At 57.8% G+C, this 56549-nt stretch carries 53 protein-coding genes (2 of these 53 cut by a window edge); 33 read left to right on the plus strand and 20 right to left on the minus strand.

Going from position 1 to position 56549, the window contains the following annotated elements; genetic code table 11:
• The 9 genes from ACR0CZ_RS16265 to ACR0CZ_RS16305 form a co-directional block, all read left to right on the plus strand.
• On the plus strand, positions 1-383 hold the 3' portion of the coding sequence (locus ACR0CZ_RS16265; protein WP_170397520.1) for a hypothetical protein. Its footprint begins 154 nt before the window's first position; only the last 383 of its 537 coding nucleotides appear in the window; its start codon lies off the left edge, out of view; its stop codon occupies positions 381-383.
• Positions 384-583: 200 nt separating this feature from the next.
• Positions 584-2269, plus strand: coding sequence for a tryptophan halogenase family protein (locus ACR0CZ_RS16270; protein WP_170397517.1), 1686 nt, complete (start codon positions 584-586; stop codon positions 2267-2269).
• Between the two features lie 336 nt (positions 2270-2605).
• A complete protein-coding gene (gene rpsA / locus ACR0CZ_RS16275; RefSeq protein ID WP_039532111.1) occupies positions 2606-4282 on the plus strand; it encodes a 30S ribosomal protein S1 in 1677 nt (558 codons plus the stop codon).
• Between the two features lie 270 nt (positions 4283-4552).
• A complete protein-coding gene (ihfB, locus tag ACR0CZ_RS16280; protein ID WP_050603110.1) occupies positions 4553-4837 on the plus strand; it encodes an integration host factor subunit beta in 285 nt (94 codons plus the stop codon).
• Positions 4838-4844: 7 nt separating this feature from the next.
• The gene (locus ACR0CZ_RS16285; RefSeq protein ID WP_170397774.1) at positions 4845-5195 is read left to right on the plus strand and encodes a LapA family protein; all 351 of its coding nucleotides are present in this window, start codon (positions 4845-4847) and stop codon (positions 5193-5195) included.
• 9 nt (positions 5196-5204) lie between these two features.
• Entirely contained in the window at positions 5205-5849 is a 645-nt protein-coding gene (locus ACR0CZ_RS16290; protein ID WP_170424387.1) for a phosphoribosylanthranilate isomerase, read from the plus strand.
• 45 nt (positions 5850-5894) lie between these two features.
• Positions 5895-6230: a hypothetical protein gene (locus ACR0CZ_RS16295; protein WP_170397511.1), complete on the plus strand. Its 336-nt coding sequence runs from the start codon at positions 5895-5897 to the stop codon at positions 6228-6230.
• 67 nt (positions 6231-6297) lie between these two features.
• The gene (gene trpB, locus ACR0CZ_RS16300; protein ID WP_170397508.1) at positions 6298-7545 is read left to right on the plus strand and encodes a tryptophan synthase subunit beta; all 1248 of its coding nucleotides are present in this window, start codon (positions 6298-6300) and stop codon (positions 7543-7545) included.
• 51 nt (positions 7546-7596) lie between these two features.
• The gene (locus ACR0CZ_RS16305) at positions 7597-8229 is read left to right on the plus strand and encodes a class I SAM-dependent methyltransferase (protein WP_170397506.1); all 633 of its coding nucleotides are present in this window, start codon (positions 7597-7599) and stop codon (positions 8227-8229) included.
• On the opposite strand, the gene ACR0CZ_RS16310 is transcribed toward ACR0CZ_RS16305, so the two are convergent.
• The 7 genes from ACR0CZ_RS16310 to ACR0CZ_RS16340 form a co-directional block, all read right to left on the minus strand.
• Positions 8226-8606: a DUF2237 family protein gene (locus ACR0CZ_RS16310; RefSeq protein WP_170397502.1), complete on the minus strand. Its 381-nt coding sequence runs from the start codon at positions 8604-8606 to the stop codon at positions 8226-8228. The genes ACR0CZ_RS16305 and ACR0CZ_RS16310 overlap by 4 nt on opposite strands.
• Positions 8607-8615: 9 nt before the next feature.
• Complete coding sequence (locus tag ACR0CZ_RS16315) at positions 8616-9779, minus strand: serine hydrolase domain-containing protein (RefSeq protein WP_170397499.1); 1164 nt, start codon at positions 9777-9779, stop codon at positions 8616-8618.
• A 72-nt stretch (positions 9780-9851) separates the two neighbouring features.
• Entirely contained in the window at positions 9852-10535 is a 684-nt protein-coding gene (gene pth, locus ACR0CZ_RS16320) for an aminoacyl-tRNA hydrolase (protein ID WP_170397497.1), read from the minus strand.
• Positions 10536-10665: 130 nt separating this feature from the next.
• Positions 10666-11319, minus strand: coding sequence for a 50S ribosomal protein L25/general stress protein Ctc (locus tag ACR0CZ_RS16325; RefSeq protein ID WP_170397494.1), 654 nt, complete (start codon positions 11317-11319; stop codon positions 10666-10668).
• Positions 11320-11573: 254 nt separating this feature from the next.
• Entirely contained in the window at positions 11574-12740 is a 1167-nt protein-coding gene (locus ACR0CZ_RS16330; protein ID WP_170397492.1) for an alpha-hydroxy acid oxidase, read from the minus strand.
• Between the two features lie 164 nt (positions 12741-12904).
• A complete protein-coding gene (gene trpA / locus ACR0CZ_RS16335; protein ID WP_170397490.1) occupies positions 12905-13696 on the minus strand; it encodes a tryptophan synthase subunit alpha in 792 nt (263 codons plus the stop codon).
• 79 nt (positions 13697-13775) lie between these two features.
• Positions 13776-14261 (minus strand): acyloxyacyl hydrolase, encoded by a 486-nt coding sequence (locus ACR0CZ_RS16340; protein ID WP_170397488.1) that lies wholly within the window; start codon positions 14259-14261, stop codon positions 13776-13778.
• A 202-nt stretch (positions 14262-14463) separates the two neighbouring features.
• On the opposite strand from ACR0CZ_RS16340, the gene ychF reads away from it, so the two are divergent.
• On the plus strand, positions 14464-15561 hold the full coding sequence (ychF, locus tag ACR0CZ_RS16345; RefSeq protein ID WP_170397486.1) for a redox-regulated ATPase YchF: 1098 nt from the start codon (positions 14464-14466) through the stop codon (positions 15559-15561).
• A gap of 28 nt (positions 15562-15589) precedes the next feature.
• On the opposite strand, the gene ACR0CZ_RS16350 is transcribed toward ychF, so the two are convergent.
• Entirely contained in the window at positions 15590-16018 is a 429-nt protein-coding gene (locus ACR0CZ_RS16350) for a DUF4275 family protein (RefSeq protein WP_170397484.1), read from the minus strand.
• A 269-nt stretch (positions 16019-16287) separates the two neighbouring features.
• Here ACR0CZ_RS16350 and ACR0CZ_RS16355 point away from each other — a divergent pair, with 269 nt between their 5' ends.
• The 3 genes from ACR0CZ_RS16355 (at position 16288) to fdhF (ending at position 21756) form a co-directional block, all read left to right on the plus strand.
• Complete coding sequence (locus ACR0CZ_RS16355; protein ID WP_170397481.1) at positions 16288-17169, plus strand: LysR family transcriptional regulator; 882 nt, start codon at positions 16288-16290, stop codon at positions 17167-17169.
• Positions 17170-17254: 85 nt separating this feature from the next.
• Positions 17255-18958, plus strand: a complete 1704-nt coding sequence (locus ACR0CZ_RS16360; RefSeq protein ID WP_170397479.1) for an NAD(P)H-dependent oxidoreductase subunit E — start codon at positions 17255-17257, stop codon at positions 18956-18958.
• Between the two features lie 11 nt (positions 18959-18969).
• Complete coding sequence (gene fdhF, locus ACR0CZ_RS16365) at positions 18970-21756, plus strand: formate dehydrogenase subunit alpha (RefSeq protein ID WP_170397477.1); 2787 nt, start codon at positions 18970-18972, stop codon at positions 21754-21756.
• Positions 21757-21804: 48 nt separating this feature from the next.
• On the opposite strand, the gene ACR0CZ_RS16370 is transcribed toward fdhF, so the two are convergent.
• The 3 genes from ACR0CZ_RS16370 to ACR0CZ_RS16380 all read right to left on the minus strand — a co-directional run bounded on the left by ACR0CZ_RS16370 (position 21805) and on the right by ACR0CZ_RS16380 (position 29069).
• Positions 21805-25887 (minus strand): translocation/assembly module TamB domain-containing protein, encoded by a 4083-nt coding sequence (locus ACR0CZ_RS16370; protein WP_170397475.1) that lies wholly within the window; start codon positions 25885-25887, stop codon positions 21805-21807.
• Positions 25887-27692, minus strand: a complete 1806-nt coding sequence (locus ACR0CZ_RS16375) for a BamA/TamA family outer membrane protein (protein ID WP_170397473.1) — start codon at positions 27690-27692, stop codon at positions 25887-25889. Before ACR0CZ_RS16375 ends, ACR0CZ_RS16370 begins: the two co-directional genes overlap by 1 nt.
• Before the next feature lie 153 nt (positions 27693-27845).
• Positions 27846-29069 (minus strand): urate hydroxylase PuuD, encoded by a 1224-nt coding sequence (locus tag ACR0CZ_RS16380; RefSeq protein WP_170397471.1) that lies wholly within the window; start codon positions 29067-29069, stop codon positions 27846-27848.
• Positions 29070-29164: 95 nt separating this feature from the next.
• On the opposite strand from ACR0CZ_RS16380, the gene ACR0CZ_RS16385 reads away from it, so the two are divergent.
• Positions 29165-30079, plus strand: coding sequence for a LysR family transcriptional regulator (locus ACR0CZ_RS16385; protein ID WP_170397469.1), 915 nt, complete (start codon positions 29165-29167; stop codon positions 30077-30079).
• 2 nt (positions 30080-30081) lie between these two features.
• Here the strand turns inward: ACR0CZ_RS16385 and uraH are convergent, their stop codons facing one another.
• Positions 30082-30438, minus strand: coding sequence for a hydroxyisourate hydrolase (gene uraH / locus ACR0CZ_RS16390; protein WP_170397467.1), 357 nt, complete (start codon positions 30436-30438; stop codon positions 30082-30084).
• Positions 30439-30601: 163 nt separating this feature from the next.
• On the opposite strand from uraH, the gene puuE reads away from it, so the two are divergent.
• The 3 genes from puuE to ACR0CZ_RS16405 all read left to right on the plus strand — a co-directional run bounded on the left by puuE (position 30602) and on the right by ACR0CZ_RS16405 (position 33997).
• Positions 30602-32020, plus strand: a complete 1419-nt coding sequence (gene puuE, locus ACR0CZ_RS16395) for an allantoinase PuuE (protein WP_170397465.1) — start codon at positions 30602-30604, stop codon at positions 32018-32020.
• Positions 32017-32502 (plus strand): ureidoglycolate lyase, encoded by a 486-nt coding sequence (locus tag ACR0CZ_RS16400; RefSeq protein WP_170397463.1) that lies wholly within the window; start codon positions 32017-32019, stop codon positions 32500-32502. The genes puuE and ACR0CZ_RS16400 overlap by 4 nt, the downstream gene beginning before the upstream one ends.
• 67 nt (positions 32503-32569) lie before the next feature.
• Positions 32570-33997, plus strand: coding sequence for a nucleobase:cation symporter-2 family protein (locus ACR0CZ_RS16405; RefSeq protein WP_170397461.1), 1428 nt, complete (start codon positions 32570-32572; stop codon positions 33995-33997).
• Between the two features lie 39 nt (positions 33998-34036).
• Here ACR0CZ_RS16405 and ACR0CZ_RS16410 read toward each other — a convergent pair whose 3' ends face one another.
• The 3 genes from ACR0CZ_RS16410 to ACR0CZ_RS16420 all read right to left on the minus strand — a co-directional run bounded on the left by ACR0CZ_RS16410 (position 34037) and on the right by ACR0CZ_RS16420 (position 36340).
• Positions 34037-35026: a glyceraldehyde 3-phosphate dehydrogenase NAD-binding domain-containing protein gene (locus ACR0CZ_RS16410; RefSeq protein ID WP_170397459.1), complete on the minus strand. Its 990-nt coding sequence runs from the start codon at positions 35024-35026 to the stop codon at positions 34037-34039.
• A 54-nt stretch (positions 35027-35080) separates the two neighbouring features.
• Positions 35081-35404 carry a hypothetical protein gene (locus ACR0CZ_RS16415; protein WP_170397457.1) on the minus strand — a complete coding sequence of 108 codons (324 nt, stop codon included), beginning with the start codon at positions 35402-35404 and terminating at the stop codon, positions 35081-35083.
• Between the two features lie 102 nt (positions 35405-35506).
• On the minus strand, positions 35507-36340 hold the full coding sequence (locus tag ACR0CZ_RS16420) for a bifunctional allantoicase/(S)-ureidoglycine aminohydrolase (RefSeq protein ID WP_170397455.1): 834 nt from the start codon (positions 36338-36340) through the stop codon (positions 35507-35509).
• Between the two features lie 176 nt (positions 36341-36516).
• Between ACR0CZ_RS16420 and ACR0CZ_RS16425 the strand changes: the two genes are divergently transcribed.
• From ACR0CZ_RS16425 to ACR0CZ_RS16445, 5 genes are all read left to right on the plus strand, one after another.
• Positions 36517-36873 carry a hypothetical protein gene (locus ACR0CZ_RS16425; RefSeq protein ID WP_170397453.1) on the plus strand — a complete coding sequence of 119 codons (357 nt, stop codon included), beginning with the start codon at positions 36517-36519 and terminating at the stop codon, positions 36871-36873.
• Positions 36874-37095: 222 nt separating this feature from the next.
• Positions 37096-38331 carry an acyl-CoA dehydrogenase family protein gene (locus ACR0CZ_RS16430; RefSeq protein WP_170397451.1) on the plus strand — a complete coding sequence of 412 codons (1236 nt, stop codon included), beginning with the start codon at positions 37096-37098 and terminating at the stop codon, positions 38329-38331.
• A 15-nt stretch (positions 38332-38346) separates the two neighbouring features.
• Positions 38347-39147, plus strand: a complete 801-nt coding sequence (locus ACR0CZ_RS16435) for a thioesterase family protein (RefSeq protein WP_170397449.1) — start codon at positions 38347-38349, stop codon at positions 39145-39147.
• Positions 39148-39216: 69 nt separating this feature from the next.
• The gene (locus ACR0CZ_RS16440) at positions 39217-39864 is read left to right on the plus strand and encodes a DUF1007 family protein (protein ID WP_170397447.1); all 648 of its coding nucleotides are present in this window, start codon (positions 39217-39219) and stop codon (positions 39862-39864) included.
• Positions 39849-40787: a HoxN/HupN/NixA family nickel/cobalt transporter gene (locus tag ACR0CZ_RS16445; RefSeq protein WP_170397445.1), complete on the plus strand. Its 939-nt coding sequence runs from the start codon at positions 39849-39851 to the stop codon at positions 40785-40787. Before ACR0CZ_RS16440 ends, ACR0CZ_RS16445 begins: the two co-directional genes overlap by 16 nt.
• A gap of 2 nt (positions 40788-40789) precedes the next feature.
• Here the strand turns inward: ACR0CZ_RS16445 and truA are convergent, their stop codons facing one another.
• Entirely contained in the window at positions 40790-41557 is a 768-nt protein-coding gene (gene truA / locus ACR0CZ_RS16450) for a tRNA pseudouridine(38-40) synthase TruA (RefSeq protein WP_170397443.1), read from the minus strand.
• A gap of 107 nt (positions 41558-41664) precedes the next feature.
• On the opposite strand from truA, the gene ACR0CZ_RS16455 reads away from it, so the two are divergent.
• From ACR0CZ_RS16455 to ACR0CZ_RS16505, 11 genes are all read left to right on the plus strand, one after another.
• The gene (locus ACR0CZ_RS16455; RefSeq protein ID WP_170397441.1) at positions 41665-43080 is read left to right on the plus strand and encodes a YcjX family GTP-binding protein; all 1416 of its coding nucleotides are present in this window, start codon (positions 41665-41667) and stop codon (positions 43078-43080) included.
• The gene (locus tag ACR0CZ_RS16460; protein ID WP_170647487.1) at positions 43077-43532 is read left to right on the plus strand and encodes a GNAT family N-acetyltransferase; all 456 of its coding nucleotides are present in this window, start codon (positions 43077-43079) and stop codon (positions 43530-43532) included. Before ACR0CZ_RS16455 ends, ACR0CZ_RS16460 begins: the two co-directional genes overlap by 4 nt.
• Entirely contained in the window at positions 43525-44514 is a 990-nt protein-coding gene (locus tag ACR0CZ_RS16465; protein WP_480537213.1) for a YcjF family protein, read from the plus strand. The genes ACR0CZ_RS16460 and ACR0CZ_RS16465 overlap by 8 nt, the downstream gene beginning before the upstream one ends.
• A 54-nt stretch (positions 44515-44568) precedes the next feature.
• Positions 44569-45279 carry a VIT1/CCC1 transporter family protein gene (locus ACR0CZ_RS16470; RefSeq protein ID WP_170397435.1) on the plus strand — a complete coding sequence of 237 codons (711 nt, stop codon included), beginning with the start codon at positions 44569-44571 and terminating at the stop codon, positions 45277-45279.
• A gap of 86 nt (positions 45280-45365) precedes the next feature.
• Positions 45366-45566 (plus strand): NAD-dependent epimerase/dehydratase family protein, encoded by a 201-nt coding sequence (locus ACR0CZ_RS16475; RefSeq protein ID WP_170397433.1) that lies wholly within the window; start codon positions 45366-45368, stop codon positions 45564-45566.
• On the plus strand, positions 45563-45859 hold the full coding sequence (locus ACR0CZ_RS16480; protein WP_480503830.1) for a DoxX-like family protein: 297 nt from the start codon (positions 45563-45565) through the stop codon (positions 45857-45859). Before ACR0CZ_RS16475 ends, ACR0CZ_RS16480 begins: the two co-directional genes overlap by 4 nt.
• On the plus strand, positions 45859-46338 hold the full coding sequence (locus ACR0CZ_RS16485) for a DUF2269 domain-containing protein (protein WP_170397431.1): 480 nt from the start codon (positions 45859-45861) through the stop codon (positions 46336-46338). Before ACR0CZ_RS16480 ends, ACR0CZ_RS16485 begins: the two co-directional genes overlap by 1 nt.
• A 101-nt stretch (positions 46339-46439) precedes the next feature.
• The gene (locus tag ACR0CZ_RS16490; protein ID WP_170397429.1) at positions 46440-49148 is read left to right on the plus strand and encodes a DUF2339 domain-containing protein; all 2709 of its coding nucleotides are present in this window, start codon (positions 46440-46442) and stop codon (positions 49146-49148) included.
• 164 nt (positions 49149-49312) lie between these two features.
• Entirely contained in the window at positions 49313-52222 is a 2910-nt protein-coding gene (gene ileS / locus ACR0CZ_RS16495) for an isoleucine--tRNA ligase (protein ID WP_170397426.1), read from the plus strand.
• Positions 52223-52359: 137 nt separating this feature from the next.
• A complete protein-coding gene (locus ACR0CZ_RS16500; protein ID WP_170397424.1) occupies positions 52360-52818 on the plus strand; it encodes a methylated-DNA--[protein]-cysteine S-methyltransferase in 459 nt (152 codons plus the stop codon).
• A 76-nt stretch (positions 52819-52894) separates the two neighbouring features.
• Positions 52895-53362 (plus strand): hypothetical protein, encoded by a 468-nt coding sequence (locus tag ACR0CZ_RS16505; RefSeq protein ID WP_170397423.1) that lies wholly within the window; start codon positions 52895-52897, stop codon positions 53360-53362.
• On the opposite strand, the gene ACR0CZ_RS16510 is transcribed toward ACR0CZ_RS16505, so the two are convergent.
• The 4 genes from ACR0CZ_RS16510 to fsa all read right to left on the minus strand — a co-directional run.
• Positions 53347-54060, minus strand: a complete 714-nt coding sequence (locus ACR0CZ_RS16510) for a CDP-alcohol phosphatidyltransferase family protein (RefSeq protein ID WP_170397421.1) — start codon at positions 54058-54060, stop codon at positions 53347-53349. The genes ACR0CZ_RS16505 and ACR0CZ_RS16510 overlap by 16 nt on opposite strands.
• A 54-nt stretch (positions 54061-54114) precedes the next feature.
• The gene (locus ACR0CZ_RS16515) at positions 54115-55035 is read right to left on the minus strand and encodes a tyrosine recombinase XerC (protein ID WP_170397419.1); all 921 of its coding nucleotides are present in this window, start codon (positions 55033-55035) and stop codon (positions 54115-54117) included.
• Entirely contained in the window at positions 55032-55739 is a 708-nt protein-coding gene (locus tag ACR0CZ_RS16520; protein ID WP_170397417.1) for a DUF484 family protein, read from the minus strand. Before ACR0CZ_RS16520 ends, ACR0CZ_RS16515 begins: the two co-directional genes overlap by 4 nt.
• Positions 55740-55936: 197 nt before the next feature.
• A protein-coding gene (gene fsa / locus ACR0CZ_RS16525; RefSeq protein WP_170397415.1) for a fructose-6-phosphate aldolase crosses the window boundary here: on the minus strand, positions 55937-56549 show its 3' portion. 41 nt of this gene lie beyond the right edge of the window; only the last 613 of its 654 coding nucleotides appear in the window; its start codon lies beyond the right edge, outside the window — the gene reads right to left on this strand; the stop codon is at positions 55937-55939.

Consider the following 56549-nt stretch of genomic DNA (forward strand, 5'->3'; position numbering starts at 1 on the left):
CGGGGTTTGAGTTGACGATATCTGATGTGACGGTGCTGGTTGTCACCGATACCAATGCTGACCGCATGCGGGCGATGGTCGCGATCGGCAGTGCTGCGGATTTGTCGCCAGCCGATTTGCAACGGATGATGCAGGCAAATTTCGACAGCACGCTGGATGCGCGTTATGCGATCGCAAATGGCACCTTATGGGCTGCGTTCATTCACCCGCTTTCGCTGTTGCAAAGGGATCAGTTGATCTCGGGGCTGGCCCAGACTGTGAATATCGCCAACACCTATGGCACATTGTACACCGGTGGCGCGGCGGAATTCGGAGGGGGCGACAGCCATGATCTGCAGCGTGAGTTGATCGAAGAACTACTTAAAAAGGGTGAGGAAATCTAACACTCCGCTAAAACAGGTGCGCAGCCAGAAATCTGACGATGAATGTGCCTGCGGTCCTTGGCGTCATAGGCTCTAGCTGGATGCTGGAAAGCTGTTATAGTCCTTCCACAGCTAAATAAGGGAAAGCTGCTACGAAATCCCCAACACTCAAAAAAGGGGGAAGCAGCTAATAATTCCCAAGCCAACAGGGACAAAAAAATATGAATAATCGTTTGCGTAAGATCACCATCGTGGGTGGTGGTACGGCAGGTTGGATGACTGCGCTCATCCTGGACATGGTGTTCTCCCGCACGTCAGCACCCAAGGATCGCCCACGCATTTGCTTGATCGAAAGCCCCAACATCTCGACTGTGGGTGTCGGTGAAGCGACGGTGCCGCGTATGCCAGTCACGCTCCGTCAGGCGGGCATATCAGAGCGGGATTTCTTCCGCGAAACCAACGCATCGTTCAAGTTGGGAGTTAAGTTCTGCAATTGGAACAACGACGCCAAGGGCAATCGGATCGACTACGTAAACCCGTTTGCCCATGGTCAATTGCTGGAGGGATTGGAGGCTGCCGAGTATTTTCTGCGTTTTGGTAACGGGGATCGGGATTTCACGCAGTCAATCTCACCGCATGATGATCTGGCCCGGTTGTGCAAGGGTGCGCGCCCGTTGGGTGCACCTGAGTTCGAACAGCGGTTTGGCTATGCCTATCATCTGGATGCCGTGAAATTTGCGGGCATGCTGACAAAGGTCTGCGCCAAGCGCGGCGTCGAGCATATTCAGGATGAGGTGCAATCGGTCGAACTGGACAAGCAGGGCAATGTCAGCCACCTGATGTTAGAGCGCAAGGGACGCCATGACATTGAGATGGTCATAGATTGCACCGGTTTCCGGGGGTTGATCATCAATCAAGCGTTGGGCGAGCCGTTCATGGATTACTCGGACTACTTGCCCAACGACCGTGCCATGGCCTTGCAGATCGAGCACCCTAACCCCGAAAAGATCGAAAGCGTTACACGCTCGACCGCGCTTGGTGCGGGTTGGACGTGGCGTGTGCCGCTCTACAATCGTGTAGGTACGGGATATGTGTATTCATCCGCGCATCGGACCGATGATCAGGCGGCGGACGAATATCTTGAGTGGTTGGGCGACAGCGGCAAGGGGCTGACACCGCGCGTGATCCCCATGCGTGTTGGTCGTGTCCGCAATGCCTGGGTTAAGAACTGCTTGGCGATCGGTTTGTCTGGTGGATTTATCGAACCGCTTGAAAGTACCGCGATCCACATGATCGATCACGCGATCCGCTGGTTTGCCGAGCATCTGCCGACCCGCGATATCGAGCCCGCGCTGCGCAACCGATATAACCGGCAGATGAACAAGCTTTATGACGAGGTACTGGATTTTATCTGCCTGCACTACCGATTGGGTAACCGCACCGATGATCAATATTGGATCGACGCCCGCACCGAGATGAAGATTCCGGATCGGTTGGCCGAGAACCTTGAGCTGTGGCAGCATCGTCTGCCGATGGAACACGATATCGAGTTTGCGACGCTGTTCAATTTCCGCGTCTATCAGACGGTTCTTCTGGGCAAACAGGTGTATGATACGGGGTATGGCGAAGGTATCCGTGATCGTCTGCGACCGCTGAAGAAACCGATTTGGTTCCAGTGGTGGAAGGGGGCAAAAATGGACCTTGCGCAGATCCTCAAGACCATGCCGGATCACAAAACCCTGCTGCGAGATATCCGGGGCGAGTTGGAGAAGCCTGCCTTTGGCAAGGCCGCAATGGGGCAGCCGACTGTCGCAATGCCGGGCGCGAAACCGGCACCCGTGGTAATCGAGAACATGCCAAACCTCGCTGAGATTCAAAGCGGCAAGAAGGATCTGCAACTGTTCTAGCGCCGCATGGTATCATTCGGCAGAACTGACAAAGAAGGCCGGGGATCGGATCGCGTTTGCTTCGATGCCCGGACCTGATGTTCGGATTTTGTGGGATTGGCCAGTGTTTAAGGGCTTTGCTCTTGCACATGACACGGAATCCGCCTATACGCGCGCTGTCTGAACAAGGGCGGTTAACGTCCGGATGACGTATCTGAGCAGGGCCGGGAAACCTCGGCCCTTTGTGTTTGTTAGTTCGGGCGCGTTCTGGATCACGCATTCAGGCATCATGAAACAAGACCGGCGGAGACAACCGCTCGGCCAGCAAAAACGTTATGTAAAGGAAAACAACGCCACATGGCTAACGCATCCATGGAGGAATTCGAAGCCCTCCTGAATGAAAGCTTCGAAATGGACACGCCCGAAGAGGGTTCTGTTGTCAAAGGCAAGGTTCTGGCGATCGAAGCCGGCCAAGCCATCATCGACGTAGGCTACAAAATGGAAGGCCGCGTTGATCTGAAAGAATTCGCAAATCCCGGCGAAGCCCCTGAAATCGCTGTAGGCGACGAGGTCGAAGTGTACCTGCGCGCCGCAGAAAACGCCCGTGGCGAAGCCGTCATCTCGCGCGAGATGGCCCGCCGTGAAGAGGCATGGGACCGTCTGGAAAAAGCATATGCCGACGACCAGCGCGTCGAAGGTGCAATCTTTGGTCGCGTCAAAGGTGGCTTCACCGTCGATCTGGGTGGCGCAGTTGCCTTCCTGCCCGGCTCGCAGGTTGACGTTCGCCCCGTGCGCGACGCTGGCCCGCTGATGGGTCTGAAGCAGCCGTTCCAGATTCTGAAAATGGACCGCCGCCGTGGCAACATCGTTGTTTCGCGTCGCGCCATCCTGGAAGAATCGCGTGCCGAACAGCGTGCCGAAGTCATCGGCAACCTGTCCGAAGGTCAGACCGTCGAGGGTGTCGTCAAAAACATCACCGAATACGGTGCATTCGTTGATCTGGGCGGCGTTGACGGCCTGCTGCACGTCACCGACATGGCATGGCGCCGTGTGAACCACCCGTCCGAGATCCTGACGATCGGCGAAACCATCAAGGTTCAGGTCATCAAGATCAACAAAGAGACCCACCGCATCAGCCTGGGCATGAAGCAGCTGCAGGAAGATCCGTGGGATCTGGTTGCTGCGAAATACCCGCTGGGCTCGGTCCATCAGGGTCGCGTCACCAACATCACCGACTACGGCGCGTTCGTCGAGCTGGAAGCCGGTGTCGAAGGTCTGGTGCACGTGTCCGAGATGTCCTGGACCAAGAAAAACGTCCACCCCGGCAAGATCGTTTCGACCAGCCAGGAAGTCGACGTCATGGTTCTGGAAATCGACGGCGCCAAGCGTCGCGTGTCTCTGGGCCTGAAGCAGACTCAGCGCAACCCATGGGAAGTGTTTGCAGAAACACACCCCGAGGGCACCGAGGTCGAAGGCGAAGTCAAGAACATCACCGAATTTGGTCTGTTCATTGGCCTCGAAGGCGACATCGACGGCATGGTTCACCTGTCCGATCTGTCCTGGGACGAGCGTGGCGAAGATGCGATCCAGAACTACCGCAAAGGCGACATGGTTTCGGCCGTCGTCTCGGAAGTTGACGTTGAGAAAGAGCGTATCTCGCTGTCGATCAAAGCCCTGGGCGGTGACAAGTTCGCCGAGGCCGTGGGCGGCGTGAAGCGTGGTTCGGTCATCACCGTCGAAGTGACCGCGATCGAAGATGGCGGCATCGAGGTCGAGTACGAAGGCATGAAGTCGTTCATCCGTCGTTCGGACCTGTCGCGTGACCGTGCTGAGCAGCGCCCCGAGCGTTTCTCGGTCGGCGACAAGGTCGACGTCCGCGTCACCAACGTCGACAGCAAGACCCGCCGTCTGGGCCTGTCGATCAAGGCACGCGAGATCGCCGAAGAGAAAGAGGCCGTGGAACAGTACGGTTCTTCCGACTCGGGCGCGTCGCTGGGCGATATCCTGGGTGCAGCACTGAAGTCGGGCGACTAAGTCCGGGGCGTATCCCAAACATGAAATTCGGCCTCGCACCATGGTGCGGGGCCGTTTTTGTTGCGAATCAATATCTTCCAAATAGTCGGCTTAATTTGCCTATCGTTCGCGCATGAAGTGTGGAAATCAGGCCAACGGGCAAAAATTCGCGTGAGATTGTCGCAAAATGCCGCCTTTGCTGGCAGAGTATCCGTTCCCCCGATCCGGGTTTTTTCCTATACTGTCAGAACTATAGGCTTGTCACATCGTCCGCCTGGGAGGGTATTGCGTATGATCCGTTCAGAATTGATTCAGAAAATTGCCGACGAAAACCCGCATCTCTATCAACGCGACGTCGAGCGGATCGTGAATACCGTTTTTGAAGAAGTGACCGACGCCATGGCACGCGGCGACCGCGTAGAGCTGCGCGGTTTCGGCGCGTTTTCGGTGAAAAAGCGTGACGCACGTGTAGGCCGCAATCCCCGCACCGGTGAAACTGTGCAGGTTGAAGAAAAATGTGTTCCATTTTTCAAAACTGGCAAGTTGCTAAGGGACCGTTTGAACGGTAAAGCCTAGCCTCATGATGCGCTACATTCGTTATGCTTTTCTGGCTGCATTGGGGATCGTTCTGGTCTCGGTTTCGCTGGCCAATCGCCAAATTGTTGAACTTAAGCTTATGCCGGATGCTTTGTCCGAGTTGCTGGGGTTCAACCTGTCAACCTCCTTGCCGCTGTTTCTGGTCGTGCTGGGTGGGGTTGTTGCCGGCCTGGTCATCGGCTTCCTGTGGGAATGGCTGCGCGAGCATAAACACCGCAAGGATGTGACCGTGAAGCAAGGCGAAGTGCGCAAGCTTGAGCGTGAAGTTAAGAAGCTCAAGAAAAAGCAGAATGAAGGTCAGGATGATGTGCTGGCCATTCTGGATGAGGCAAGCTGAGGCCCTACGATGCCCGCTGATATCCGAGTTAAAATCTGCGGCCTGACCGCCCCTGACCACGTGCGCGCTGCTGTGGATGCGGGTGCGGGATATGTTGGCTTTGTGTTTTTCCCCAAATCCCCGCGGCATGTTGAGCCCCAGACAGCTGCGACATTGGCACAGGAGGTGCCTGCGGGCGTCGCCAAGGTGGCGCTGACAGTGAATGCGACGGACGAGGATTTGGATCACATTCTTTCGATCGTGCCTCTGGATATGTTGCAACTGCATGGCAAAGAAAGTCCTGAGCGTGTGCAGCAAGTGCGAGACCACTTCGGCCTGCCAGTAATGAAGGCCATTGGTGTGGCCGAGGCCGAAGACCTCGCGGCCATCGATCTCTATTCAGATGTGGCGGATCAGCTGTTGATCGACGCAAAGCCACCGCGAAACGCGGAGCTGCCTGGTGGTAACGGTTTGTCTTTTGATTGGCGCCTGCTGGCAGGTCGTAAATACTGGCGTAGGCCATGGATGCTGGCCGGAGGTCTGACCCCTGACAATGTCGCAGAAGCGGTGCGAATGACCGGCGCACAGCAGGTGGATGTCTCATCCGGCGTCGAAAGCTCTCCGGGTGTCAAGGATGCCGGGCTGATCCGCGCCTTTATCGACGCGGCAAGTTGATCTGATACGCACGAACCTGCGTATCTCCTCAAAATGGGGGAGAGCATGCTGGCAGTGATCGGCGGAGTTTCACTTAAACGATGGTATCACGGGCCCGAGTTCTTCTGGCGCGCTCATCAGTCCTTGCGGCAGGCACGCGGTGACGCGCTGTGCCTGCATGCCGAGGTATTTGTGCGTCAAGGCTGTTATTTTTCATACACAGTCTGGCATGATGTCGAAGCTATGCTGACATTCGCACATTCCGGCCCTCATCGCCGTGTAGTACGCGCGTCGACCCGTCTGGCCGATATCAATGTGTTCTGTCAATTTCCCTGCATTGCTGTTCCAAGTCGAGTTCAGGCACTTCAGGTGTGGGAACAGCGCGCTCAGGCGGCGGAATGATACGTTTTGCGATGGCAAATCACTCCATCACCTCCTATGAACATCGGGTACGACGAGGGAGACTTCCATGGCCAACGATCTTTTTAATTCCTTCATGTCCGGCCCCGATGAACAAGGCCGCTTTGGCATCTTCGGCGGGCGCTTTGTCAGCGAAACGCTGATGCCGCTGATCCTGTCACTGGAAGAGGAATATGACAAAGCCAAGGATGACCCCACATTTTGGGCCGAGATGGACGATCTGTGGGCAAACTACGTGGGTCGCCCTTCGCCGCTCTACTACGCGGAACGCCTGACCGAACATCTGGGCGGCGCAAAGATTTACTTGAAGCGTGACGAACTGAACCACACCGGCGCGCATAAGATCAACAATGTGCTGGGCCAGATCATTCTGGCGCGGCGCATGGGAAAGACCCGGATCATCGCCGAGACCGGGGCAGGGCAGCACGGCGTGGCCACAGCCACCGTCTGCGCCAAATTCGGCCTGAAGTGCATTGTCTACATGGGTGCCCATGATGTTCAGCGCCAGGCCCCGAACGTGTTCCGCATGCGCCTGCTGGGAGCCGAAGTGATCCCGGTGACATCCGGCAGGGGTACGCTGAAAGATGCGATGAACGACGCTCTGCGCGACTGGGTGACCAATGTGCGCGATACCTTTTACTGCATCGGCACCGTTGCTGGCCCGCATCCTTACCCGGCGATGGTACGCGACTTCCAGTCGATCATCGGCAAGGAAGCCAAGGAACAGATGCAAAAGGCCGAGGGCCGTTTGCCCGACACCATCATCGCCGCCATCGGAGGTGGTTCGAATGCGATGGGCCTATTCTACCCGTTCCTCGACGACAAGGATGTGAATATCATCGGTGTTGAAGCGGGCGGCAAGGGCGTGAACGAGAAGATGGAGCATTGCGCCTCATTGACCGGAGGTCGTCCGGGCGTGCTGCACGGCAACCGCACTTATCTGCTGCAGGATGATGATGGGCAGATTCTCGAAGGCTATTCGATCTCGGCCGGTCTGGACTATCCGGGCATTGGCCCCGAGCATTCCTGGCTGCACGACATCGGTCGCGCCAACTATGTCTCGATCACGGATAAAGAAGCGCTTGAAGCGTTCCAGTTGTGCTGCGCTACCGAAGGTATCATCCCTGCGCTGGAGCCCTGCCATGCGCTGGCGCATGTTATGAAAATCGCGCCGGAATTGCCCAAGGACCACCTGATCTGCATGAATATGTGTGGCCGGGGGGATAAGGATGTGCAGACCGTCGCACGGTACCTGAACTTTGATATGTCGGATACCGAAGGTCGCGCAGCGGACTGATTAGGCCTAACAGGCTTTGCGCCTTTGAGGAACTGTGCCAGTTTGCATTGCATGTGCAGTGTTTCCTCAAAGGCCGGGCCCGACCGGCTTGACCAGAAATACGATCATGCCGCTCCGGGCTGGGCAGACAAGATGCGTCTGCTGGGGTATTTCGATGCCTATCTGGGTTTTCTGTCCTCGGACCCGCAGGTCGAATTGGGCCGTAACGCACTGGATATCGGGTGCGGTACGGGAGCCTTTGCCGAAGCACGCGCCGTGATCCGGCGCGAAGGGCATGTGACGCTTTTGGAACCTTCGGCCCGAATGCTACAACTGGCAGGGTCAGCGTTGCAACGGCGCGGAGGAAACGCCGAGACTGTCCAATCGCGCTTGGAAGAGTTCCATCCGGCATCCCGTTTTGACTGCCTGTTGGCTGCGCATGTTCTGGAGCATTGCGTTGATCCGATAGATGCTTTGCGCCGCATGCGCGATCTGGCTGAACCGGGTGCAACGCTTTGGTTGGTTGTCAGCAAGCCACATTGGTGTAATGCGATCATCTGGTTCCAATGGCGGCACCGAACCTATCGACCGGATATTGTGGCGGAGATGCTCGCGCGTTCGGGCTGGGATCTGCAGGCCGAGCATGGCTTTCCAACCGGGCCGCCGTCGCGCACGTCTCGCGGATATCGGGCGATCGCCATCTAGTGCTCGTCTTCAGCGCGCTGCATTTTTAGAATATGGAGAGGTACGATATCCAGCGCCCTCTGGTGCGTGGCTTCAAGGTGCACCTTGGGCGCGCATCCCTCGTCATGGGCTTGCAAAAAGCGCCCCGCACACAAGCACCAGCGATCACCAGGCTTGAGCCCAGGAAAATCGAATTCAGGCCGGGGTGTGCTCAGGTCATTTCCGACATATTTCGAATATGCCAGAAACTCTGCCGTCATCACGGCGCAGACCGTATGGCTTCCCTGATCCTCGGGGCAGGTGTTGCAGGCACCGTCGCGAAAGAAACCGGTTAATGGTTTGCGCGAACAGGGCGCGAGCACGCCGCCCAGAACATTGATGCTGTCTTGCTTCTGCATGATGGTATCTTACAGGCTTCGCGCAATTTTGCGGAATATTTCTATGTTCTGCTCACCGACACCGGGTTCGCGGAACTTTCGGTCTGCGCCCGTCGTGACAATCAGAACACCACGTGGCTGGTCGAAGTAAATGTACTGCCCATACACGCCCCGCGCCATGAATTCACCTTCATGGGCACCGATCGGAATCCACCATTGATAGCCATACCCTATCTTGCCCGGTTCGGTCGGTGCGCTTGGCCAAGTAGCGGCGTCGATCCAATCCGCGGGTACAATCTGCCGTCCATCGCGTTCGCCATCCTGCAAAATCAACTGCCCGAACCGGGCAAAATCGCGCGTTGTGAAGTTGAGACCACCCAGAACAAATGCAACGCCTGCTCCATCGGTGATATAGTAACCTTCTCGCTCCAATCCCAGCGGTGCGATCACCTTCTCGGTCAGTAACTCTGCAACGCTGCGTCCTGTTGCCCCCCGTATGACCATTCCGATCACATGAGTATCGATCGACACATATTGCCATGTTTCACCCGGCGCGACGAAACTGTCCTTCAACGAAGCCGCGAAGTCGTCCAGTTCACCTCCCAGCGCCACGACGCGGCCCATGCGATTGATGTCGGAATTATAGTCCAGATAATCCTCGTCAAAGGTCACGCCGCTGGCCATGTTCAACACGTTGCGGATCGTGGCGGTCTCATAGGCGCTGCCCTTGAGGTCAGGTGCGTATTGCACAACCGGATCGTCGAGCGAGTTGATCGCGCCTTCATCCAGCAAAATACCGAACAAGGCAGACAGGTAGCTTTTAGCAATTGACCAGGAGATCCTGCGATCATCCGGCCCGGTGTCCAGATAGTATTCTTCGAAGCGAATTTCTCCGTCCTGCATCACCAACAGGGATGTTACCGAGCGATCTTCTATCCACTGGTCTGTTCCAACGGGAAGATCGAAGCCAGGCCCATACGGCAGCTCCCAGGTCGGGCCATTGCCACGCGGCAGAGTGACCGTCAGAAAGGCTTCGTCCATATGCGAAAAGTTGTGGACGATCTTTTCTTCTGAAAACAGCGAATTCACCGCCATCAGGCGCTGGATTTCCTCGCGTTTCCAAAATCCGACAACCGCCGCTGCCAATGCTAAGGTCAACAGGATACGCAGCAGCCATCTGAGCGCTGTTTTCATTCGACAACTCCCTTTTCCTCTGACATTGGACTTTGGCCTGAGGCTTTGCGCAAGCGCAACGTTGCGGAATTATTATCTGAATTTATCCAGCAGCTTTTGCATGGCCGAACGCTCATCGGGCGCTGAAACGGCTTCGGCGGCAGCTTTGGGGGGCGTATCAGGTTTAGTGGGCTGCTTCGATGATCTAGGCGGAGCAGTGCGCAGGGCAACGGCATTCATGAATTTCCCGCTTTCGTCATCGGCAAGATAGGTGGCACCGTCCGAGACGCCGCGCAGCACGTCATCCAGCCAGTCCGCATCCGCCTTTGCAAAGTCGCTTAGAACATAAGGCGAGACCATTTCTTTGCGGCCCGGATGACCGATACCCAGCCGCACGCGATCATAGGCCGGGCTGATATGGTCGTGGATCGACCGCAACCCGTTATGGCCTGCGTGGCCACCGCCTGCCTTAACGCGCACTTTACCGGGTGCCAAGTCCAGCTCATCATGAAAGACGGTCACGTCCGTCGAGTCGAGCTTGTAGAAGCGCATTGCCTCTCCTACTGACTGGCCAGAGCGGTTCATGAAGGTTTGCGGCTTGACCAGCAGCACTTTTTGGCCGCCTAGACGTCCTTCGGCAATTTCAGCCTGGAACTTGGACTTCCACGGACCAAAGTTGTGATCTTCGGCAATTCGCTCCAACGCCATGAAGCCGATATTGTGCCGGTTGCGAGCGTATTTTGATCCCGGATTTCCCAAACCGACAAACAGTTTCATCGCTTTGTCCCTTACAGTCTCGCGTCGTTATCTCATTGCATGGATCAGGGGATGTTTTCCAGCCCCGTACACGCAAAAGAAAACGGGGCCCCAGATGGCGCCCCGTTTCAAATCTGGATTTGATCCGGATTTATTCTTCTTCCTGGCCGATGACTTCAACTTCATCTGCAGCCACTTCTTCCTCATCACCCTCTTCGTCGTCGCTGGTCGACAGACCGGTGGGTGCCGAGACGTTGGCGATCACGAAGTCACGATCGATGGTGGGCTTGGTGCCTTCAGGCAGCACAACCGAAGAGATGGTGACAACGTCGTTGATTTCCATGCCAGTAAGATCAACGGTGATCTTCTCAGGAATGTCACCGGCTGTGCAGAGCAGTTCAACCTCGGGGCGGACAACGGTCAGAACGCCACCTTTTTTGATACCGGGGGCTTCTTCTTCGTTGATGAATTCAACGGGGATGAACAGCGCGATCTTGGTGGTCCGACGCAGGCGCATCAGGTCCAGGTGGGTCGGCAGGTCTTTGACAACGTCACGCTGGACATCGCGGCAGATGACGCGCACGTCTTCGTGACCTTCGACTTTCAGGTTCCACAGGGTCGACTTGAACCGGCCTGCTTTCAGGCGCTTGAACAGTACGTTGAACGGGATCTGGATCGGCAGCGGCTCTTTATCGCCTCCAAAAACAATGCCCGGAACCATGCCATCGCGGCGTGCTTGACGAGCGGCGCCCTTGCCTGTCCCCGTCCGTTCCAGAGCTACGAGATCAGGAATCTCTCCAGCCATGATAATTCTCCAATGTTAGGGCGGGCATCCTCCAAGGCTGTATGCCCGCGTGAAGCCGCGTCCTTAGCTTGATTCAGTTGGTTTGGAAAGGGCTTTTTGTAGTCCGAGGAATTTTGCGAGGCTCTGCCTCGCGCTCCGAGGTATTTACGGCCAGATGAAGGACGGATCCTCTGCTTCATCTGGCTGCAAGTACCTTGAACGAGACACTCAATGGGCGACCATGCGGCGTCTCCATCTACGTGGGAGGCGTAGGATCAAGCCTGCCAGCGACCGCCAAAGTCTTCGGGGACTAGAAGATTGTGGCGTCCAAGATCGGCTACGTTACGTTCACCGCAAAGTGCCATCGTTGTATCGAGCTCTTTCTGGATCACTTCCAATGCCGTTGTCACGCCTTTCTGACCCATTGCACCTAGCCCATAGACAAAGGCGCGACCAATAAAGGTGCCTTTGGCCCCAAGCGCCAGAGCTTTCAGCACGTCTTGCCCTGAACGGATGCCGCTATCCAGATGCACTTCGACATCACTGCCGACGGCATCCATGATCTCGGGCAGAACCCGGATCGAGCTGAGCGCACCATCCAGCTGCCGTCCACCATGGTTTGAGACAACAATTGCATCTGCGCCCAGCTTGGCAGCCATTTTGGCATCCTCGGCATCGAGTATGCCCTTAAGGATCACCTTGCCGCCCCATTGTTCCATCAGCTTCTCGACTTTGCCCCAGTCGAGGCTGGGATCGAATTGCTCGGCGGTCCATGTGCCGAGCGAGCGTGTATCTGTGATGCTATCGACATGACCGACGATATTCCCGAATTCTCGGCGCTTGGCACCTAGCATCTCGATGCCCCAGGCCCATTTCGTCATCAGGTTGGCGATGGTCTTTGGGGTCAGCTTTGGCGGCGCAGATAGGCCATTCTTCAGGTCCTTGTGTCGTTGGCCAAGGATTTGCAGATCAAGCGTAATGACAAGGGCCGAGCATTTCGCATCCTTCGCGCGCTGGATAAGTCGCCCGACATAGTCCTGATCTTTCATGGTGTAGAGCTGAAACCAGAAAGGGGCCGAAGTGTTTTCAGCGACATCTTCGATCGAATTGATCGACATGGTCGACAGTGTGAAGGGTACACCAAAGGCTTCGGCGGCTTTGGCCGCTTTGATCTCGCCATCCGCGTGTTGCATTCCTGTCAGACCTACCGGAGCCAATGCAACGGGCATGGATACATCCTGCCCGATCATCTGCGATGCGGTCGAGCGCCCTGTCATGTCTACGGCGACCCGTTGGCGCAGGCGGATATCTTCGAAATCCGACGTGTTCTCGCGGAAGGTTTGTTCGGTCCAGCTGCCGCTTTCTGCATAGTCAAAAAACATGCGCGGAACGCGACGCTCATAGATCCGTTTGAGGTCTTCGATATTGGTAATGACTGGCATTGATCAGGTTCTCGCAGGATTGGTTAAGTTTCTTTACCAATTATTTTGAAACACTGCAATGCCCGCTTGCTGCGGTTGGTTGCCGCGTGGTCAAAACAAAAAAACACCGCAGTAGGCGGCGCGCTTGCTGCGGTGAAGAACCATCTGAAAATGGAAAGAAATTGTTAGGCGGAGTGCGCGCCATCTGACAGTGTTTTGACAAAATCCAGAACCTCGGTCACCGGTTTTCCGGAACCGATCTGGCTGACAATGGCAGATCCAACTACCGCGCCATCGGATACACTCGCGATGTTGCGAGACTTTTCTGGTGTATTGATCCCGAAACCGACGATCACGGGCAAATCAGTTGCAGCTTTGATCCGAGCGACCTCGGGCCCAACATCGGTTGCCTGCGCTTCGGCAGCACCGGTTATGCCGGTAATCGATACATAATACACAAAGCCGGATGTGTTTTGCAGTACGCGAGGCAAGCGTTGGTCATCGGTCGTCGGCGTCGCCAAGCGGATGAAGTTCAGCCCGGCAGCTTGCGCGGGCAGACAAAGCTCTTCGTCCTCTTCGGGGGGCAGGTCGACGACGATCAGCCCGTCGATCCCCGCTGATTTTGCATCTGCCAGGAATTTCTCGACACCTCGGCTGTAGATCGGATTGTAATATCCCATCAGCACGATCGGTGTGGTGTCATCGGATTCACGAAAGGCGCGGGCCAGATCCAGAGTGCGTTGCAATGTCATTCCACCATCCAACGCCCGTTGGCCAGCAGCCTGAATGGTCGGGCCATCGGCCATCGGATCGGTAAAGGGCAGGCCCAACTCGATGACGTCGACACCTGCGCCGGGCAAACCCTTCACGACCTCCAGCGATGTGTCGTAGTCGGGATCCCCGGCCATGACATAAGCTACAAATGCCTTTTTGTCCTGTTCCTTCAGGGCGGCGAATTTGGCGTCGATACGGGTCATCGGAAGTCCTTGCACTCGGGTTTGGACCTGATGTGCAGAAACTTTCGCTGAAAATCAATCCCGCTTGGTGGGCTTCCGATCAGAAGGCGTAATGGTATCTCAGCAAAAGTGCATTTACGCCTGGGTTGTCTTCCTGCGTGCTGGCGTTGGATATATGAGTGATAGCGGCAGACAGTTTGTTGCCGCTTTCCAGCGTATAGCCAAGGCCCAGTAAGCTGCGTATCTGAAAGCTGCCGCCCAGATCATTCCGTTCATTGGATTCACTATAGTATCCCGGCATGACACTGCCCTCGATGAACCAACGGTCCGCAAAAGTGTAAAGCCCGATCAGGCCCGCGCCGACATGCGTGTCACCGTCGGTATCAACAGACAGGGACGCACCCCAGGTGGCGCTGAAACGGGTCGCTTCGTAGAAAGAGCGATGCTGGTATTCCAGCGAAACAATCGCCTGATCTTCGCTCTCAGCGCTGGAATAATCTGCGTAGCCTGCTCCGAAAATGATGGATTGGGCCTGTGCTGCAGTAGCGGCTGTCAGCGCAAAAGCCAGAATAACAAGGGATTTCATTTTTACCTACTATGTCCGTCGTTCGTTGGTATTGGTTTTATTGAGGAATGTAGGTGCATGTTTTCAATGGACGCAAGAACACAAATCGATGTCGATTTTGTGATGTGGCAGAATAGACTCGCGGCAGTGTTCAGGCACTTTGCCTTGCGAATTGCACCGGACCTGCCTAGAAGCGGCGCTCGAATGGTATCAGGAGGCCGTCATGGGCTTTAAAATGGGAATCGTGGGTTTGCCGAATGTTGGCAAGTCGACTCTCTTCAACGCACTGACCAAAACTGCGGCAGCTCAGGCGGCGAATTTCCCGTTCTGCACCATCGAACCCAATGTGGGGGATGTCGCCGTTCCTGATGACCGGCTGGATAAACTGGCGGCGATTGCGTCCTCGAAACAGATTATTCCAACCCGCATGACCTTTGTGGATATCGCGGGGTTGGTGAAAGGGGCCTCGAAAGGCGAGGGGCTGGGCAACCAGTTCCTGGCAAACATCCGCGAGACCGACGCGATTGCCCATGTGCTGCGTTGTTTCGAAGATGGTGACGTGACCCATGTGGATGGCCGCGTTGATCCGGTGGCCGATGCCGATACGATCGAAACCGAGCTGATGCTGGCCGATCTGGAAAGCATCGAAAAGCGTCGCGCCAATCTGGTGCGCAAGCTGAAGGGCAATGACAAAGAGGCACAGCAGCAGGACCGCCTGCTGGCCGAGGCGCAGGAGATGTTGGAAAACGGCAAGCCAGCGCGTCTGGTTGAAGTGTCTGATGAAGACGCCAAAGCATGGAAAATGCTGCAACTTCTGACCACCAAGCCGGTGCTTTATGTCTGCAACGTGTCCGAAGAAGAGGCCGCCGAAGGCAACGAGTACTCTGCCAAAGTCGCTGAGATGGCTGCAGCGCAAGGTAATGCTCATGTCATTATCAGTGCCAAGATCGAGGAAGAGATCAGCCTTCTGGAAGACGACGAGGCACAGATGTTCCTAGAGGAAATGGGCCTGGAAGAGCCCGGCCTCGACCGTCTGATCCGTGCCGGTTACGACCTGCTCAAGCTGGAAACCTATTTCACCGTCGGCCCGAAAGAGGCCCGGGCCTGGACCATCCGCACCGGCACCGCCGCACCACAGGCCGCAGGTGTCATTCACGGAGACTTTGAAAAGGGTTTCATCCGTGCCGAGACTATCGCCTATGACGACTACATCGCCGCCAATGGCGAACAGGGTGCCAAAGAGGCGGGTAAGATGCGGGCCGAAGGGAAAGGCTACATCGTCAAGGATGGCGATGTGATGCACTTTTTGTTCAACACCTGAGAAGCCACCAAAGCAGTCACTGCTCAGCTTATAACCTCGGATTTTCTGCGAAGAACGGGCCGATATCGGGTTGCTCGTGTGTGAATGCCATTGTCCACTTCATGTTGTGGTGGGCTACGTAGATATCCGCGCCAAAAGATGTGAAATCTGGATATGTTTCTGAGACGCAGCGATACGACCATTTGATATCTTCATCAAAGATAACATACGCGGCAGGCCACTGGTTCTTATAGGCATTTAAAGCGTCATGGCCCGCCCGCGCGATTTGAAACCCGTAACTGAAACCATGCCAGCGGAAGCGATTGTGAATCCAGGAACCGGTTGATTTCTTTACGTTCCCGGCGAATGTCTGATGCCAGCATTGAACAACCTCACCACCTTCTTTGGAATCGAGAGGATCAAAATCGACGCATTCACGCACCAAGAAGTCCTCAATTTGGTTTCTCGTAAGGTTCATGGAATAATTCGGTTCTATGTTGTTGTTGAACCGGCATATCGCGCGTTAAGGCGAAGTGTCAAAACCGCTCAGGTGGCAAGATGCGATCCTGTTAGTTTCATTTGGGCTGGAACAGCAGTTCGGCAGGCTCAACCACCCGAGTATTGCATGTATCTGAAGCGCCGATCCTGTGGCAGCCAACAAATTGACGATGCTCGCATCTCGCACATTTCTCTTGTGCAGAAATGTGGTTAGTTTGGATTTTGACCTGATACTTGAGACAGCTCTAGATGATCGAAATCCGCGACCTGCAATTGCTCAGCGCATTGGCGCGGCATCGTCATTTCGCCAAGGCAGCTGAGGAATGCGGGATTTCACAGCCTGCGTTCTCGATGCGAATCCGAAACCTGGAGGATCGGCTGGGTGTCTCCATCGTTCGCCGCGCAAACCGATTTCAGGGGCTAACCGAAGAGGGCGAGATGATTGTCCAGCGCGCGCGGCGCATTCTCGACGACACCAAGGCTTTGGAACAACAGGTGCTCGCTGCAAAGGGTGAGATCACCGGCACGCTTATTTTGGGTGTGATCCCTACAGCGATTGCCTTCACCGGGCGTCTGACGAAGCGGTTGCGCGATGCGCATCCACGTATCGTGACCCGGATTGAAACAATGTCTGCAACGGCCATTCAGCACCGGTTGGACGAAGGAAGTCTGGATGCTGGCATCACTTATGGCGACAGTATCGGTACCGATCTACGGCAAGTGCAGCGCTTGTACGAAGAAACTTATGTCCTATTGGTCCCCTCGCATATGACCGATGAGACAGGCCCGATCCCATGGGCCCGCGTGGCCGAGTTTCCCCTGAGCCTGCTGGAACCACAGATGCAGAACCGGCGGATTTTGGATCGGATATTCGCCGAACAGGGCTTGCACCCGGATATTGTAGCCGAGACAAGCGGATTCACAGCCTCGATGGTCATGGCACGCGAGGGGCTAGCGGCCACCGTGATTCCACGCGTGCTGGTGCGGGCGCTGGGCGACCTGAAGGACACAAGGGTGCTGTCCCTGATCGAACCCGTGGTGAGCAAGCCGATTTGTCTGGCCACACTCACTCGTGACCCGGAATTGCCTACGGTCGCGGCCTTGCGCACAGTGACGGCGTCTTTGCGGTGATAAACTGTCGTTATCGTGCGATTGAAATATGCGATTTGACGATATGCTAGTCTGATGAGACACGGGGCCTCAATCGGAGGGCATCATGGCACCATTAGACACCAAGCCATCAGGCGCGCCAAAGGGCGTCTGGAAGTCAGGTAAAGGCAAGGGGCGGCACACACCCAAAGGCCGTCAATTCTCGGACGAGGCACAAGCGGAAATTGCACGACTGTTGGGTGACCGCCCGCGACGTCGCGACCTGCTGATTGAATTTCTGCATTTGATTCAGGACGCACACGGCCATATCAGCGCCGACCACATCGCCGCTCTGGCGGTTGAGATGCGGATCGGGCAGGCTGAGATTTACGAAACCGCAACATTCTATGCTCATTTCGATGTGGTGAAAGAAGGCGAGACGCCACCTCCGGCGTTGACGATCCGTGTGTGCGATTCGCTGTCCTGCGAAATGGCCGGTGCCCAGCAGCTGCAAAAAGCGCTGGAAGACGGTTTGGATGCCTCGCAGGTCCGCGTTGTCCGTGCGCCCTGCATGGGACGCTGCGACACCGCTCCAGTGCTGGAGATCGGTCACAACCACATCGACCACGCGACCCCCGAAAAGGTGCAGGCCGCGATTGCGGCGAATGACACCCACGCCCATCTGCCCGATTACGAAGCCTTTGCGGTTTATGAAGCCAATGGCGGCTACGCCAAACTGAAAGAGCTGCGCGAGGGCGGCGATTGGGAGAAGGTGCAGGAAGACGTACTGTCCTCGGGCCTGCGTGGTCTGGGCGGCGCTGGCTTCCCGTCGGGCAAGAAATGGGGCTTTGTTCGCATGAATGAAGGCCCGCGTTATCTGGCTGTCAACGGCGATGAGGGCGAGCCTGGGACATTCAAGGACCGCTACTATCTTGAGCGCACGCCGCATGTCTTCCTCGAAGGGATGCTGATCGCCGCTTGGGCCGTCGAGGCAGAGACCTGCTTTATCTATATGCGCGACGAATACCCGGCAGTTCTGGAAATCCTGCGTCGTGAGATTACCGCGCTCGAACAAGCCGGGATCGTCGAAGAAGGCTATATCGACCTGCGCCGTGGTGCTGGCGCTTACATCTGCGGTGAAGAATCCGCGATGATCGAGTCGATCGAAGGCAAAAAAGGACTGCCGCGTCATCGTCCTCCGTTCGTGGCGCAGGTTGGGGTCTTTAACCGTCCGACCTTGGTGCACAATGTCGAGACGCTCTATTGGGTGACCAAAGTTTGCCGTGAAGGGCCTGAATGCCTTAACAGCACCGAAAAGAACGGTCGCAAGGGTTTGCGTAGCTATTCGGTCTCGGGTCGTGTCGCAAAGCCGGGCGTTTACCTTCTGCCCGCTGGCTCGACCATTCTGGACGTGATCGAGGCAGCCGGAGGCATGGCCGGGGGCCAGACCTTCAAGGCTTATCAGCCGGGTGGTCCATCCTCGGGTCTGTTGCCTGCATCGATGGATGACATCCCGCTGGATTTCGACACGTTGCAACCGCATGGCACCTTCATCGGGTCCGCTGCGGTTGTGGTTCTGTCCGATCAGGACACTGCCCGCGATGCGGCACTGAACATGCTGCGCTTCTTCGAAGACGAAAGCTGCGGCCAGTGTACGCCCTGCCGGGCGGGTTGCGAAAAGGCGGTCAAGCTGATGCAAGCCGGCAAATGGGATCAGGACCTGCTGGAAGACCTGTGTCAGGTCATGGGCGATGCCTCGATCTGCGGTCTGGGGCAGGCGGCCCCGAACCCGATCCGCCTTGTCATGAAACATTTCGCTGACGAAATCTGAGGGAGACAGCCATGCTTGATGCAAGCCCAAACAAGACCGTCACCTTCAACCTGAATGGCGAAGATGTCACCGTGCCCGAGGGCTGGACCATCTGGGAAGCCGCAAAGGGGCAGGGGTTCACTATCCCTCACCTGTGTCACAAGCCGCAACCCGGTTACAAACCCGACGGCAATTGCCGTGCCTGCATGGTCGAGGTAGAAGGCGAGCGCACGCTGGTCGCCTCGTGCATCCGTCCGGCAGCCGACGGCATGGTGGTTAAGACCGACAGCGACCGGGCCGAGAAATCGCGCGCGATGGTCATGGAGCTGTTGGTCGCGGATCAGCCTGAGGAAGCGCACGACACCTCCAGCCACTTCTGGGATATGGCCAAGCTGAACCATGTCAGCGACAGCCGTTTCCCGGCGAAAGAGGCCGAGAAAATCCCGCTGTTGGATGACAGCCACGTTGCGATGCGCGTCAATCTGGACGCTTGCATCAACTGCAACCTCTGCGTCCGGGCCTGCCGCGACGTGCAGGTCAACGACGTGATTGGTATGGCCGGTCGTGGCCACACAGCGCAGGTGGTGTTCGACCAGAACGACCCGATGGGTGCTTCGACCTGTGTGGCTTGTGGTGAATGCGTGCAGGCCTGCCCGACCGGTGCTTTGATGCCAGCAACCGTACTGGATGACCAGCAGCGAGGCGACAGCAAGGACTACGACTCGGAAACGGAAAGCGTCTGCCCGTTCTGCGGCGTGGGCTGTAAGGTTTCGCTCAAGGTCAAAGACGGCAAGGTGAAGTATGTCGAGGGCATCAACGGCCCTGCAAACGAAGGTCGTCTGTGCGTCAAAGGCCGCTTTGGCTTTGACTACATTCACCATCCGCATCGCCTGACCAAGCCGCTGATCCGTCGCGAGGATGCTCCAGCCAAGGGATTGAACGTCGATCCCGGCAACCTGGATACCCATTTCCGTGAAGCAACGTGGGAAGAGGCGATGGATTTGGCCGCGACCAAGCTGATGGACTTGCGCGACAAAGACCCGCGCAGCGTTGCAGGCTTCGGCTCGGCCAAGTGCACCAACGAAGAAGCCTATCTGTTCCAGAAGTTCATCCGTCAGGGCTTCCGCCACAACAACGTCGACCACTGCACCCGTCTGTGCCACGCGTCATCTGTTGCGGCCCTGATTGAGAATGTGGGCTCGGGTGCTGTGACCGCGACCTTCAACGAGATCGAAAACGCGGATGTGGCGATCATCATCGGGGCCAACCCGATTGAAAACCACCCTGTCGCTGCGACCTACTTCAAGCAGTTCACCAAACGTGGTGGCAAGCTGATAGTTATGGACCCGCGCGGCGTTGGGATGCGTAAGTTTGCTGATGAGATGCTTCAATTCCGTCCCGGTGCGGATGTTTCGATGCTGAACGCGATCATGAACGTGATCGTGGAAGAAGAGCTCTATGACAGCCAGTACATCCACCGCTGGACCGAAAACTGGGAAGCCGAAAAAGAACACCTGCGCCAGTTCACGCCTGAGGCTATGTCGCCGATCTGTGGCATCGAACCGGATCAACTGCGCCGAGTGGCGCGCACCTTTGCGCAAGCCAAGGCCGGTCTGATTTTCTGGGGTATGGGTGTCAGCCAGCACATCCATGGCACCGACAACTCGCGCTGCTTGATCTCGTTGGCTCTGATGACCGGCAATGTTGGTAAACCCGGTGCAGGTCTTCACCCTCTGCGCGGGCAGAACAACGTGCAAGGTGCCTCAGACGCGGGCCTGATCCCGATGTTCCTGCCGGACTATCAGTCCGTTACCGACGACGGCATTCGGGCCAAGTTCACCAACGTCTGGAATGACGACCGCGACTTCTCGAACGAGAAGGGGCTGACCGTCACCGAGATCATCGATCAGGCTTATGCGGGCAACATCAAGGGTATGTACATCCAGGGGGAAAACCCCGCCATGTCCGACCCCGATGTGAATCACGCGCGCGACGCACTGGCCAAGCTGGAACTGATGATCGTGCAGGATATCTTCCTGACCGAAACGGCGAACTATGCCGACATCATTCTGCCCGCCTCAGCGCTCTATGAGAAGAACGGCACTGTGTCGAACACCAACCGTCAGGTACAGCGTGTGCGGCCCGCCGTGACCCCTCCGGGTGAGGCGCGCGAGGATTGGAAGATCACCGTTGAGCTGGCGCAGCGGATCGGTTTGAACTGGGATTATTCCGATGTTTCTCAGGTCTTTGCTGAGATGAAGCTGACGATGAATTCGCTCGACAACATCACGTGGGAACGGCTTGAGACGGAGACGATCACTTACCCGTCACTGTCCGAGACAGACCCAGGTCAGGCGATTGTGTTCGGCGATGGTTTCCCACGTGCGGATGGTCGCGCCCGGTTCACGCCAGCCAGTGTCATCCCACCGGATGAGGCCCCGGATGATGAATACCCGATGATCGCCACCACTGGGCGCCAGCTGGAGCATTGGCATACCGGGTCGATGACCCGCCGGTCCAACGTTCTGGATGCCGTGGAACCTGAAGCGAACTGCTCGATGAACCCGCGTACATTGAAACTGATGGGAATTGAGCCGGGCGATATGATCCGTCTGACTACTCGCCGCGGTTCGATTGAAATCATGGTGCGGGCCGACCGGGCGATTGCCGAAGATATGGTGTTCATCCCGTTCGCCTATGTCGAGGCGGCGGCGAATATCCTGACCAACTCGGCCATCGATCCTTATGGCAAGATCCCCGAGTTCAAGTTCTCGGCAATTCGCGTCGAAAAGATCGCAGACGCCGTCGCGGCGGAATAGTCTTCAATCAACTGAAAAAAAGGCGGCCCTTTGGGGTCGCCTGTTTTTTCAGTAGTCGCGTTCGAAAAAGATACCCAAACCCGTCTCGCCCCGGCCATCCACCGTGCCGCGAACCGTGAAGCTGTCGGTGACGTCGAGGTTCAAGTTCACCTCGGTGTCACCTTCGGTATTGACGGTGAAATCGGTGTAGAGATTGTCGCTTAGATATGCGCCCGCACCAAGGCTGCCCCCACCGCCCTCAGTTGCGCCTAGGTCGATAGTGTCCAGGCCCGTGGCCTCGCGCACCCCTTTGGTAGTATCCCCGCCCGCGCCGCTGAGTTGGGCAAGTGAGGCCGCCATCTGGGCGATCACAAAAGGCGACAGCTCCGAGAAGCGGTTGCCGAATAACAACATGGCCAGCGCTTCCTCGGTCGGGCGCTCTGGATCGGAGAATACGTCGACCTCGGGTGAGTCCAGCGGCCCGGCGATCTCGATCGTTGCGGTGCCGTCCGAGGTGCTGGAGGACGATTCAAACTCGATATATGGCGTCAGGTCACCCTGCAGGGTGACCACACCCTTAGTCAGCGCAAGGCGGCGACCAAGGATATCGATATTACCGCGGATAAGCTCAATCTGGCCTGACGGCACAACGGAAGTTGTAGTTCCACCAATTTGTATGCGACCGCCCAGTTCCGCGTTCACGCCGCGTCCTCGGACAAAAACTGCCTTGGGTGCAAGCAATCCGATGTCGAGCGTCATGCGCGAGTTGCTTTTAGTCTCATCCTCGGTTTCCACCAGATTGGCGCGTTCCCGCGTTACGAAACCGGCACGGCTTTCGTTCAGGTGTTGGATCGTCGGAATTGGTGCTGCGCCGACTGCTCCTGCGGCGGCTGCAAGATTGATGTTGGTTTCGCCAAAGTTGATCTGCCCGGCCAGCGAACTGTTCCCGGCCAATGCCCCGGTCAGGGCGATCTGACCGTTCAATGTGGTTTCATAGAGCAGCTTGTCTGTCAGCACGAGATTGTTGAGCGCTGTGGTTATCTGGGCGTTGAAGGGTGGCGTCAGATCAATCGGGCCGTTGACGGTAAACCCTCCGCCCGCTCGTAACCCACCCTGCAGAGCAATCGTGGCGCGGCTTTGCGCGATGTTTACGGAACCCCCGATGCCAGTGATTGTCTGTCCCACATCGGGCAAGGCCATCGACGCGCCGGATGTTGAAATCGTTCCGCTAAGCGCATCCAGCGCAGGTGCCCCTTTCAGGGCCAGATCGAACCGGGCAGTACCGGCCAGATTGTTGGGAGAGATAAATGCATTGGCGATACCGATGTTGACACCGCCCTGCATCTTCAGGTCCGCTTCGCCGCTGGTTTCGTTAAAGGTCCCGGCAACAGTTGTACTGATATCGGCGGGGCCATTAGCCTTTGCGTCGATGGTCCACATCCCGGCGTCGCGGCGGGCGGTACCACTGGCGGCGACGGTTCCGGGGAAATCGGGCACAAAACGTTCGACCCGATTCAGGCGGGCGTCAAAATTTAGATCCGCGGTGCCACCGGTTTCTACGGTTCCGGTTAAATTGGCGTACGAGCTATCAGGTCCCTGCAGGCGCGCATTGCCTTCCAAACCGGACCCTGTAGGGGCGACGTTGCCATCCAGCGTGAGCGGCCCGGACAATGTCGAAGATAGACGGCCGATGTCGTCCAGCATGGCCGAGAAATCGAGGCCACCGGCCTCCCGATCCAATCGGCCCGATGCATCTGCGGTCAGCGCGGTTCCGTTCAGACTGAAAGTGCGGATGTTCAGCCCCTGATCATCGTTGGCGGCATCCACGTTCAGCGTGGTTCGTCCCTGTACCAACGCATCTACGGCTTGGATACCCGTGGCAAGGTCGTCTGCGCTCAGGTTGCCTTTGATATCAAAGGCCTTGCTGCTTTGCGCGGCCCGACCGGTGACGTCGGCATCAATCGACCCGGCCAGATCAAGCCCGGCGAGGCCGGAGAACAAAGACAGGTCGGGGGCGTTCAGCTTGGCGCTTCCATCCACCGCGATGTTTCCGGTGGGGTCATCGATGGTTGCGCCTACCTCAGCAGTAATAGCAGCACTTTTGACCGTGGCGTTTCGAATAACGATTTGGTTGCCCGAATGCGCACCGTCCAGATTGATTGATGTCCGGCCTTTCAACAGCGGGTCGAACTCGCTCATCCCGGTTTCGATATTTGTTCCGATCACGCTGGCTTGGCCGTCGAATTCCAACGTCTGTACGGTGCCTTTGCCATCCAGCCGGGCCTGTAATGCGCCTGCCAGATCACGCTGTGCGATGCCTGAGAACACCGCCAGATCGGGGGCGTTCACGCTGGCCTGACCGTCAATTGTCAGATTGCCATTTGGCGTCGTGACCGTGCCGCTGGCCTGCGCTGTCAGAGCGTCGCCATTCACGGTGAAATCGCGAATTGTTACCCCATCGGTGTCGCGTTTGGCATCCAGAACGATTTCGGTTTCACCCGTGATCATTGGATCAATATCGTCACGCCGGGTCACCAGATCACGCCCATTCACCGTGACCTTGCCGTCAAAGCTGCGTTCCAGTGGCGAGCCCTTTCCAGCCACCTGGACCGAAGCCTCGCCACCAAGCTGAAGCTGTGCCAGGTCCGAGAACCGCGACAGGTCGGTCGCCTGCAGCAGTGCCGTGCCATCAACCTGCAACCCGGTCGCAAGCCCGCTGATCAACGCATCAGCGTCTAGAGTATAGTCGCTGCCGACCAGTTCGACCCCGGACAATTGCAATGTCTGGTCGCTGCCGTACTCGAACTGTCCATCCAGTGTGATCTGATTTCCGACGGCGGCATTCAGTGCGACATCCGTCAGATCAATGCCATCCAGCACAGCCTGCAGATCGCCATCGACCGACAGCCCGCTGGATTGATCTAGCGTGCCTTGCCCGCTGATCCGTGCATGATCGAGGTTCAGGTTGGGGGTTTCAATCTTGTTGGTCGTCAGGCTCAGGTCCCAGAGATTGCCATTCTCGGTATTGTACAAGGCCGAAATCTGAGCCGCGCCGATTGACGTATCGCCGCCGCTGACGGGCAGAACGACCTTGTCACCTTCCGGCGGTGTGATACGACCTTGCAGGGCGACCAGTTTCAGAACACCACCCGAAGCAAGGCTGAGTTCGCTTTTGAGGTCCAGCGCTTCCGAGGTAATCTCGATATCCGATATATCCAGCGCCCCGTCAGAATGGGTGCGCCCATCTACAAACAGCCGTGTGTCGGTACCGAAGAACGTGTCCATCTCTTCGGCCAGAAACGGCGTCAGGTCGCCTCCGACATCGGCAGTAAACGCGATTCCATCAGAGGCGTTGCCACTCTCTTCGGCTGTGCGCAGTCGTACCTGACCGGACACGCGAAGCTGCTGATCGCTGCTTAGACCGATATCAGCATTAAAATCCGTTATCGGCCCCGAGCCTTTTGCAGTCAGCTCAAGCGGCGGGGCATCGGGGATGGATAGGGCCGTCGCGATCAGCCCGCCTGAGGCTTCGGCTACGGTCAAGTCCAGATCGATCTGGCGGCTGTCGTTCTGAAAGCCTGCTTTCAGATCAATCGTGTCCCCGGCGCGGTCCAGTCGGTCGATATCCAGCGTAGTATCCAGTGTTCCATCAGCCAGCGATAGGTTGCCGTTCACGGCAAGCTCGGCAGCGACGCCGATCAGCGGCTCACCTAAAGAAAGGTCATCGACGCGCAGCTCTCCGATTTCGATCGAAACCGGAAGCTCAGGTAGTTGGAAGGGTTGGGTTTCGGCTGAAGGGGGCGGTGCGTCCTTTGTTGTTGTACCGGGGGCGCGGGCGATATCGATTTCCTGCGCCGATAGTGTGTTGACCGAGAACCGACCGCGCAGCAGTGCCAATCGGTTCCAGTCCAATTCAGCGTTTTTAATGGTGAGCCAGACGCCGTCGTCATCGGCGACTGTGATTTCTTGAATCGTCGCACGCGAACTCAGAGCTCCTTCAAGGCCGATCACCCGCACATTCTGATCATCACCAGACAGGGTATCTTGCAGAAACTGCTCGATCATGCTGCCGCCCTCGTCCTGAGCGGTCGCCGCGATGGGAACGGTGATCGCTGCTGAACTTAGCAACAGGGGATATACAACGCGACGCATCAAAAGGCTTGCCCGATCCCGAGGTAGAATTGCAGCCCGTCACCCGTATCGCCCTGAACCGGCACCGCAAGGTCAAAGCGCAAGGGCCCGAAGCCGCCCAGATCATAACGGATTCCAAGGCCCGCGCCAGAATGCTCTTCCGCGCCGCCGCCGATGAATGAGGACGTGTCGACCACACCGTAGTCATAAAACCCAACCAACGAGATTGCGTCAGTGACTTTGCCTCGGACCTCGGCTGAGAGCCCCAGAAAGGATTTGCCACCGGCGACACCATCCCCGACGGGGATACCTAGGCTTTCAAATGGCTGACCCCGTACTGTACCGGCACCACCCGAGAAGAACAGGAAATCTGGAGTCACACCATCTGCCGGAGGTCCGAGGACCGATCCCAACTGCACCCGGCCTGCCAACACCAGCCGACCGGCGGTGCCCAGATCGTTATAGGCGCGACCGTCAAAGAACATTCTCAGGCCGGTATCCGACCCGGAGAACCCGACAAAGGGCATGACTTGCGAGTCTAGATAATAACCGCGCGTAGCACTGACTTTGCTGTCGCGTTCATCCCACTCTGACCGGAACGGAAGAATGAAGTATCGAAACTTGCGCCCATCGCCATAGGCGTCATCCGCGTCCGACCATTGGAAACCTGCCGAGGCTTCGGCGTAGAGGCGGTCAGAGAATGTGCGGCGTGCACCATAGGCAAGCGAGGCGACGGTGACGTTGTAGTTTTCGGTATTGCGCCGTTCCAGCAGGGCGCTCCAGAATGTATTGTCGTCAGGGCCCAGACGATCAGGTTGATCCAGCCGCAGACCAATGCGTCCATCGATATCCTCGGCACCGCCGATATTGCGGATTGCCGCCTCGAACCGCAGCCTTTCGGCTCGCCGGAAAACGTTTCGATGGGTCCACGTAGCTGTAAGATCAACCCCGTCGCGCGAGGCAATCTCGGCCCCAAAGGTCAGGCGGCGCGGTGGCAGGTCTTCAAACGTCGCGTCGAAATCAAGCGTGCCATCCGGGTTGGGTTCTTCATGTTCCTTGAGCGAAACCGTAGCGAATGTGCCGGTACGCCGCAGGCGGGTGCCAACCTTTTGGACCTGTTCAGGCGAATAAACCTCACCCGAGGGGAAGCCCGCGATTTTCTCGATCGATCGATGGCGGACATTTGTATCGCCCTGAATGATCATTTTACCGAACCGCAGCCTTGGCCCCGGAGCCAGATCAATTGTCGCGTCCAGCCGTGCCTGCGCATGGCGCGCTATCACTTTCTGATCTTCCACTTCCGCCTTGGCATGGCCTGTATCGCGCCAGCCCTGCACCCCGGCCGAAGCCGCCTGTTGGATCGCTCCGGTGGTCGCGGTCTTACCCGTGGCGAACTCTTCGGGCAGTTCCGTGCCCGGTGCCAGCGGTTGCACGACAGCCGTTCCGAACTTGAACTTCCGTCCCGGTGTGACAAGGATAGTCGCCCGTTTGAATTGGGCTGGAACGTTCAGCGAATTGATTTTGGCGGCTTCCTGCCCGTCAAGCTTGATGCTGACGACGGGGCTGAAATAGCCTTCGTCGTACATGATCTGAACGATGGTGCGGTAATCGGACAAAGCTGCCGACAGTATTTCCAGTGACGTATCAAGACCACGCGATTCCGAGGTGAAGATGGATGAAGTCTCTTCCAAGCGGTCGACCAGATCTTCAGATGCACCAGGGGCGGATAGGGTCGTTTCTAGCGCGGTAGCAAGATTGGGGGACAAGGCCACAAACGCACCAAAAAGCCAGCCTCTCAGATCGCTGCGCGGTCTGCTCCCTGTCATTGTCTGGCTCCAACTGCCCCAAGTCGAAATCGCTATGGCCGCGAAACAAAACGAATGCGGCGTGTTGAATTCATTTAGAGCATCTGACGGCGCTTAGGGGAAGAACTAAACAAAGTTCAGGTGTTTTTATTGGCAAACTCGTGTGCCAATCCGCTACAGACCGGCATTTCGGAACCAGCGAACAATCGCATCCCGGTCTTCAGGTTCCATATAGGTCACGTTCGCAGGAGGCATGGCATGTGTGACGCCGGATTGCAGATAAATCTGTTGCGCGTTCTGAGCAATGTCAGCTTTTGTTTCCAGCAGGACACCTTTGGGTGCCCACAGGATGCCTTCCCAGACAGGCTCGCGCGCGTGGCACATAGAACAGCGACCCAGAACTATGTCCTGTGCTTCTTCAAAGCCATCCGCTGATGCGAATTTCTGTTCGTAGGGCGTTAGTTGCCGTGCTTCGGCCTCTTCCAACGGGTCGTTCATCGAAGCGGTCGACAACCACATGATTGTCATGAACAGCAAAGCCGTTACCAGCCAAGTCCAGGTTGGGTTTCCAGCGCGCGCGTGGCGGGTGTTGAAATAGTGCCGGATTGTGACACCCATCAGGAAGACCAGCGCGGCGATGATCCAATTGTACTCGGTCGCAAAAGCCAGCGGATAGTGGTTCGACAACATCAGAAACACGACCGGCAATGTCAGATAGTTGTTGTGGGTCGAACGCAGCTTGGCGATCTTGCCGTATTTCGGATCAGGTGTGCGCCCGTTCTTTAGATCGTCCACCACAATGCGCTGGTTTGGCATGATGATGAAAAACACATTTGCGGTCATGATTGTGGCCGTGAAGGCCCCCAGATGCAGCATCATCGCGCGACCGGTGAATATCTGGTTATATCCCCAGCCCATAATCACCAGCAGCACGAACAGAAGAACCATCAGCAATGTCGGACGCTCGCCCAATCCCGACTTGCAAAGAAAATCGTAGACCAGCCAACCGACAGTCAGCGAGGCAGCCGAGATCAATATGCCTTGCCATAGCGCCAGATCCGCCTTTTGGGCATCGATCAGATAGAGCTCTCCGCCTACCCAGTAGACGATCATCAGTAGCGCGGCACCGCTGAGCCATGTGGCGTAGCTTTCCCATTTAAACCAGGTCAGGTGGTCGGGCATACGCTCCGGAGCGACGAGATATTTCTGGATGTGATAGAATCCTCCGCCATGGACTTGCCATTCCTCGCCGTCCGCCGGTCCGGGGATATCGCGGTTCAAACCAAGATCCAGCGCGATGAAGTAGAAGGATGATCCGATCCAGGCAATCGCGGTGATAACGTGCAACCAGCGCACGCCAAAACCAATCCAATCCCAGAACACGGCGAAGTCGTACATGCTTATGTCTCCGATTGCGTTGCGCCACACTAGGCAAACGGGCTTTTCTTCGGTATTCCCGTATATTGTCAAACTGTATCAAAAAAAACGATAAGATGTCCTATCTCGACAACATTCGAACCTTTGTCCGGGTCTATGACTTGGGCAGCATGTCAGCCGCCGGGCGGGATATGAGAATTTCACCTGCGGTGACGTCGGCGCGAATTTCGCAGTTGGAGGATCATCTGGGAGTACGCCTGTTTCAGCGCACAACCCGGAACCTGACACCAACGGAACAGGGACGGGCGTTCTACCCCGGCGCGGTTGCGGTTCTGGATGCAGTTGATGAGGCAGAAGCCCAGGTCACGCATCTGACCGAAGCCCCCCGCGGGTCTCTGTTTGTTGCCGCGCCTTTAGGTGTCGGGCGCCGGTTATTGGCGCCTCATGTACCTGATTTTCTGTCAGAATACCCTGAGATTGATGTGCGTCTAAGACTGACAGACCGCTCGGTTGATCTGACCACCGAAGGCTTGGATCTGGCTTTTTTCATCGGTCAGCCCGAAGACAGCACATTGCGCATTCGCAAGATTGCGGATTGCCAGCGTGTGCTATGTGCAGCCCCTGATTACGTGAGCCGATGTGGGATGCCAGAAGCTGGATCCGATCTGATTTCAGGCAAGCATGAATGCTTGAACCTGCGCTTCCCCGGCGCGGCAGAGTTTCAGTGGATGCTGGAAACTCCCGATGGCCCGAAACGATTTGCTGTCTCGGGCAGGTATGAATGTGACGATGGTGATGTTTTGACCGATTGGGCGCTGTCCGGGCAAGGTATTGCCATGAAACCCGTTTTTGAGGTGTCAGAGCACTTGAAGGCGGGGAGGCTGATCCCGGTGGCGATGAAGACGCCTCCGGTTCCCGTGCAAATGGCCTGCCTGTATACGCATCGCCGCCATCAGGACCCGAAAGCGCGGCTGTTTATGGATTTCATGATTGACCGGATCGGCAAAGTGGTTCGAAGCGCCGAAATCTAGGGCTAGCTGCCCCGGTAGGTCGAGTAGCCGTAGGGGGACAACAGCAGCGGAACGTGGTAGTGCGCGTCCGCATCGGACATGCCAAAGCGGATCGGCACCTGATCCAGAAACAGAGGATCATCGCCATCCTGACCCGTCGCGCGCAGGTAATCTCCGGCGAAGAATATCAGCTCATAAGTGCCGGTATTAAAGTCGTCCTGCGGTAAGATCGGGCTATTGGTTCGGCCATCCGCGTTGGTTTCCATCTCGACCAGTTTACGGTGCGAGTTCCCTGACACTTTGTAGAGCGCGATTTTCAACCCCTCAGCGGGGCAGCCGCGCGCCGTGTCGAGAACGTGGGTTGTCAGATAGCCAGCCAAGGGTCTCTCCTATGTGTTTCTTTTGGTGTGCCACAGTCTGGGCCAAACCGCAAAATGGTTGAAATGCCGAAAGAACTGGAAACAGTGTTCGGATTGATTTGATAATCAATGGACCGTTTCTGCGGTAAAGCTGTCAAAACACCTAATCGGACTGGAAGACCCTATGCAGCCGCCTCGTTACCCCCGCGATATGATCGGATACGGAGCCAACCCACCTGACGCCGCATGGCCCGGCGGTGCAAAACTGGCTGTGCAGATTGTGTTGAACTACGAAGAAGGTGGCGAAAACTGTGTTCTGCACGGGGACGCTGCGTCCGAGGCGTTCTTGTCCGAGATCGTTGGGGCGGCGCAGTGGCCGGGCCAGCGTCATTGGAACATGGAATCGATCTATGAATACGGCTCGCGGTCGGGGTTCTGGCGCCTGCATCGCTTGATGAAAGACCTACCGATCACCGTTTATGGTGTGGCTACCGCGTTAGCGCGTTCGCCAGATCAGGTTGCGGCGATGAAATCGGCAGGGTGGGAGATTGCCAGCCATGGCCTGAAATGGGTCGAGCACAAGGATATGCCCGAGGCGGAAGAACGGGCCCAGATCGCCGAAGCGATCCGTCTGCATGCCGAAGTCGTAGGGGATCGCCCGCGCGGCTGGTACACTGGGCGCTGTTCGGACAACACCGTGCGTCTGGTCGCCGAGGAAGGTGGCTTTGCTTATGTTGCCGATACCTATGCAGACGATCTACCCTACTGGATGCAAACCGGTGGTCGGGATCAGTTGATTGTTCCCTACACGCTGGATTGCAACGACATGCGCTTTGCGACGCCACAGGGGTTCAACGCCGGGGATCAGTTCTATTCATATCTGAAAGACAGTTTCGATGCGCTTTATGCGGAAGGCGAGGCCGGTGCACCCAAGATGCTGTCGATCGGTTTGCACTGTCGCCTGATCGGGCGACCGGGACGCGTCATGGCGCTGAAACGGTTTCTGGATTACGCGCGTGGGTACTCGGACGTGTGGTTCGCAACGCGATTGCAGATTGCCGAGCATTGGGCCGAAAAGCACCCGGCGGCTGAGCGTCCACAACCCTCGCAAATGGGCCGCGAAGAATTCGTCTCTGCGTATGGAGGTATCTTCGAGCATTCCGCTTGGATCGCCGAGCGCGCCTATGATCTGGAATTGGGCGCGGCGCATGACACGGCAGGCGGATTACACAATGCTTTGACCCGCATGTTCCGGTCCGCCTCAACCGAGGAACGGCTCGGTGTTTTGACAGCCCACCCTGATCTGGCAGGCAAACTGGCGCAGGCTAAGCGGCTGACACAGGAAAGTACGTCCGAGCAAGCCTCGGCAGGGCTTGATGCGCTGACGGATGAGGAACGCGCCACCTTCACCGAACTGAACCAGCGCTATACGGAAAAATTCGGCTTTCCGTTCATCGTTGCCGTGCGGGACCACAACAAGGCTTCGATCCTAAACGCATTCGAACGGCGCATCGAACAGGATCGCGAAACCGAGTTCGCCGAGGCCTGCCGACAGGTCGAGCGGATTGCCGAGTTCCGTCTTCGCGATGTGCTGCCCTCATGACACGGATTGTCGCTGAACCGATCTCGGCCGAAGCTTTCGCACCGTTTGGTGATCTGATTGATGTGTCAGGTGAGGCCGACAAGATCATCAACCAGGGCCAGTGCGGGCGGTATCATGATCGGGCAAGGCTGGATTTCGGTGATGCCCAAGCGGGCATCAGCCTGTTCAAGGCAAACCCACGCGAACTGCCTTATCAGCTAGCGATGGTTGAGCGTCATCCCGACGGCAGCCAGGCGTTCATTCCGATGACTCACCAGCCCTTTCTCGTGATCGTCGCCCCGGATGAGGAGGGGCAACCGGGTCGTCCTCGCGCGTTCATTACACAGCCAGGACAGGCGGTGAACTATCACCGGGGAACATGGCACGGAGTCCTGACACCCTTGCATGGACCCGGTCTGTTCGCAGTCGTTGATCGGATCGGGGAAGGCCCGAACTTGGAGGAATACTGGTTCAGCACACCGTACGAGGTGGTCAACCGCTGAAACCAGAACCGAAGCCGCCAGAGAAGCGGTAAGAACCCCATTGGATCTTAGGGAGGACAATGAGATCATGGCTGAAACTTCGATAGGGACGCCCGAACAGCTTCGGGACCCGAACTTCACACCCGCCTTGCACAAGGCGATACCGCTGGGCATTCAGCATGTTTTGGCGATGTTCGTCTCGAACGTGACACCGGCCATCATCGTGGCGGGTGCTGCCGGTTTTGGATTTGGGTCGAACTCCCCGGATTTTCCCGAATTGCTGTACCTGATCCAGATGTCGATGCTGTTCGCTGGGCTGGCGACCCTGCTGCAGACTATCACGATTGGCCCGGTCGGAGCGGCTCTGCCGATTGTACAAGGAACGAGCTTTGCGTTTTTGCCCATCATGATCCCTCTGGTCGCCGGAAAAGGCGTGGATGCCTTAGGGGCGCTGTTTTGCGGTGTCCTGGTTGGCGGCTTGTTTCATGCCTTTCTTGGCCTCTTCATAGGCAAGATACGGTTTGCGCTTCCGCCGCTGGTCACCGGACTTGTCGTAACAATGATCGGTTTGGCGCTGGTCAAGGTCGGTATTCAATACGCCGCTGGTGGTGTGCCTGCGATTGGCACCCCGGAATACGGATCGCTGCTTAACTGGTCGGCAGCTTTGGTTGTGGTTGTTGTGACGCTTGGCCTCAAGTTCTTTGCACGCGGTATGCTGTCGGTGTCTGCCGTACTGGTTGGTTTGGCCATCGGCTACGTCTATGCCCTGATGGTCGGGATGGTGACGTTCGAGGCCATTGGCACAAGTTGGTCACGCGCCTCAGCTTTTGCTCTGCCCGTACCGTTCAAATATGGGTTTGAGTTCTCTCTGGCCGCCGTGATCGGCTTTTGTCTGATGTCTTTTGTCTCGGCCATCGAGACCGTCGGTGACGTATCGGGAATCACCAAAGGTGGTGCAGGTCGCGAAGCAACCGACAAAGAAATCGCGGGCGCGACTTATGCCGATGGTTTCGGTACTGCCGTTGCCGGTATGTTCGGCGGTTTTCCCAATACTTCGTTCAGCCAGAATGTCGGTTTGATTGCGATGACGGGCGTCATGAGCCGCCATGTTGTGACCTGTGGAGCTATCTTCCTGATCCTGTGTGGCCTTGTGCCAAAAGTCGGGGCAATTATCCGCACCGTGCCTATCGAAGTGCTGGGCGGTGGTGTGATCGTCATGTTCGGCATGGTGGTCGCGGCAGGTATCTCGATGCTGTCAGACGTGGATTGGAACCGTCGCAACATGGTGATCTTTGCGATTTCGCTGTCGATCGGTCTTGGGTTGCAGCTGGAACCCGGCGCGGTTCAGCACCTACCTGATACACTTCGTATCCTGATGACCAGCGGCCTGCTGCCCGCAGCGCTGATCGCCATTGTACTGAATTTGGTCCTGCCAGAAGAATTGGCCGAAGAATCGACTGAAGAGGTTTCAGGGGGTATGGCCGGTCACGGGGCGGGTAGCCTACCTCACGATTGAAGTCTTGAAGTAATCCGCAGCGTGCTTCAGCGCTGCGGATTACCCGGCGTTTGCCATCAGGCGCGCGACATCCAGCATGCGGGCTGAAAACCCCCATTCATTGTCGTACCAGCCAAAGACCCTGATCTGCCTCTCTCCAATCATGCGCGTCTCGGGCCCCGCCACCACCAGTGACTCAGGGCGGGACCGCAAATCAGATGACACCAAGGGCAGATCGGTCCATCCCAGCACGGCAGAAGCTGCGACCGCGTCGCGAAAGGCTTGGTCGAACTGCTCAGCGCTCATGCCACGTTCAAGCGTGGCGACAAGATCAACGGCAGATACGCTGGCCGTCGGAACACGCACCGCGGCCCCCGACACACGACCGGCCAGGTCTGGCAAGACGATATCAATCAAATGCGTCGCGCTCGAGGTCGTGGGCACCATCGACAATGCCCCGGCGCGCGATCGGGCCAAATCCCCGCGTGGCGCATCGACCATCGGCTGGCTGTTTGTATAGCAGTGGATGGTGGTCATGTGCCCGGACACAAGCCCGCCGATTTCATCAATCAGCTTGACGAGCGGTGCCAGACCATTGGTGGTGCAGGATGCATTTGAAACGATCCGTGCGCTGCCCAATTGATCTTCGTTTGCCCCCAGCACCAGTGTGACTTCGGCAGCGGGTGACGGACCGGAAATCAACACTTTATCCGCCCCAGCAGTCAAGCCCCGGCTGGCCACGTCGGATGTTCGCGCGATGCCGGTGCAATCGAGCATGACATCGACGCCGGACAGATCGACCTGTGCCAAATCGGCGCTGTGAGACATCAGAATAACGCGGCCATCGATATTCAGTGCTTCACCTTCGGTCGTGACCGAACCCTGATAGGGGCCAAACGTGCTGTCATATTTGAACAGGTATGCGCATGTTTCCAGCGGTGCGATATCGTTGATCAGCACTAGTTCTACATCCGAATGCTGCGGCAGGCTTAAGACCTGACGCAGAATGGTGCGGCCGATACGGCCGAATCCGTTGATCGCGAGTTTCATGCGCAAGCTATGGCAGGCAGATCAGGCGATCTCAATCAAAGTATTGTACCAATTTCAGTTGCAGCTGACCTGCGAAAAGAACTGGCCCGAAATGTTCTGATACATGCTGGAATAGATCGCCTTGCAGCCAGTCGCCTTCTGTATCGCGGCCATTGCCTGGATGGTGCGAAGACGTGGCGGCGGGCCAAAGGGGTTCAGATTGTTATTATCCCGCGTCGCCCGATAAACCACAGGCGCGTCCGAGACCTGCGTCACCGCCCATGTGCGGCTCATGACGAAAACGGATTTGGTTTCTTCCTTGGCTGCGACCGGGGCGGCGTTGAACGCCGAAAGGCCAAGGGTGGCAACCAGTGCAATCATCGTACCGCGCAGTAACATCGAACAATCTCCAGTGCTGAAAACTCATTTGATTTCATCAGATTCCAGCGATTCTGTGAACCCCTTTACCAGAACTTGACCCGGTAAAGCCCCGATCGTCAGCTACCTAGACGGTACAGACAACGGCATGTGCCTATTCACATCCTTGTACAACAGATAGCGAAACCGTCCCGGTCCGCCTGCGTAACAGGCCTGCGGGCAGAAAGCGCGCAGCCACATGTAGTCACCGGCCTCGACCTCGACCCAATCCTGATTGAGCCGGTAAACGGCCTTGCCCTCAAGCACATAAAGGCCGTGTTCCATCACATGGGTTTCGGCAAAGGGAATCACGCCACCAGGTTCGAAATTGACGATGTTGACATGCATGTCGTGACGCAGGTCCTGCGGATCGGTGAAGCGGGTGGTAGACCAGCGGCCTTCGGTGCCGGGCATTTCGTTGGGTACCACGTCGCGTTCATTGGTGATGATCGGGTCAGGGGCGGGCAGGCCGGGCACTGCATCATAAGCCTTGCGCACCCAGTGGAACCGGGCAACTGAATCGCCATGGTTGTGCAGCGTCCAGTCGCTGCCCGGGGGGATATAGGCATATCCACCGATCTCAAGAACATGATCCGCTTCGTTCAGGGTCAGCGTGACGCTGCCCTCGACCACGAAGATTACCCCTTGCGCATTTGGATCGGTTTCGGGCGTATCGCTGCCACCACCGGGCTGCACCTCCATTATGTATTGCGAGAATGTCTCGGCAAAACCACTCAGAGGCCGGGATAAGACCCAAAGACGTGTATTCTCCCAGAAAGGCAGAAAGCTGGTGACGATGTCGCGCATCGTGCCCTTGGGGATTACCGCATAGGCATCGGTGAACATGGCACGGTCGGTCAACAGTTGCTCTTGCCCCGGATGTCCGCCTGTCGGTGCATAATATTTAGGATGTGTCATCAAATGCCTCTGCTTCGTCTGGGGACAATATGAGGCGATCTCACGGGCGGACCTAGCGCCTGCCTTGCGAAAGGTTTGTTCGGGATAATTTGAAGGTGGCCAAGTGGGGCTTGGCCGCACACGCATAGAGGTATATCTATGGACGTGAAAGTCATTCAAATCGGCGAGGCCCTTTGATGAAAGCCTTTGTTTACACAGCGCTGGTTGCTGCACTTTTTCTGGGGATGGGTGGAATCGCACAGGCTAAACCACTTTCCCGAATCATCGCGGAAATGGGGTTGAGCCCCGCTGACTTTGAGGTGTTGAACGACACCTCAAACGCGTTGCTGTCGACGGGCACTCCATCCGTGGGGCAGGAGAGGGCTTGGCTCAATCAGGACACCGGCTCGAAGGGGACAATCCGCGTGCAAAGTGTTCAGGGCAATTGTGTGATACTTCAGCACTTTGTGCAGCCTGAAGGCGCTGCACAGGCCCGCGATATCAGAACGCGCCGCTGCAAGACCGCTGATGGGAACTGGATCCTGACACCTTAAAGGCCGTTGCCTTGGCCAGCACCCGAACTAGCACAGCTGCACCCTTGTGATTTGCTCCAGCTACTCTGACTGCAGGCCCCCTGCTGGGCATCGCATTGATGCTGGACCGGGCTCAATTTGCGTGAATGACGTTCCGTCACTTAGCTGGACACCCTCATGGCCACTAAGCCATCCTCGGACCAAAGCCAACGACCCGCATTGCGCCACAGGGAAGGAATAGACATGACCATGACTTTTGGATTGCGTGAGGAAAACCGCGCCCTGTTACAGCGGGTGAGAGATATGATTCACGACGAGGTCATGCCGCTTGAAGATGAGTATCAGGCAGAAATCAATAAAGGCGATCGTTGGAAATATACCGAGCGACAGGCCGAGATTCTCGAGGGGCTGAAAGCCAAGGCCAAGGCGGCGGGGCTTTGGAACTTCTGGCTGACAGACAGCGACAAAGGTTTTGGCCTCAGCACAGTTGAATACGCCTATTTCGCCGAGGAGATGGGCAAGACGCCCTTGGGGGCCGAAGTTTTCAACTGCTCCGCGCCCGATACAGGGAATATGGAGGTGTTTGAACGCTACGGGTCAGGCGCGATGAAAGAGCAGTGGCTGAAGCCTTTGCTCGACGGGCAGATTCGCTCGGCTTATCTGATGACCGAACCCGATGTGGCCTCATCGGATGCCACCAACATTTCGATGTCCTGCGTGAGGGACGGGGCCGAATATGTTCTGAACGGCGAGAAATGGTGGTCGTCTGGGGCGGGCGATCCGCGTTGCAAGGTCTATATCGTGATGGTCAAAACCGGCGGGGACGATCTGCCAAAGCACCAGCGCCAGTCGATGATCGTGGTCCCAGCAGACGCGCCGGGTATTGAGGTATTGCGCCCGATGGAGGTCTATGGCCACGACGATGCGCCCCATGGTCACATGCACATCCGTTTCACAGAAGTTCGGGTCCCGACCGAAAACATTCTACTGGGCGAAGGGCGCGGGTTCGAGATTGCGCAGGGGCGCTTGGGGCCGGGCCGTATTCACCATTGCATGCGCGCGATTGGTCAGGCCGAGTCTGCGCTGGAGCAGATGTGCAAGCGTTCACTACAGCGCCAGGCGTTTGGGAAGAAACTGGCGCAGCTGGGGGCAAACTACGACATCATCGCCGAATGTCGGATGGAGATCGAAATGGCCCGTTTGCTGTGCCTCAAGGCCGCCTGGTACATGGATCAGGGCGATGCAAGGGCGGCGGCCCCATGGATCAGCCAGATCAAGGTCGTTGCCCCCAAGGTCGCGCTGAAGGTGATCGATGAGGCCGTGCAAATGTTCGGCGCACAGGGGATCAGTCAGGATACGCCCTTGGCAAATGCCTGGACCCATGTGCGCACCCTGCGTCTGGCGGATGGGCCGGACGCAGTGCATCGCCGTCAGGTCGCGCGTGCCGAGTTGAAGAAATACACGCAGGAAAAAGTCTGAGGCGACAGAACCACAATGACATCGGATGTGTTGGGGAAGGCGTATTTCCACCAAAATGCGCAGGGTGTGTTTGTCGGAAATGACCCCGCGCGCGGGCCTTGGTCAGCCGATCATTGCCATGCTGGGCCAGTCAGCGGATTGATCGTGCGGGCGGCAGAAACCGAAGTTGGCCCTGAGAAGATGTTGACCCGGTTGACCGTCGATCTGCTGCGTCCATTGCCTCTGGCTGGTTTGCGAGTCGCGGCAGAGACGACACGCCATACCAAGACGCTGGCGACCACACGGGTCACCGTACATGATCTGGACGACACGCTTTGCGCCACCGCCACAACCATGCATATGGTGCGCAAAGACCTTGGGGCCGTGCCCAATGTCGAACTGCCCGCGCCCAGGGTCGAAGATATGGTCGATGGCCCGTTTCCGATCGGTGAGATGCGCCATCAGTTGCCCGGTTTTGCCCATCACTCCCAGATCGGCTATCCCGCTGATGGCAAGCAAGGGGCAGGTCCGAAAACCGTCTGGATGCGTACACCTGCCTTGCTGGAAGGAGAGGACCCATCGCCGATCCAAGCGCTCTGCCCGCTTGCAGATTGCGGCAATGGCATATCGTGGAACGCGCCCACATCTGAGATGGGTTTCATGAATACCGACCTGACTGTGCAAGTCCACCGCGAGCCTGTCTCGGACTGGCTGGCCTCTGACTCGATCTCGCACTGGCAACCCTCGGGGATCGGTATGTCGCAGTCAGTTCTTTTTGATACACAGGGGCCAGTTGGGACGGCTTTGCAGACATTGGTCTTGTTCCCGCCGGAGTAAATGGCGGGATTCTGCAGCCTAGTGTTTAGTCGGATTGCCGATACCCGCTGCGCATTCTATCTTTGCAACATGCGCTGGCTTGCCTTCTCCTTGACCTGCCTTCTGCCGACACCGGCACTGGCTCATCCCCATGTTTTTATCGACACGGGGTTAGAGTTCATGGTCGATGACGCAGGCAACCTGACCCATGTGCGTGTGACCTGGGCCTATGATGAGTTCTATTCATTGCTGGTTCTCGAAGACATGCGACTGGATCAGGATGCTGATGGCGTGCTGACCGAGGCCGAAGAGCAGTTTTTAAGCGGCTTCGACGCGCAGTGGGTCGAAGGTTACAATGGCGATCTGGTCATCCGCATGGGCGAAACCGTGATCCCGCTATCCGGCCCGCTTGAACCGCAGGCCACGACCGAGGATGCCCGCATCGTGACCACACATCTGCGCGCGGTCGAAGGAGACCCTGTTCCGGCGGATGCGCTGTCGATCAAAGCCTTTGATGAGAGCTTTTATACCGCATACGAAGTGACCCGCCCGGTTCTGGTTTCGGGCCCCACGACCTGTGAGATTGAACGGAGCGATCCGGATATCGACAACGAACTGGCCCAGATGCAGGCTTTTTTGCTGACGCTGGATGCCGAGTATGACCTTGAAGAAAACGATATCCCTCTGGTCGGTGAGAAATTCGCAACCGAGATTCGGCTTTCATGTCCAAATACCTGATCGTTCCCGTTGCCATCGCCTGCGGGGTGCTGCTGTGGTTCTGGGGCAGCGGTGGTTTTGACCATCTGGCCGCTTGGGCTGCCGGAGAGCAACGCGAATTCCAGAACCAGATCGCCCGCGCCCTTCGCGCAGCACGCGCCGAGCAGCCCGAAGCTGTGGCAACGCTACTGACGGTCTGTTTTGCATATGGGTTTTTCCATGCCATCGGACCGGGCCATGGCAAGGTTCTGATCGGAGGATATGGGCTTGGCCGTCGTGTTGCGTTTTGGCGACTTTCTGCAATCAGTGTCCTGTCGAGCCTAGGGCAAGCAGTGACGGCGGTTGTGCTGGTTTATGCCGGGGTATTGGTATTCCAGATGTCACGCGAGTCGCTTGTAGGCACGACCGAACAGGTCATGGCACCGATCAGCTACGGCGCAATTGCCGCTATAGGCCTGTGGCTGGTTTTCCGCGCCATCCGCAGTTTTGCGCGGCGTCACAAAAACCAAGCCTCTCAAACGCACGACCACCATCACCATGCGCATGATCACGACCACCATCATCACGACCACGAGGTTTGCGCTGACTGCGGCCACCGCCACGGCCCGACGGCCGATGAGGTCGCTCAGGTCGGCAGCTTTCGCGAGGCGTTGATCCTGATCGCTGGTATAGCCGCACGCCCCTGTACGGGCGCGTTGTTTGTGCTGATCCTGACATGGCAGATGGGTATCGCAATGGTCGGCATCGCAGGCGCATTCGCCATGGCTTTAGGCACCGCAACCGTCACCACTTTGGTCGGTTGGACATCCTTTGGGTTGCGCGGCGGGTTGCTGGCCTCAGCCTCGGCTACGCGCTTTGCATCGGTACTGGCCCCGACCATCGAACTGGTTGCGGGTCTTATCATCGCCGTGATTGCAAGCGGGCTGCTACTGCGGGCCTTGTAGACTTAGCCAAACACCGGTTCGGGATATCCTACCCGTGCCAGATACAATCCTTGCGGCGGGCATACCGGCCCACAGGCCGCACGGTCAACCGCCTCAAGCGCATCGCGAACGTCCTCAGGCGTCCATGCCCCAGCCCCCACACGCTCCAACGTGCCAACAAAGCTACGTACCTGATTGTGCAGGAACGATCGGGCGCGAACATGGAAGTGGATTTCGGCCCCCGAGAAGCCCTGAACCTGTTCCACCCGCAACTCATCCAGTGTTTTGACCGGGCTGGCGGCCTGACAGATGGATGAACGGAAGGTGGTGAAGTCATGTCGCCCGATCAGCATATCCGCCCCGGCCTGCATCGCTGCAACGTCCAGAGAATGATTGATCTGCCAGACCTGCCCCTTGTCGTGGGTTGCAGGTGCGCGACGCATCAGGATACGGAACAGATATTGCCGCTCAAGCGCCGAAAACCGCGCGTGCCAATCATCATCCACTCGTGCAGCTTGCACGATCGCGACAGGCTGCGGTTTGAGGTGATAATTCAACGCCTCGGACAGGCGGAATGGGTCCCATTCTTTGACCAGATCGCAATGCGCCACTTGTCCTAGCGCGTGAACCCCGGCGTCGGTACGACCGGCGGCGGCGATTGTGTGGTCTCCGGGTTCGATCCGCGAAAGCGCTAATTCGATCGCGCCCTGAACCGAAGGCAGCTCCTTTTGCCGCTGCCATCCGGCAAACGGTTCCCCTTGGTATTCGACTTGCAGCGCGTATCTGGGCATGGGGCGCTGGTATCGCGCCTTGGTCGGACGGGCAAGGGGGCGAAAGCTCTGGCAAGTGCCGCAACCGCTACCTATCTTGGGCAAAACGATAATTGCGGGGCGACAGCTTGGTCATCTCATCTTTGGCAGACAGTCTGGTGCGCGGCGTCGAATCCGTGGGTGACCGTGTGTCCGAGACATTCTTCGAGCCGGTCATCCGGCTGGGCGTCACGGGATTGGCGCGGTCGGGCAAGACGGTGTTCATCACATCACTGGTCGCCAACCTGCTGGATCGGGGCCGCATGACCGGTCTTGTGGCGCAGCAAGAGGGGCGTGTCACCGCCAGCTATCTGCAGCCGCAACCCGACGACACCGTGCCCCGTTTCGATTTCGAATCCCATCTGTCCGCGCTGACCGGACCAGCGCCGCACTGGCCGGACAGCACGCGTGCTGTCTCCGAGTTACGCCTGTCCTTCAAAGTCCAGCCCGCAGGTCTGCTTTCGGGATTGCAGGGCCCTCGAACATTGCATCTGGACATTGTGGACTATCCGGGTGAGTGGCTGCTGGATCTGGCCCTACTGGACAAATCCTATGAAGATTGGTCGCGGGACACGCTCGAACACATATCCAATCGCCCACAAGCAGGGGCATTTCTGGCAAAGGTCCAGGCGACCGACCCAACCGCGCCACATGATGAGCCGCAGGCGCAGGACCTCGCCCGCAGCTTCACCGATTACCTTAATGCCGCGCGTGATGCCGGTTTCTATGACTGCACTCCCGGTCGGTTTCTTCTGCCAGGCGATCTGGCCGGGTCTCCTGTGCTGACATTCGCGCCGCTCCCGGTGTCGGGGGCGTCAATTCGGCGTTCACTACACCGCGAGATGGAGCGGCGGTACGAGGCGTACAAATCGCGTGTGGTCAAACCTTTCTTTCGCGACCACTTTGCCCGGATCGACCGGCAGATCGTTCTGGTAGATGCGTTGGGGGCAATCCATAAAGGCCCGCAAGCGGTCGAGGATATGCGCCGCGCGATGGCCGATATCCTGTCGGCCTTCCGCCCCGGTCGCAACGCATGGCTCAACAGGCTGCTGCTTGGCAAGCGGGTCGAGCGTATCTTGTTTGCGGCCACCAAAGCGGACCATCTGCACCATCTGCAGCACCCGCGCCTGACCGCGATCATTGAGGCCCTGACCCGTGAGGCCCGCGACCGCGCCAGCTTTGCCGGGGCTGAAACTGCGGCCTTATCGTTGGCTTCACTTCGGACAACGACGGAAGAGATGCGCAGCCATAACGGCGTAGAACTGCCATGCGTGCGCGGCACTCTGCTAGACAGCGGTAAGCAGGCGGCCTTTTACCCCGGTGATTTGCCAGAGGACCCTGCCCATCTGCTGGGCCCCGCGCGCAATGGGGCCGAGGGATGGCTGGGCGACGACTATGGCAATATGGCCTTTGCACCCGCACATTTGACCCTGAATCCTGGTGACGGTCCGCCACATATTCGGCTGGACCGGGCTGCGCAGTTTCTGATCGGAGACCGGCTGTGAACGTGATCCTTCGTCCTGCTCGCAGTACCGATGCCGGAACCACAGGCGCTATTCTGCACGGGTTCGCCCGCGAAAACGACTGGATGCCTGAACTGCATTCTGAGGCCGAGACCATTGCGTTTTGCGGCAGGATGATTGATCTCGGCTGGGTCACGGTGGCCGAAAAGCAGGGGCAGGTGGCCGGATTTCTGGCGTTGAATGGGGACGAAGTGCAGTCGCTCTATCTGGCGGCCTCGGCGCGCGGGCAGGGGATCGGGCAGCAATTGCTGGATCGCGCCAAAGCGCAGCGTCCCACGCTCAACTTGTATGCGTTTCAGGCCAATCCTTCCGCATGCCGGTTCTATGAGCGCAACGGCTTTGTTGAGGTCGCACGCGGCGATGGGTCCGAGAATGACGAAAAACTGCCCGACATCAAATATGTCTGGACACGCGAGGAGTTGGTCGATGGCTAAAGGCCCCGTTTTGATTGATCTGGAAGACGACGCCTCGGCAGTTGATGTCTCGACCGCGCCTCCTGTTCCGGACATCGCGCCTCCGCATGGGCAGGCGATGCAGGCAGCGGTACGGTTTGCAGCGCGGAAGCCTTCGGTTTTGGCGCGTTGGTTCTGGGGGTTGGCATTAGCTGTTGTGGGGGCGGTGGTCTCGGTCGCCGCGTGGGATTTCGCCATCTCTCTGCTGGAACGCGCACCAATTCTGGGTTGGATCGTCACCGGTTTGATCGCTGCGCTGTTGCTGGTCGTCCTGATCATTGCACTGCGCGAGTTGGCCGCAATCAGCCGTCTTTCTCGCGTCGACGGGCTGCGGCGCGCGGCGGACACAGCTTTAACAGACGAGGGCTTGTCGCAAGCCCGCGCTGTAACCACACGGCTGATTGCGTTCTATAAGGGACGCGATGAAACACGCTGGGGTCGCGACCGTTTGACCGAACGCATGGGAGAGCAATTCGATGCGGCAACCCTGCTGAGCTTGGCCGAAGACGAATTGCTGGCCCCGCTGGACGCTGCTGCCAGCCGCGAGGTCGAGGCCGCAGCCCGGCAGGTTGCCACCGTTACCGCTTTGGTTCCGCTCGCGCTGGCCGATGTCGCGACCGCGCTGGCAAGCTCATTGCGAATGATCCGACGTATTGCCGAAATCTATGGCGGTCGCGCAGGTTTCTTGGGCAGTTGGCGACTGACCCGCGCCGTATTCGTGCATTTGGTGGCAACGGGTGCAGTAGCGGTTGGGGATGATCTGCTGGAACCGATATTGGGCGGCTCAGTCCTCAGCAAACTGTCCCGCCGGTTCGGCGAGGGGCTGGTCAACGGCGCGCTCACCGCCCGTGTTGGTGTTGCCGCGATGGAGGTCTGCCGCCCGCTGCCTTTCTCGAAACGCCACCAGCCCTCGACCCGTGGCATGATCAAACGCGCGCTCAGCGGGTTGTTCTCCAGGACTTGATCTGGCGCAAGGCCGTGCCTGAACCTGTCCTGCATAAACAGGACGGAGCCAGCCATGACCGAACACGGCCACAGCCAGCAAGAGATTTTCGAACGGATCAATGCGCCTCCGGGGCGTGGGGTTCTGCGCGATGTGGTTTATGGCGGCATCGATGGCTCAGTCACGACATTCGCGATCGTTGCCGGGGTTGCCGGGGCAGGTTTATCGCCTTTTGTCATCGTGGCACTTGGGTTGGCCAACGTGCTGGCGGATGGTTTTTCGATGGCGGCGGGCAACTACTCGGGAACCAAGGCCGAGCTCGATAACATCCACCGTATTCGAGCCATCGAGGAACGGCATATCAAGTTGTACCCGGATGGCGAGCGAAAGGAGGTGCGCGAAATCCTCGCACAAAAAGGCCTTTCAGGCAGCATTCTGGATGACGCGACGGCTGAAATCACTTCGAACCACGACAATTGGGTCGACCTTATGATCGAGGGCGAATACGGGCTGGGCAGCGTCGACCCGCATCCCCTCAAAGCCGCGATGGCGACGTTCTTTGCCTTTCTGATCGCGGGGATGATTCCGTTGTTGCCGTTCCTCTTATCCGTTGCAAATGCGTTCACGGTATCAGCCTGGATGACTGCGGGCGTATTCTTTGCCATTGGCGCGATGAAAAGCCGGTGGTCGCTTGCCCCCTGGTGGCGATCAGGCGGAGAAACCCTGCTGATCGGGGGTGCGGCGGCAGCTATCGCCTTCTGGGTTGGCTCGTTGTTTCACCCCTGAATGGTGCTGTTGTTGCGGACGGGGTGATCAGGCTGATCCTCAGAATCTGATCCGCTAGGGTGTTGTAAACCAATGCGAGGCAATTCGTGGCAACGGATCGTCCTGAAAAAACTGTTTTGGTGCTGGGCGCTTATGGCTTCATCGGTGCTGCGGTCGTTCGGTCGCTGCATGCGGATGGCGCCTGTGTGAAGGGGCTTGTGCGCAGCCAGAAGACGGCTGAGAGGGTCCTTCCGGATATTGCGCTGATCTCGGGGGATCTACGTGATTTCAAGTCGGCGGCGGATTGACGGGGCTATCGCGGGCAGCCGAGATACTCTCGCGCAATGGTTGGCCCGTTGGGATTGCCAACGCGAGCGTGGTGTTTTGGTCGATGATCAATATCGCGCTGGGGCTGGCAATCTTGTGGCTTCCGTGGGCCGCACGCGCTTGCCTCGCGCAGGCTGCAATCGCCGCTTTCTATCTGATCGCCGCCACGTTGACGGTGCCTGAACTGTGGCTCGACCCTTTGGGGCCGTTGGTCAAGATAGCGCCGGCTTTGATGCTATCACTGATCGCGCGACCCATGTTGGAGAGCCGCTGATGAACCCGGACCTGATCCTGCGTTGGCTTCACGTGATCGGAGCATGCGTTCTATTGGGCACTTGCGCAGGGATCGCCTTTTTCATGCTGATGGCGCACCGCACGGCAGATGCACGGGTGATTGCTCATACGGCGGGAATCGTGGTGCTGGCCGACACAGTTATTACGGCCACCTCAGTCATTTTCCAGCTGATCACCGGCGTGTTGCTGGCCTGGCAACTGGGCTGGTTGCTGTCGGAGGGTCGGATCGCGATATCACTGCTGCTTTACGTACTGACCGGCCTGTTCTGGCTGCCGGTGGTTTGGATTCAGGTGCGTCTGAGGGATTATGCAAGGCAGGCTGATCGGGATGGTACCTCCTTGCCAAGCAGTTACGACAAACTGTTCCGCAGATGGTTCGCTTGCGGTATTTCGGCCTTTGCCGCAGTGCTGGCGATCCCTTGCCTGATGCGGGCACGCCCTCACATCCTGCTTTTATAGGCCGATTACCTGTGCAGCAGGCGGTATCCATGCGCATTTCCAGACTATAAACCAGCCTGTCTGCACGGTACGTTTGGCGCATCGCATCCCGGAGGTTTCGGTTGGAATCCTTGCTTGTCCTCGTTGGTCTGATCGTTCTGGCCATTCCTGTTTCGATCATCGCTTTGCTGATTGGTCAATCGCGGTTGCGTAAGCGCGTCGATCAGCTTGAGCGGCAATTGGCCAGGCAAATACCGGAAAGCAGCGCCGAAACCTCCAAGACATCAAGGCCGGAGCCGAAGACGACGCAAACCAAGCATGATCCCTGGGCCGCGGCGAAAACCTCGTCTACCACTGACGAAAGCCCATCGGATGCGCCGCAGGCCGTTGAGGCCGCCGATCCTCCTGCCACCATCGTTTTTCGTGAGGAAAAGATCGCCGCGCTGGGCGCGTGGTTGCGTGAGAACTGGTTCTATGCGGTTTCGGCGCTGTCACTGGCCTTGGCCGGGATATTTCTGGTGCAATACGGGGTTGAGAACGGGCTGTTGCCACCCGCCGCGCGGGTCGCCGCAGCCCTGATCTTTGGCCTTCTGCTGATTGGGTCAGGTGAAGTGATCCGCCGCCGCTTTGGCGATGACGAGGACGCGTCGACCGCTTATTTACCATCGGTCTTCTCGGGCGCAGGTCTGGTGACCCTGTTCGGAGGGGTTCTGGCCGCGCGCCAGCTTTATGATCTGATCGGCCCCGAGGCCGCTCTGGCCGGTCTCGTTATCATCGCTCTGTTTGCGTTGGTCTTGGGATGGTTCCACGGGCCGCTGCTCGCCGCCGTAGGCCTAATCGGAGCCTTTGCCGCGCCCTTTATGGTTGGAGGCGCATCGGACGATCCCAGTTGGCTTTATGGTTATTTCTTTATCATCGCCATTTTGGGCTTGGGTATCGATACCGTCAGGCGTTGGGCATGGATTTCTATTCTGACGCTAGTGGGTGCATACGGGGCGGCGTTTTTGCTGGTGCTGTCTTCCCCCTCCACGGAACCGGGGTATCTGACCTGTGTGACAGCACTGGCGCTGATTGCGATGGCGATACCCGTACGCAGTATCTGGCCCGACCACACCGGCCCGATGATTGCCGAGGTCATCCGGCGACGGAAAGGGGATCCATGGCCCGAGTTTCCAACCCGAATTGCCTTTGGTGCGGTTCTCACCAGTTCCATCATCCTGTCGCTGCATTGGTCGGATTCAAGCGGTGAGTTTTGGCTGGGCGTTGCTCTGTTTACCGCTTTGATACTGGCGCTGATGCTTTGGACAAAAGCTGCGCGTGCTTTGCAGGATGTGACGGTGCTGCCTGCGTTGGGTCTGATCTGGTTTGTTCTGCTGCACGGGTTGGACGGTGGCTCCGTGTGGCGCGGCTTTGCCGACACATACGTGGAAACGGCCGAGGCCGATTATCCTTGGGTAGTCACGCTATTGGTTGCCCTCGGGGCCTTGATCAGCGTGCTCGCTGTGTGGCGGTCCTTCCACGCCGGGCGCTACGCTGTGGTCTGGGCCGGGGGTGCAGCCCTATATGCTCCGACGCTGGCGATCGCGCTTGAAGTCGGTTGGCAGCCTGCAAACGTGATCGGAGCTTATGCGTGGGCCTTACACGCAATCGCAATAGGCGCGATGATGGTGGTTTTGGCCGAACGGTTTGCGCGGGCCGATGGTGAGAAACGGATGCGGCCTGCCCTGGCAACTCTGTCTGCGCTATCGTGCCTTAGCTTTGCTTGCATCATCGTACTCAGCTCTGCCGCTTTGACGGTAGCACTTGTCGCCATGATTGTTGTGGCCGCGGCGCTGGACCGGCGATTTGTTCTGGCTCCGATGAGTTGGTTCATTTGGGCGGGTGTGTTCACGGTGACCGTACGGCTTGTGCTCGACCCGGGGCTCGATTGGGCCGAAACCGCGCCGTTGATCGAAATGACCTTGGTCTATGCGGTAGCGGTTGCCGGGTTCATCATGGGGTGGGCGTTGCTAAGGTCCTTGGACCGCCCGATTGCCTCATTGCTGCTTGAAAGCGCGGCCTGGGCAACGGCGGGAATACTGCTATCGCTCTTGTTGCTGCGCTGGCTGGAAAGCTTCGGAGAAGGCGGCGCTACAGACAGCCACTGGGGGCTGGGGCTGCTGGCGGTGATCTGGCTGCTGCTGGCTTTTGCACAAATACAGCGGTTCGAGCTTGGCGGTAAGTTGAACTACGCGCGTTACGCGCTCGCGGCGTTCTTTGCGGCACACGGCATGATGCGTCTGGTTCAGGCTTTGTCTGAGGCTAACCCGTTGCTCGACCCATTTGCCGATCCCGTGCTCGGCCCGCCGGTGCTGAACACGTTGGCGGTGGCCTATCTGTTGCCTGCGCTGGCCATCGGCTTCTCGGCTTGGCGCGTCGTGACGCAGCCCGTGCTACTGAAGCAAATCAGTTATGGGGTCGCAGGTGCCCTGATCGCTTTTTGGCTGGGGCTTACAATCCGTCATGTCTGGCAGGGGGCGGGTGGCATGTATGAAGGCAACGGCGTCACCCAGCCCGAGCTTTATTCATACACCATCACCTTGTTGGTGGTCGGCGCAGGGTTGTTCTATCAGTCGCTGGCCCGCCGGTCCGATTTGATGCGCAAGGCCGGTTTGGCCGTGATTGGCCTCGCGGTGGCCAAGGTGTTTCTGATCGATATTGCCGGATTGGGCGGGCTGATCCGGGTGTTTTCGCTGTTGGCGCTGGGTCTGGCGCTGGCGGGTCTCGCATGGCTCAATCGCTGGGCCAAGCTGCGCCATTCGTCGCAAGACCCGGAACCTCTGGACCATTGAGAGCAGGCGTCCTATAAGCGCGGCCATGTTTGACCGGCTGGCCATCATTATTCGAATTATATCCCCGGCGCTCTGATATCGCGAGACGCCGGGCAAAGGTGCTTGAGTTATCGCACTGACCGCTTCGATCCATACACGACCAGAACATCCTGAGGACGCCCCAAATGTGCGCCGAAACACCTGACTACAAAGACACGCTGAACCTGCCGAATACCGAATTCCCCATGCGTGCAGGCCTGCCCAAGCGCGAGCCAGCATGGCTGGACCGCTGGGAAAAGATCGGCGTCTATGACCGCCTTCGCGAGAAAGAGGGCCGCAAGCCTTTTACCCTGCATGACGGCCCTCCTTACGCGAACGGCCACCTGCATATCGGCCACGCACTGAACAAGACCATCAAGGACATGATCGTTCGGTCCCATCAGATGATGGGCTACGATTCACGCTATGTACCTGGCTGGGACTGCCACGGTCTGCCCATCGAATGGAAGATCGAGGAACAGTACCGCAAGAAGGGCAAGAACAAGGACGAGGTGAACATCGTCGACTTCCGTCAGGAATGCCGCAAATTCGCCGAAGGCTGGATCGACATCCAACGTGAAGAGTTCAAGCGTCTGGGCATCACCGGCAATTGGCCCGACCCCTATATCACGATGGACTATCACGCCGAGGCCGTGATCGCGGATGAGTTCATGAAGTTCCTGATGAACGGTACGCTTTATCAGGGCTCGAAACCCGTGATGTGGTCCCCCATCGAGAAGACCGCGCTGGCCGAGGCCGAGGTCGAGTATCACGACAAGGAAAGCTTCACCATCTGGGTGAAGTTCAAGGTTGTGAACACCGGCGATGTGACGCTGGACAACGCTTATGTGGTGATCTGGACGACGACCCCATGGACGATGCCCTCGAATAAGGCCGTGGTCTATGGCGAGGGTATTTCCTATGGCCTCTACGAAGTCACTGGACGCCCCGAGGAGTGCTGGGCGCGGATCGGTGAGCGTTACTTGCTGGCCGATGACCGCGCCGCAGATGTGTTTGCGCGCGCGCGTCTGGATGACACGATGTATCGCCGTCTGTGCGATGTAACGCAGGAAGATCTGGCCAAGATCCAGCTGACCCACCCGCTGGCCGGGGCCGAAGGTGGCAACGGCGAATGGGACGACATTCGCGATTTCCGCGCCGCTGAGTTCGTGACCGACACCGAAGGGACCGGTTTCGTCCACTGTGCACCTTCGCACGGGATGGAGGAATTCGAGCTTTATCGCGATCTGGGCATGCTGGAGCAGGTCATCACCTATAACGTGATGGATGATGGCAGCTTCCGCGCTGATCTGCCGTTCTTTGGTGGCAAATACATCCTGTCTCGAAAGGGCGGTGAGGGTGATGCCAACAAGGCCGTGATCGACAAGCTGGCCGAGGTCGGCGGGCTGCTGGCGCGCGGCAAGATCAAGCACAGCTATCCGCATTCGTGGCGCTCGAAGGCGCCGATCATCTACCGCAACACGCCGCAGTGGTTTGCCTCGGTCGACCGCAAGCTGGAGGACGGCATGGGCGAGATGGGCGACTCCATCCGTGAACGTGCTCTGCGCTCGATTGATGAACTGGTGAAATGGACGCCGCAGACCGGCCGCAACCGTCTGTATTCCATGATCGAAGCACGCCCGGACTGGGTCCTGTCGCGCCAACGCGCCTGGGGCGTGCCGCTGACCTGCTTCACCAAGAAGGGGGCATTGCCGACCGACGCGGACTACCTGCTGCGCAATGACGAACTCAATGCCCGCATCAAAGCCGCGTTTGAGAAGGATGGCGCAGACGTCTGGTACACGGACGGGTTCAAGGAGAAGATCCTCGACGGTATCGCGAACCCCGACGACTACGATCAGGTGTTCGACGTGCTGGATGTGTGGTTCGACTCTGGCTCGACCCATGCTTTTGTGCTGCGTGATCGTGAGGACGGGACCGCGGACGGTATCGCTGACGTCTATATGGAAGGCACCGACCAGCACCGCGGTTGGTTCCATTCGTCGATGCTGCAGGCTTGCGGCACCAAGGGGCGTGCACCATACCGCAACGTAGTGACCCACGGATTTACGCTGGATTCCAAGGGCAACAAGATGTCCAAATCGCTGGGCAACACCATCGTGCCGGAAGAGGTCGTTAAACAATACGGCGCCGATATCCTGCGCCTGTGGGTGGCTCAGACCGATTATACCGCCGACCAGAGGATCGGACCGGAGATCCTGAAAGGGACAGCCGACAGCTATCGCCGCCTGCGCAATACCATGCGGTTCATGCTGGGCTCGCTGGCGGACTTCACCGAAGCGGATCGGGTTGCGCCTGAAGATATGCCGCGCCTGGAACGCTGGGTGTTAAGCCGACTGGCCGATTTGGATGAGCAAGTGCGCAAAGGTTATGCAGCATTTGACTTCCAGGGTGTATTCAGCGCCGTATTCACATTCGCCACGGTTGATCTGTCATCGTTCTATTTCGATGTACGTAAAGACGCGCTTTATTGCGACGGTGACAGCCTACGCCGCCGTGCCGCGCGGACTGTGCTGGATATCCTATTCCACCGTCTGGCCACATGGCTGGCCCCAGTTCTGGTCTTCACTATGGAAGAGGTCTGGCTGGAACGGTTCCCGGCCGATGATAGTTCGATCCATTTAATGGATTTCCCTGAAACGCCCGCTGATTGGCGCCATGAAGAACTGGAAGCCAGCATGGCCAAAGTCCGCCGCGTGCGCCGCGCCGTGACCGCTGCGCTGGAAATTCAACGTCAGGACAAGGTGATCGGATCCAGCCTTGAGGCCGCACCGATCGTGCATGTCGAAGATCAGGAAACCCGCGATCTGCTTGCGACCTTCGACGTGGATGACATGTGCATCACTTCTGGTCTGGCCGTCACAGGCGATCCGGCCCCGGCCGAGGCGTTCCGAGTGCCGGAAATCGAGGGCGTAGCTGTAGTGTTCGAAAAAGCCCAAGGTGACAAATGCCAGCGCTGCTGGAAAATCCTTCCTGATGTTGGGCTGCACGCCCATCCGGGCGTATGCGGGCGCTGTAACGAGGCGCTGAGCTGACATTCGAACGGAGCGCGAGAGAGAGATCGCTGATGCGAGGCTCTGCCTCGCGCTCCGAGGTATTTTTGGCCAGATGAAGAGGCGGATCGTCAGGATTCGGGTTGCAGGTGAGGTGAAACATCTGCAACCGTTCTCTTATGCCGATGATCGCCGTAGAAACTCAGTTTGGTTGCCTTGGTGTCGAAGAGACCAGCGGCGCCATCACGCGTCTTGTCTGGAATGGCCGTGACGAAGGTCTAGCCACCCCGGTTCTGCGAGAAGCGGCGGCGCAGTTGCGTGCCTATGACGAAGGGCGTTTGCAGCAGTTCGAACTGCCCTACCGGATCAAGGGATCGGAATTTCAGCGTCAGGTGTGCGATGCAATGTATGCTATCCCATTTGGTGATACGCGCACCTATGGCGAGTTGGCTAACGACCTTGGCTACTCGGCGCAGGCGGTTGGGCGCGGATGCGGGGGAAATCCCATCCCCATCATTATTCCCTGTCACCGGGTTCTGGGTGCAGATGGGAAGATGGTTGGGTTTTCAGGCCACGGCGGTGTTGAGACCAAAGTGGCTCTGCTGCGTCACGAAGGTGCTGCCAGCCTGTTGATCTGATCGGTACTTATCTGTTGCAATCGGAGCGGCACGGCCCCAACCTATATCGAATAGTGAATTTGAAGGACCGAATTGAATGACCGGCCAGACAGACCCCGCCGCACGCAAGAAAGCCATCATCGATCATCTGATGTCTTTGGAAGAACAGGAACTGGCAACCGCACAGGCACATTATGATGCCTTCCTTAAGGACTCGCAGTTGGATGACCGAGAAGGGCATGACAAGGACGACATCGCTGCCTCGCGCGAGAATGCAGATCTGGCGGCCGCCTTTGATGCGCCTGTTCATGCGCATCACGCCAAGATTGACGTGATCGAGAACACCGATTTTGGCCTCACGGATACGGTGCAGCCCGGCGCCGTAATCAAGTTCAACAATCGCCGCTTCGTCGTATGTGTCTCAACGACTCGGTTTGAGGTGGACGGCAAAACCTACATGGGCATTTCGACCCAAAGCCCAATCTATCTGGCTATGGTTGGCCTGCAAGAGGGTGACGTGTTCACCCATAACGGGACTGAGTTCGAGGTTCAGGAAGTCTTGTAATCCCGGGCCTTGCGCGGCGGAATGATCTGCTGCGCAATACCGGCCGAGACCAAATACAAGCTGGTGATCACCAGCCCCCAATGGGCCCAGCTTTCGGGGTGAAAGTCGACCCAGGCGGCCCAGCCTGCAAAGAATGTCCACGCAAAAGCCATAGGCAATGACAGGGTGCGCCAACGCTCGGTCCGGACTGGGTGAATGAATTTCAGCGGCAGGAACATTGCGACAGACAGCAAGGTGACCAGCAGCAGGATGACCCAGAAGTTGGGCTCCAGGGCGAAGATCACAATGACGAACATGTTCCAGCAACCTGGAAAGCCAGAGAAGGAATTATCCTTGGTTTTCATACGTGTATCCGCAAAGTACATCGCACTTGCAAAGGTGATGACGATGATTGCGAACCAGCCGGTCCAGCCGTCCATCAGACCTGACTTAAACAAGGCGAAAGCGGGAATGAAAACATAGGTCAAATAGTCGATGATCAGGTCCAGCAAGACTCCGTCAAACTCGGGTGCGTTCTTCTTAACGTGATAGTGCCGCGCCAGCGGGCCATCGATGCCATCGACGATGAACGAGACAACGAGCCAGAGATACATCAGGCTCCATTTCTCTTCGACTGCTGCCAACATGGCGAGCATTGCGAAAACGGCACCTGTGGCGGTGAAGAGATGAACGGAAAGCGCTTTGAATCTGAGTGTCATGGTGGTGTCATGACGGAAGCAAGGCGCAGATGCAAAGCAAAAAGGGTCTTTGCTTCAGGCTTTTGGGTGCGTGCGGTTATAGACTTCCATCAACCGGGCCGTATCGACTGCGGTATAGGTCTGCGTGGTTGAAAGCGAGGCGTGACCCAAAAGCTCTTGGATCGCGCGCAGGTCGCCGCCCGCAGACAGCAGATGGGTGGCAAAGCTGTGGCGCATCGCGTGCGGGGTGGCTGTTGCGGGAAGGCCAAGTTGCATCCGTGCCTTGGCGACCACAGCCTGAATGATTCCGGGGTTGAGCGGGCCGCCCCTGACACCTCGGAACAACGCCTTATCAGGGGATTGCGGATGTGGGCAGAGGTGAAGATAGCGATCCACCGAAGCCCGAGCGGCAGGCAAGACCGGTACGATTCTTTCCTTATCGCCCTTACCCGATATGCGCAGCGTTTCTGGCAGAGGAGCGTCCACACCGGTCAAAGACAACGCCTCGGAAATCCGCAACCCGCACCCGTAGAGGAGCGTCACAACTGCAACATCCCGTGCAGCGACCCAGTCCGATGAGGATTGTAGCTCGACCGTGTCGATCATTGCGCGCGCGGCATCTTCGGCCAGAGGTCGGGGCAGTTTCTTGGTAAATTTAGGCGCTCGGGTGGACAGCACCGCAGTAGGTTCGAACCCTTCGCGTTCGGCCAACCAGCGATAGAAGGTTTTGACGGCTGAAAGCTTGCGCGCCAGAGATCGCGCGCCGACATCAGAATTTCGCTGCTCTGCCATCCAGGCCCGCATGTCAGAAACGCTGATGCGTTCCAGCGCGGCCAGCCCTTGGCGCTCGCTGTGATGCAAGGTCATGAAGGACAGGAATTCTGTCACGTCGCCGCGATAGGCGTTGAGCGTATTTTCAGACCGCCCCGCCAGCGCCCCCAGACTGTCCAGCCAATGCTGCAGAGCATCGCGGCAGGCTGGGGAAATCAGGCTCACGACAGCCAGTGGCGCATAGAGCGTTCGAACACGCCGGCAAAGAAGGCAAGAAGATCAGTGCCAAGCTGAGGTGAGAAATGCCTCGGATCGCGCGCGCCCATGACAATCATGCCGGGTAGGCGGCCAGTGCCAAGATCGAGTTTCAGGCAGGCCTCGGATCGTAGCTGATCGGCTTGTTTACCGTAAACTTGCGGATTGGGATGGCGGATTTCGCGCAAGGTAACCTCGCGCGGCTGACCGTTGCGGTCAGCGGTCAGATAGCTATCGATAAAACCAGGCTCAGCCACAGTCAGCACGCCGCCGAGCTGGTTCACCACCGGATCATCACGTACGACGGTTGTTTCGAGGACCAGAGTGATGTGATCGACTCGCAGGATTTCGGCCACGTCATTGCCTAGCGCGCGCAGGAAATCCTCGAACACGGTTGGCTCCAACAGGCGAAGAATGGCGCGATGCACCTGATTTGTGCCCGCCAAGTTCTCATACGCGGCAGCGATCACCGAGCGATGAGTGTCCTCAAGGCGGTCAAGACGCGCCTCAAGCCGCTGCATGGCGATACCGCGCAGGTCGATAACGTTGTCACCACGCGCCTGCTCATTTGCAGCCACCAAGGCCTGCATCAGGTCTTTGTCATCCAGCACGGCGTCAGGCTCAGCCAGAATTGCGGCGCGGAGATTGTCCTTGAGTTTAGGATCGCTGCTCATGTCCCGTCCGGTCGTTTTTTTTGTTTGGCGGGCTTATAACATGGGTTGCTGGATTTGCCTTGGGAAAAATGCACGCGAAAGGCGAATTTCATCGCTGCTGTGGCGGGCGCTCCCGCCTGCCTGGCGCTGATCAAAGATCAGCTTTTGCCGTTGGGCCGGGCGCGGTGCCTGATGGCACCGCGCGGCAATGCTTGGGATCAGAGGATTTTCTGACCTGTCTTGGCCCAGTCGGCCAGGAAAGTTTCAAGGCCTTTGTCGGTCAGCGGGTGGTCGGCCAGTTTTTTGATCACGCCCGGAGGTGCTGTAATCACGTCAGCCCCGATGCGGGCACTATCGGTCACGTGGTTTACGGTGCGGATCGAGGCGGCGAGGATTTCGGTCTCGAACCCGTAATTGTCATAAACTTGGCGAATATCTGCGATCAGGTCCATGCCATCGAGGTTGATATCATCCAGACGTCCGATGAAGGGCGAGATAAAGGTCGCACCCGCCTTGGCGGCCAGAATGGCCTGATTGGTCGAGAAGCACAGGGTCACGTTGACCATCTGGCCTTCGTCGGTCAGTGTTTTACAGGTTTTCAAACCGGCCCATGTCAGCGGCACTTTGACTGCGATGTTGGGCGCGATCTTGGCCAGCTTACGGCCTTCGGCGATCATGTCGTCGGCCTCGGTGGCGACAACTTCGGCCGAGACGGGGCCGTCGACCAGATCACAGATCTCTTTGGTGACTTCCAGAATGTCGCGGCCCGATTTCAGGATCAGCGAGGGGTTAGTGGTTACGCCGTCCACCATGCCCAGATCGTTCAGTTCG

This window comes from Ruegeria sp. H9, from assembly GCF_056532915.1.

What these genes read in the sequence shown, in the direction of transcription:
- ACR0CZ_RS16270 (WP_170397517.1), top strand. Translation starts at nt 584, where the DNA reads ATGAATAATCGTTTGCGTAAGATCACCATCGTGGGTGGTGGTACGGCA.
- rpsA (WP_039532111.1), top strand. Translation starts at nt 2,606, where the DNA reads ATGGCTAACGCATCCATGGAGGAATTCGAAGCCCTCCTGAATGAAAGC.
- ihfB (WP_050603110.1), top strand. Translation starts at nt 4,553, where the DNA reads ATGATCCGTTCAGAATTGATTCAGAAAATTGCCGACGAAAACCCGCAT.
- ACR0CZ_RS16285 (WP_170397774.1), top strand. Translation starts at nt 4,845, where the DNA reads ATGCGCTACATTCGTTATGCTTTTCTGGCTGCATTGGGGATCGTTCTG.
- ACR0CZ_RS16290 (WP_170424387.1), top strand. Translation starts at nt 5,205, where the DNA reads ATGCCCGCTGATATCCGAGTTAAAATCTGCGGCCTGACCGCCCCTGAC.
- ACR0CZ_RS16295 (WP_170397511.1), top strand. Translation starts at nt 5,895, where the DNA reads ATGCTGGCAGTGATCGGCGGAGTTTCACTTAAACGATGGTATCACGGG.
- trpB (WP_170397508.1), top strand. Translation starts at nt 6,298, where the DNA reads ATGGCCAACGATCTTTTTAATTCCTTCATGTCCGGCCCCGATGAACAA.
- ACR0CZ_RS16305 (WP_170397506.1), top strand. Translation starts at nt 7,597, where the DNA reads ATGTGCAGTGTTTCCTCAAAGGCCGGGCCCGACCGGCTTGACCAGAAA.
- ACR0CZ_RS16310 (WP_170397502.1), bottom strand. Translation starts at nt 8,606, where the DNA reads ATGCAGAAGCAAGACAGCATCAATGTTCTGGGCGGCGTGCTCGCGCCC.
- ACR0CZ_RS16315 (WP_170397499.1), bottom strand. Translation starts at nt 9,779, where the DNA reads ATGAAAACAGCGCTCAGATGGCTGCTGCGTATCCTGTTGACCTTAGCA.
- pth (WP_170397497.1), bottom strand. Translation starts at nt 10,535, where the DNA reads ATGAAACTGTTTGTCGGTTTGGGAAATCCGGGATCAAAATACGCTCGC.
- ACR0CZ_RS16325 (WP_170397494.1), bottom strand. Translation starts at nt 11,319, where the DNA reads ATGGCTGGAGAGATTCCTGATCTCGTAGCTCTGGAACGGACGGGGACA.
- ACR0CZ_RS16330 (WP_170397492.1), bottom strand. Translation starts at nt 12,740, where the DNA reads ATGCCAGTCATTACCAATATCGAAGACCTCAAACGGATCTATGAGCGT.
- trpA (WP_170397490.1), bottom strand. Translation starts at nt 13,696, where the DNA reads ATGACCCGTATCGACGCCAAATTCGCCGCCCTGAAGGAACAGGACAAA.
- ACR0CZ_RS16340 (WP_170397488.1), bottom strand. Translation starts at nt 14,261, where the DNA reads ATGAAATCCCTTGTTATTCTGGCTTTTGCGCTGACAGCCGCTACTGCA.
- ychF (WP_170397486.1), top strand. Translation starts at nt 14,464, where the DNA reads ATGGGCTTTAAAATGGGAATCGTGGGTTTGCCGAATGTTGGCAAGTCG.
- ACR0CZ_RS16350 (WP_170397484.1), bottom strand. Translation starts at nt 16,018, where the DNA reads ATGAACCTTACGAGAAACCAAATTGAGGACTTCTTGGTGCGTGAATGC.
- ACR0CZ_RS16355 (WP_170397481.1), top strand. Translation starts at nt 16,288, where the DNA reads ATGATCGAAATCCGCGACCTGCAATTGCTCAGCGCATTGGCGCGGCAT.
- ACR0CZ_RS16360 (WP_170397479.1), top strand. Translation starts at nt 17,255, where the DNA reads ATGGCACCATTAGACACCAAGCCATCAGGCGCGCCAAAGGGCGTCTGG.
- fdhF (WP_170397477.1), top strand. Translation starts at nt 18,970, where the DNA reads ATGCTTGATGCAAGCCCAAACAAGACCGTCACCTTCAACCTGAATGGC.
- ACR0CZ_RS16370 (WP_170397475.1), bottom strand. Translation starts at nt 25,887, where the DNA reads ATGCGTCGCGTTGTATATCCCCTGTTGCTAAGTTCAGCAGCGATCACC.
- ACR0CZ_RS16375 (WP_170397473.1), bottom strand. Translation starts at nt 27,692, where the DNA reads ATGACAGGGAGCAGACCGCGCAGCGATCTGAGAGGCTGGCTTTTTGGT.
- ACR0CZ_RS16380 (WP_170397471.1), bottom strand. Translation starts at nt 29,069, where the DNA reads ATGTACGACTTCGCCGTGTTCTGGGATTGGATTGGTTTTGGCGTGCGC.
- ACR0CZ_RS16385 (WP_170397469.1), top strand. Translation starts at nt 29,165, where the DNA reads ATGTCCTATCTCGACAACATTCGAACCTTTGTCCGGGTCTATGACTTG.
- puuE (WP_170397465.1), top strand. Translation starts at nt 30,602, where the DNA reads ATGCAGCCGCCTCGTTACCCCCGCGATATGATCGGATACGGAGCCAAC.
- ACR0CZ_RS16400 (WP_170397463.1), top strand. Translation starts at nt 32,017, where the DNA reads ATGACACGGATTGTCGCTGAACCGATCTCGGCCGAAGCTTTCGCACCG.
- ACR0CZ_RS16405 (WP_170397461.1), top strand. Translation starts at nt 32,570, where the DNA reads ATGGCTGAAACTTCGATAGGGACGCCCGAACAGCTTCGGGACCCGAAC.
- ACR0CZ_RS16410 (WP_170397459.1), bottom strand. Translation starts at nt 35,026, where the DNA reads ATGAAACTCGCGATCAACGGATTCGGCCGTATCGGCCGCACCATTCTG.
- ACR0CZ_RS16415 (WP_170397457.1), bottom strand. Translation starts at nt 35,404, where the DNA reads ATGTTACTGCGCGGTACGATGATTGCACTGGTTGCCACCCTTGGCCTT.
- ACR0CZ_RS16420 (WP_170397455.1), bottom strand. Translation starts at nt 36,340, where the DNA reads ATGACACATCCTAAATATTATGCACCGACAGGCGGACATCCGGGGCAA.
- ACR0CZ_RS16425 (WP_170397453.1), top strand. Translation starts at nt 36,517, where the DNA reads ATGAAAGCCTTTGTTTACACAGCGCTGGTTGCTGCACTTTTTCTGGGG.
- ACR0CZ_RS16430 (WP_170397451.1), top strand. Translation starts at nt 37,096, where the DNA reads ATGACCATGACTTTTGGATTGCGTGAGGAAAACCGCGCCCTGTTACAG.
- ACR0CZ_RS16435 (WP_170397449.1), top strand. Translation starts at nt 38,347, where the DNA reads ATGACATCGGATGTGTTGGGGAAGGCGTATTTCCACCAAAATGCGCAG.
- ACR0CZ_RS16440 (WP_170397447.1), top strand. Translation starts at nt 39,217, where the DNA reads ATGCGCTGGCTTGCCTTCTCCTTGACCTGCCTTCTGCCGACACCGGCA.
- ACR0CZ_RS16445 (WP_170397445.1), top strand. Translation starts at nt 39,849, where the DNA reads ATGTCCAAATACCTGATCGTTCCCGTTGCCATCGCCTGCGGGGTGCTG.
- truA (WP_170397443.1), bottom strand. Translation starts at nt 41,557, where the DNA reads ATGCCCAGATACGCGCTGCAAGTCGAATACCAAGGGGAACCGTTTGCC.
- ACR0CZ_RS16465 (WP_480537213.1), top strand. Translation starts at nt 43,525, where the DNA reads ATGGCTAAAGGCCCCGTTTTGATTGATCTGGAAGACGACGCCTCGGCA.
- ACR0CZ_RS16470 (WP_170397435.1), top strand. Translation starts at nt 44,569, where the DNA reads ATGACCGAACACGGCCACAGCCAGCAAGAGATTTTCGAACGGATCAAT.
- ACR0CZ_RS16485 (WP_170397431.1), top strand. Translation starts at nt 45,859, where the DNA reads ATGAACCCGGACCTGATCCTGCGTTGGCTTCACGTGATCGGAGCATGC.
- ileS (WP_170397426.1), top strand. Translation starts at nt 49,313, where the DNA reads ATGTGCGCCGAAACACCTGACTACAAAGACACGCTGAACCTGCCGAAT.
- ACR0CZ_RS16500 (WP_170397424.1), top strand. Translation starts at nt 52,360, where the DNA reads ATGCCGATGATCGCCGTAGAAACTCAGTTTGGTTGCCTTGGTGTCGAA.
- ACR0CZ_RS16505 (WP_170397423.1), top strand. Translation starts at nt 52,895, where the DNA reads ATGACCGGCCAGACAGACCCCGCCGCACGCAAGAAAGCCATCATCGAT.
- ACR0CZ_RS16510 (WP_170397421.1), bottom strand. Translation starts at nt 54,060, where the DNA reads ATGACACTCAGATTCAAAGCGCTTTCCGTTCATCTCTTCACCGCCACA.
- ACR0CZ_RS16520 (WP_170397417.1), bottom strand. Translation starts at nt 55,739, where the DNA reads ATGAGCAGCGATCCTAAACTCAAGGACAATCTCCGCGCCGCAATTCTG.